We start from the raw sequence: 55,501 nt of genomic DNA on the forward strand, positions 1-55,501 counted from the left end.
ATCGTCCCCGATCGTGCGGAGCGTGAGACGGTGCTCGCGAACCGGGTGTGCTAACCCGGCTGTCGCCACGCTCACCTACGCCTATGCGGACTCCACCGCAGTCGTCGGACCGCTCGCCACGTACTCCGAACCGCACAGCTACGACCTGTGCGAGGAGCACGCCTTGCGGCTCACGGCGCCGCGTGGCTGGGAGGTCGTGAGGCACCAGGGTGAGTTCGCGGCGCCCGAGCCGAGTGTGGACGACCTGACGGCCCTGGCCGAGGCGGTGCGGGAAGCTGGGCGGGCTGATGTCAGCCCGAAGCTCCCCGACGTGCCCGCGGGGTCTCAGCGGCGTGGGCACCTGCGGGTGCTGCCCGATCCGCACGAGGACTGAGCGACCACACGCACCACTAATCTTCTCGCCGGTAGGCTGCCCAACCAGTGGCCGTCAAGAGCGAGTTTCCTGGGAGTGTGCTGCGTGCGTGACCTGTCCGGCATCGTCAAGGCGTACGACATCCGCGGGGTGGTCGGCGAACAGCTGGACGCCGGCGTGGTTCGCGACTTCGGCGCGGCGTTCGCGCGCCTGGTCGGTGGACCCGCGATCGTGATCGGTCACGACATGCGCGACTCGTCGCCCGAGCTGTCGCGTGCCTTCGCAGAGGGGGCGCAGGCGCAGGGCGTCGACGTCATCAGCATCGGTCTGGCCAGCACCGACATGCTCTACTTCGCGTCCGGCAAGCTCGACCTGCCGGGTGCCATGTTCACCGCGAGCCACAACCCGGCGCAGTACAACGGCATCAAGCTGTGCCGCGCGGGCGCTTCGCCGGTCGGCCAGGACTCCGGTCTCGCGCAGATCCGCGAGGACGCCGAGAACCAGGTGCCGGACGCCGAGGGCGTCGAGCCGGGCGAGTTCGAGGAGCGGAACATGCTCGCGGACTACGCCGAGTACCTGAACCAGCTGGTCGACCTCAAGGGCATCCGCCCGCTCAAGATCGTGGTCGACGCGGGCAACGGCATGGGCGGCTACACCGTGCCCAAGGTCTTCGAGGGCCTGCCCATCGAGGTCGTCCCGATGTACTTCGAGCTCGACGGCAGCTTCCCGAACCACGAGGCGAACCCGCTCGACCCGAAGAACATCGTCGACCTCCAGGCCCGCACCAAGGCCGAGGGCGCGGACGCCGGTGTGGCGTTCGACGGTGACGCGGACCGCTGCTTCGTCGTCGACGAGAACGGCGACCCGGTGAGCCCGTCGGCCATCACGGCGCTGGTCGCGGTGCGCGAGCTCGCCAAGGACCCCGGCGGCACGATCATCCACAACCTGATCACGTCGCACGCGGTGCCGGAGATCGTGCAGGAGCACGGCGGCAAGCCCGTGCGCACGCGCGTCGGCCACTCGTTCATCAAGGAGGAGATGGCCAAGACCGGCGCCATCTTCGGTGGCGAGCACTCGGCGCACTACTACTTCCGCGACTTCTGGCGTGCCGACACCGGCATGCTGGCCGCGCTGCACGTGCTGGCCGCGCTGGGGGAGCAGGACGGCCCGCTGTCCGCGCTGACCTCGGTCTACAACCGCTACGCGGCCTCCGGTGAGATCAACTCCACGGTGCAGGACCAGGCCGGGCGCATCGCCGCCATCAAGGACGCGTACGGCTCCAAGGACGGCGCCACGGTCGACGAGCTGGACGGTCTCACCGTGCAGCTCGCGGACGGGTCGTGGTTCAACCTGCGCGCCTCGAACACCGAGCCGCTGCTGCGCCTGAACGTCGAAGCCGCCACCCCCGAGGCCGTCGCCGCGCTCAGCGACGAGGTCCTCGCGATCGTGCGGGCCTGAGGAGAGAACAGAAGTGGCCGTCAAGCTCGAAGAGCAGTTGCTGGAGATCCTCGCCTGCCCGTGCCCGGAGCACGCGCCGCTGCAGGTCGGCACGCCCGCCGACCCGGAGGCCGACTTCCTCACGTGCACCGCGTGCGGTCGTTCGTTCCCCGTGCGCGACGGCATCCCGGTGCTGCTGCTGGACGAGGCGGTCGAGCCGCCGTCGGCAGGGTGAACCAGTGCTCGACGACACGCTGCTCGACGACGCGAGACGCCTCGCCGACGCCGACACGGGTGGCTGGCTGCGCGCCGCCGCACGGGCGGGGGCGCAGGTCCGCGCCACCGCCGAGGCCGCGGCCGAGGCGGGCGTGGAGCGGATCTTCGACGAACGGCCGCGCGCGGTCGTGCTGGTCACCCGGCCCGGTCACGCGGTCGCGGTCTCGGGCGTCGTCATGGCGTTGCTCGGTTCCGGCTGCCCGGTGCCGGTCGTGGTGTCCGACGAGGTGCCGCCGTGGGTCGGTGCCCTCGACGTCGTGCTCGCCCACACCGAGGACCCCGGTGACCGGGTGCTCGCCGAGTCGATCGACCGGGCCGTCCGCCGGGGCGCCAGGACGCTGCTGACGGCGCCGGACTCCGGTCCGATCGCCGCGGCCGCCGCCGGCCGGGCAGTGCTGCTGCCGTCGCGCATCGACGTGCCGCCCGGTTTCAGCTTCCACCGCGCGCTCGCCGCGTGGCTCATCGTGCTGAACGCGCTCGGCCTGCTCAAGGTCGACGTCGACGTCATCGCCGACGAGCTCGACCGCGAGGCCGAGCGCGACCACCCGATGCACGAGTCGTTCGTGAACCCGGCGAAGTCGCTGGCGCTGCGCGTCGCCGACCGCACGCCGCTGCTGTGGGGCCTCGACGAGGTCGCCACGTCGGTGGGCGTGCACGGCGCGGGCGCGCTGGCGGCGTTCGCCGGGGTTGCGTGCGACGTCGCCGGGTACCCGCAGGCGCTGACCCGCCCGGTGCTGCACCGCCGCGCGGTGCAGGGAACCTCTGGTGCGGACCTCTTCGCGGACCCGGACGACGAGCCGGGCAGCGGACTCGTGCGCGTGCTGTTGCTGGCCGTGCGCCAGGGCCCGGCGGCCGAGGCCCTGCGGCGCGCCGCCGAGGACGCCCTGCCGGGAGCGGACGTGCTGGAGCCGGCCGTCGAGGTGGCGGGAGGCGACGCGGTCAGCGCCGCGCTCCTCGCGCTCCGCTTCGAACTGGCCGCGCTGTACCTCGGGCTCGCCGCCGGAACGCTCGGCGGCAACCCGTACTGGTTGGGGAGCTGACTCAGAAGTGGACCTGCTGCACAACGCGGTCAGGCCGTACGCGTGGGGTTCGCGCACGGCCATCGCAGAGCTGCTCGGGAAGGAGGTGCCCGCGCCCCATCCCGAGGCAGAGCTGTGGATGGGCGCCCACCCCGGCGACCCGTCCCGCGTGCTCGGCCCGGACGGCGTCCAGCGCTCGCTGCTGGACCTGCTGACCGAGGACCCCGACGGCCAGCTCGGGCCTCGCCTCGCGCAGCGCTGGGGCAGCAGGCTCCCGTTCCTGCTCAAGGTGCTCGCCGCCGAGGAGGCGCTGAGCCTGCAGGCGCACCCGTCCCCGGCGCAGGCCGCCGAGGGCTTCGCGCTCGAGGAGGCGCGCGGCGTGCCGCTCGACTCCCCGGTGCGCAACTACAAGGACCCGGCGGCCAAGCCGGAGCTGGTCTGCGCGCTGACCGAGTTCCACGCCCTCGCGGGCTTCCGCGAGCCGTCCCGGACCGTCGCGCTGCTGCGCTCGCTCGACGCCCCCGCGCTCGCGCCGTACACCGAGATGCTGGTCGCGCAGCCGGACTCGTCGGGCCTGCGGGCGTTGTTCACGATGCTGATCACGCTGCCGCAGACGTCGCTGTCGGTGCTGCTCCCGCAGGTCCTCGACGCGTGCGTGCTGCACGTCAAGGAGCACGGCGAGTTCGACCTGGAGTGCCGCACGATCCTGGAGCTGGGCGAGTCCTACCCCGGCGACGCGGGCGTGCTCGCGGCGTTGCTGCTCAACCGGATCGTCCTGCAGCCGGGCGAGGCGATCCACCTGCCCGCGGGCAACCTGCACGCGTACCTGCGCGGCACGGGCATCGAGATCCTCGCGAACTCGGACAACGTCCTGCGCTGCGGCCTCACGCCGAAGCACGTCGACGTGCCCGAGCTGCTGCGCGTGCTCGACTTCACATGCGGCGACATGGAGGTGCTGACGGGCGAGGAAGTCCAGCCGGGCGTCCGGGTCTACCGCACGCCCGCACCGGAGTTCGAACTGTCCCGGTTGGACGCGACCGCCGAGACGCGCGTCGACCACGAAGGCCCGCAGATCATGATTTGCACGAGGGGTGCCGTGGTACTCACGAACGCGCGCGGTGAGGAACTGCGGCTGGCGCGAGGTGAGTCCGTGTGGCTGCCCGCGTCGGACCCGGCGGTGCTCGTCCGACCGGATGGTGTCGGATCCGCTGAACTTTTCCGCGCGACCGCGGGAACGGACTAAGGTTCACCACCGGACAAACGGGACTGGCTTTCAGCAAGGAGACAGGCGTGTCAGCAGGGGGCGGGACCAAGGCCATCGTCGCGGCGTTGGTGGCGAATGCCGGTATCGCGACGGCCAAGTTCGTCGGATTCTTGATCACCGGTTCGTCGTCGATGCTCGCCGAGTCGGTGCACTCGGTCGCCGACACGTCGAACCAGGGCCTGCTGCTGCTGGGCCAGAAGACGGCCCAGCGCAGGGCGACCAAGCTCCACCCGTTCGGCTACGGCCGCGACCGCTACTTCTGGTCGTTCGTGGTGGCGTTGCTGCTCTTCAGCCTCGGCTCGGTCTTCGCGCTGTACGAGGGCATCCACAAGCTGCAGCACCCCGAGGGCCTCACCAGCCCGCTGGTCGCGGTCGGCATCCTCGTCGTCGCGATCGGTCTGGAGTGCTACAGCTTCTACACCGCGATCGTCGAGTCGAAGAAGATCAAGGGCGACGCCTCGTGGTGGGGCTTCATCCGCAACTCCCGCACGCCGGAGCTGCCGGTCGTGCTGCTGGAGGATCTCGGCGCGCTCGTCGGCCTGGTGCTCGCGCTCTTCGGCGTCGGACTCACGATGATCACCGGCAACCCGGTGTTCGACGCGCTCGGCACCGTCTGCATCGGTGTGCTGCTCGGCGTCATCGCGATCATCCTGATCATCGAGATGAAGTCGCTGCTGATCGGTGAGGGCGCGGCGGACAAAGACCTCGACGTGATCTGCGACGAGCTCGCCGCCGGCAAGGTGCAGCGCGTCATCCACATCAAGACCCAGTACATCGGGCCGGAGGAGCTGCTGGTCGCGGCGAAGATCGCGCTGGAGCCGCAGCTGTCGCTCGACGAGGTGGCGCAGGCGATCAACGACGCCGAGCAGCGGGTGCGCAACAAGGTGCCGCACGCCCGGCTGATCTACCTGGAGCCGGACCTCGACCGCTCGACGGTCGCCAGCTCCTGATCCGCACTTCCGCGAAGCCGCCCCGGGTGATCACCCGGGGCGGCTTCGTCCGTGCGGGGCTCCGGTTCGTGGCGTGCGGGGTCTTCCGCCAGGACAAGATGCAGGACAACCTGCTGACAACGGCCATGGCCGTCCCACCTGGTGGATACCTCTAGGGTGGGCCGTTCGGGGATCCATCGAGGAGGTATGCACCGTGCCGGGGAACGGGTTGTGGCGCACGAAGTCGATCGAGCAGTCGATCGCGGACACGGACGAGCCGGGCACCAAGCTCCGCAAGGACCTGACGGCGTGGGACCTCACGGTCTTCGGCGTCGCGGTCGTGATCGGCGCCGGCATCTTCACGCTGACGGCGAGCACGGCGGGCAACATCGCGGGGCCGTCGGTCTCGCTGTCGTTCGTGCTGGCGGCGATAGCGTGTGCGCTGGCCGCGCTGTGCTACGCCGAGTTCGCCTCGACGGTGCCCGTCGCGGGTAGCGCGTACACGTTCTCCTACGCCACGTTCGGCGAGTTCGCCGCGTGGATCATCGGGTGGGACCTGGTGCTGGAGTTCGCGGTCGGGTCGGCCGCGGTCGCGAAGGGCTGGTCGGCCTACCTGCAGACGACGTTGGGGCTCATGGGGCTCGACGTGAAGACCGAGGTCGGCGACGGCATCAAGTTCGACTGGGGCGCCGTGCTCCTGGTCGCGGTGCTCACGGCGTTGCTCGTCGTGGGCACGAAGCTGAGCTCCCGCGTCAGCGCGGTCATCACGGCCATCAAGGTCGCGGTGGTGCTGCTCGTGATCGTGCTCGGCATCAGCTACATCAAGGCGGAGAACTACTCGCCGTTCATCCCGCCGGCCGCGGAGAGCGGTCCCGCCGCGCACACCGGCATCGAGCAGTCGCTGTTCTCGCTGATCACCGGCTACTCGGGCAGCACCTACGGCGTGCTCGGCATGCTGGCGGCGGCGTCGATCGTGTTCTTCGCGTTCATCGGCTTCGACGTCGTGGCCACCACGGCGGAGGAGACCAAGAACCCGCAGAAGGCAGTGCCGAGGGGCATCCTCGGTTCGCTCGCGATCGTCACGGTGCTGTACGTGGCCGTCACGCTGGTGATCACCGGCATGGTCCCGTACACGAAGCTCGCGACGCAGCCGGACGGCACGCGCGCGACGCTCGCGAGCGCGTTCGCGGACAACGGGGTCGACTGGGCGGCGACGGTGATCTCGGTCGGCGCGCTCGCCGGTCTCACCACGGTCGTCATGGTGCTGATGCTCGGCCAGAGCCGCGTGCTGTTCGCGATGTCCCGGGACGGCCTGCTGCCGCGCGGTCTCGCGAAGACCGGCAGCCACGGCACCCCGACGCGCATCACGATCATCATCGGTGTGCTGGTCGCGGTCGCCGCGGGCTTCTTCCCGGCGGGCAAGCTCGAGGAGATGGTGAACGTCGGCACGCTGTTCGCGTTCATCCTCGTGTCCGCGGGTGTGCTGGTGCTGCGCAAGACCCGGCCCGACCTGTCGCGCGGCTTCCGCGTGCCGCTCGTGCCGCTGGTGCCGGTCCTCGCGATCCTCGCCTGCCTGTGGCTGATGCTGAACCTGACCGCGCTCACGTGGGTCCGGTTCCTCATGTGGATGGCCCTCGGCGTCGTCGTCTACTTCGTCTACAGCCGGCGCAACTCGGTGCTGGGCAAGACGGGCGAGCGCAGGGTCGAGCCCGAACCGGTCGTGCGGCGCGGCGAAGAGCCGGGCCACTAGCTCGTCACCAACTACCCTGCGCACCATGGAAAACCCGCCGTGGCTCTCCGAGGAGGAGGCGAACGCCTGGCACCACTTCGTCCAGGCGTACCACCTCCTCGAAAGACAGATCGAACAGCAGCTGCAGCGCGACGCGGGCCTCTCGCACGCGCAGTACAACGTGCTGATCGTGCTGTCCGAGCAGCCGGGGAACCGCATGCGGATGACCGAGCTGGCGCGCAGGGTCGTGGTGTCGAAGAGCTCGTTGACCTACCAGATCGGCAAGTTGGAGAAGTCGGGACTCGTGCGGCGCGAACCGCACGAGTCCGACGAGCGCGGCATCCTCGCCGTGCTGACCGAGGCGGGCAAGGAGCTGCTGCGGACCACCGCGCCCGGCCACGTCACCACGGTCCGCGAGTACCTGATCGACCTCTTCACGCCGGAGCAGCTCGCGCAGCTCGGGGCGTTCATGCAGGTCGTGCACGAGAAGGCGGACGACTAGGGGAGTGCCAGCAGCCCCCGTTCGCCGAGCCACTCCGCCACGTCGTCGGGGCCGTGCCGGGTCACGTCGAACTCGAACACCGGCAGGACCGACTTCGCCGCGAGCGCCCGGAGCTGCTGCTGTTCGGCGATGAACGGCTCCAGCGACACGTACTGCTTCGGGTTCGCGCTGATCTTCAGCCTTTCCTCGCGCGCCTCCTCGAAGGTGTCCTCGGGGCGTGTGCACAGCACGATCGCGAAGTTCAGCGGCTTCAGCCGTTCCTCCAGCCAGCCGAAGTCGAACGTCCGCCCCTGCCGCGCCTGGTAGGCCAGCGTGGACAGGTGGAAGCGGTCGACGATCCACGAGTAGTAGCGCTGCAGCTCGAACATCCGCACCCACGTCTCGTAGGTCTCGATCGCCTGCGCTGTCTCGTCCGGGGCGAAGTCGATCAACCCGCGGCCCCACGGTTCGTTGGTGAACCCGCTCCACTCCGCCGAGATCAGCGGTGAGTGGTAGCGGTACCTGCGGTGACCGACGAGTCGCGGGTGCTCGTTGAGCGCGTAGGCCAGGTCCGTCTTGCCGGTCAGGCGCGTGCCTTCGAGGATCACCTTGGGCGTGAGCTTCATGGTGGTTAGCTTGCCCTGTGATCCTGTGTCTCGACGTCGGTTCCACCTGGACCAAGGCCGCTCTGGTGACCCCGGAGGGCGAACTGGTCAGGACCGGGCAGCACCCGACCACGCCTCCCGAGGTCCTGCGCGGCATCGACGCCCTGCGCGCGGAGGTCGGTGACGGCGAGGTCCTCGCCTGCTCGTCGGCCGGTGGTGGGCTGCGGCTCGCGGTCGTCGGTCAGGAACGGGTGGTGAGCGCCGAGGCGGGCTACCGGGTCGCCCTCAGCGCGGGCGCCAAGGTCGTGCACGTCAGCGCGGGTCCGGTCGACGTTCGAGCGCTCCGTGCGTCGACGCCGGATCTGGTCCTGCTGGTCGGCGGCACGGACGGCGGCGACGAGTCGGTGCTGCTGCACAACGCCGCGAAGCTCGCCCGTGTCGCGGTGCCGATCGTGCTGGCGGGCAACGTCGAGGCGCAGCCGGAAGCGTTGGCACTGCTGGGGAAGCGGACCGTGGTCGCCTGCCCGAACGTGCTGCCGGACGTCGGCCGGCTCGCGCCGGAGCCGGCTCGCAGGGCGATCCGCGAGGCGTTCCTCCAGCACGTGATCGGCGGCAAGGGGCTGTCGCGCGGGCCGCGGTTCCGGCAGCTGGTGCGGGCCGTGACGCCGGACGCCGTGCTGGCCGGGGTCTCCCGGCTCGCGGCGCAGGACCGCGAGGGCGCGGTGCTGGTGGTGGACGTCGGCGGCGCGACGACGGACGTCTACTCGGCGGTGTCGGCTGTGGACGGTGAAGGTCTGGAGAGGACGGTCGCGCTGCCGCCGGACCGCCGCACGGTGGAGGGCGACCTGGGCATGCGCTGGTCGGCGCCGGGGGTGGTGCAGGAGGCTCTCGCCGAACGGCTGACGACCGAGGACCTCACCGCCGAGGCGCGGTTCCGCGCCGAGAACGTCGACTGGCTCGCGGACGACCCCGCCGTGGACGTGCGACTGGCCTCGTTCGCGGCGATCCTGGCCGTGCGCCGGCACATCAGGCAGGTCGACGGTCAGCTCGGACCGCGCGGCGCGGGACTGCTGGTGCTGTCCGGCGGGGTCTTCCGGCACACGCCGGACCTCTCGCCGGTCGTCGAGGCGCTGCGGGCGGACCCGGTGCTGCGGCCGGTGCTGCGCACCGCGGAGATCACCGTCGACCGCGACTACGTGCTGGCGCCGGTCGGGCTGCTGGCCGAGTCGGGGCGGCTCGAGGCCGCCGACCGACTGGCGAAGCGGCTGGCTTAGGACGACTCTTCGTCGTCCACGAACTCCAGGAGATCACCGGGCTGGCACTCCAGCACGCGGCACATGGCTTCCAGGGTGCTGAACCGGACGGCCTTCGCGCGGCCGTTCTTCAGCACCGCGACGTTGGCCGGCGTCAGCCCCACCTTCTCCGCGAACTCGCCGACGCTCATCTTGCGCTTGGCCAGCTCGACGTCGATGCGCACGACGATGGCCATCAGATCACCGCTTCCATGTCGGAACGCAGGTCGGTCGCCCGCCGCAGCAGCGCCCGCATCACGACCATCACCAGGCCCACCACGGTGACCCCCGTCGTCAACAGGAACAACAGCATCGGCAGTCCGGGGTCGTCCGCGTTGAAGCCGACCCACAGGAACACGCCGACGAGCACGACCCACCCGGCCGCGATCGCCCACACCATCACGTCGACCCACTTCAGCGCGCCTTCGGTGAAGATCAGATCTTTGCGCACGAGCGTGAGCAGCTTCCACGTGGCCACGACCACGACCTGCGCGCACACGACCCAGAACACCGTGATGATCGTCGCGGGCCACCTCAGGTGGGCGTCGTCCGGGTTCTCCTGCGCCATGTGCGCGAACTGCCCCGGCAGCGACATCGTCTCGAACACGACCAGGATCCCGAACAGGACCACCAGGAAGACCCGCAGGGCGGTCACCGCCCAACGCTCAGCAATCATGCATCGAGTATCGGTAATCATCTATCGAAAGTCAATCGGTAGTGATCGTGTCGCAACAGGTCTCTACAGTGATCACCGTGGGACTGCGTGAGCGCAAGAAGACCGAGACCCGGGCGGCCCTGGCCGCCGCCGCACTGCGCCTCGCCCTGGACAAGGGCGCCGACAACGTCCGGGTCGACGAGATCGCCGAGGCCGCGAACGTCTCACCGCGCACCTACAACAACTACTTCCCGAGCCGCGAGCACGCGATCGTCGCCGGCATCACGGCCTCGCGCGCTCTCCAGGTGGCCGAGGAGCTGCGCGCACGGCCCGCGGGCGAACCGCTCGTCGAGTCGATCGTCGCCGCGTTCGCCGCGCAGTACCGCGAACCGCCGTCCGAGGCGCTGGCGCTGGTCACCTCGACGCCCGCGCTGCGCGAGGCCTACCTCGACTCGGTGTCCTCGGTGGAACCGCCTATCGCCTCGGTCATCGCCGAACGCCTGGGCAAGGACGAGCTGGGCGCCTCGGTGCTCGCCGCCGCGGTGTCCACGGCGGCCCGGATCGCCGTGCAGCGGTGGGTGGACGTGCGCCCGTCGGGACTCGTGGTGGTGCCGGCCGCCTCGGTCGAGGACCTGCTCCGCGAGGCGATCGGCCACCTGGAGCCCGCTCTCAGGTGAGCTCGTCTTTCAAGACGCACATCAGCAGTGCGTCGTGCCACTCGCCGTCGCGGAAGAACGACTGCCGGAACCGGCCGTCGACCTGGAAGCCGACCTTCTTGTACGACTTGATCGCCCGCTCGTTCGCCTCGACGACGCCGAGCTCGATCGAGTGCAGCCGCAGGGTGTCGAAGCCGTAGCGGCACACCGTGCGCAGGGCGTCCGTGCCGTAGCCGCCGCCCCAGTGGTCCTTCTCGCCGATGTAGATGTCGACCTCGGCCCGTGCGTTGATCGGGTCCGCGTCCCGCAGCACGACGACACCGATGAGCTTGCGCTCCTCCAGCGTCTCGATGCAGAAGGTGACCTTCTCGTAGGAGTTCTCCTGGCGGTCCGCGAACCGCTTGCGCGTCGAGGCGAGCGACGAGTGGAAGTAGCTCTGCAGCCAGCGCATCACTTCTTCGTCGTTGTGCCAGCGGTTGAACGCATCGGCGTCCTCCGGCTCGACGGGCCGCAGTCGGACGAGATCCCCGGTCAGCATGGTCCGCAGACTAGGAGCCGCCCAGCGGATCGCGCGACCGCGTTTCCGGCTTGCGCGCGAACGGCAGCGCAGGCGACTCCGGCGCGTCCACCCGCAGCAGCCCCGCCGCGACCGCCACCGCCCGGTCCCACTCGGGATCGGAGGTGTAGTCCGCGTGCCCCGACACCCCCGACCGCCACCGCCGTCCCGGGAACGGGCCGCGCTGCGGGTCCGGCAGCCAGTGGTCCCCACCCAGCACCAGCGCCCCCGTCGGCCCGCGCAACGCCGGTGCCAGCGCGCCCTCCGAGCCGTCCTCGCGGTAGCCGACGCCGAGCAGCATCCCGTCGAACACCTGCCGCCGCCACGTCATCACCGCGCCGCCCAGCGGGTCCGTGCCGCGGCACAGCGCCCGCCACCGGCCGTCCAGGCCACCGGCCAGGCGGGCCAGGGACGCGTGCGGCACGACGGCCGGGAACGCCCTCGGGTAGGCCCACTGCAGCTGCGACCCGGCCGTCACGAGCCCGATCCGTTCGCGGTCGTGCGCCGGCAGTTCCTCCAGCAACCGGGCCGCGGCCACGGCGACCAGCAGCGACCCCTGCGAATGCCCGCAGAGGACCACGCGGGTGCCGGGGTCGCGCAGGTGGTCCTGCACGCGCGTGACGAGCTCCGGCACCACCTTGAGCGCGTAGCAGGGCGGCACGATCGGGTGCGCCTCGCGCGGCCAGAACTGCGCGATGTCCGCGATGATCCCGAGCCGCCGCCCGGACTCCGGCTGCCGCGCCGCGAGGTACACCGCCCGTAGCAGCGACACGGCCAGCATGCCCAGCACGAACACGCCGAAGGCCGAGAACGGGTCAGTCCACGACGCCAGCGGCACGTTTCGCAGCCGCTGCAGTGAAGCCAGCACGGCGCCAAGAACCAGCACGGACGCCACGACCATGATCATGTGGTGGCCGTGGTTGCGTTCCCAGCGCGCCCACCACCACGCCCGCGTCGCCGCGCGGAGGTCGCGCATCCGGCCGGAGTGCAGCAACGACGCCTCACGCGCCCACACCTTGCCCTTGCGGAACGCCCGCCACCGCACGGCGCTGGTGAACGACGCCACCGCGAGGACGCTCAGCAGCGCGAGCACACCGGCCACACCCCACAGCAGGGTGATGTACCGGTAGCCCTCCGGCAGCTGGAGCCCGGACCCCAGCGCCTTGCGCACCGGCAGCGCGACCCCGGCACCGAACCCGCCGCCGAGCAGTCCGGCGACCGCCAGCACCGGCGCGGCGAACCAGCCGCCCGCCCACGGCCGCAGCTCGCGGGGGAGCTTCCGCCACGTGCCGCGGGCCAGCAGCGCGGCGGGCACCAGCAGCAGGCCGAACAGCACCAGCACGAACGCCATCAGCAGCGCCACGACCTGCACCGCCACATCGGCGCCGGGCACCCTCGGCGGCAGCTGTTCCAGCAGGCCGAGCGTCGTCAGCACGAGCAGCGCCGAGATCACCACGAGCACGCGGCGCGGTTTGCGGCTCAACGCCGCCCGCAGCCACCGTCCGCCGCGATGAGGCGCACCGCCCGTGGGGTCGTCCAGCAGCAGCACGCCGAGCACGGACAGACCGATCAGCACCAGCGACGCGACCCACGCCGCCGTGACCGCGACACCTATGCCGCCCGAGGCCGTGAGCTGCCTCAACGGCCCACCCAGGGCGATCAGCGACGCCACCGCGAGAGCCGTCACGACGTGCAGGGACCGCAGCGCCGGCGTGTCCGGGTCCGTGGCGACGTGCGCGCCGGGCAACCCGGACGACGGCTGCTTCTCCTGCTGCTCGGCGTCGGCGATCTCCCTGCGCTCGATCCGCCACTCGACGTGCGAGACGCGCCGCATCACCGCCACCACCACGACGATCGGCAGCAGCCCGAGGAAGGCCCGGAACCACGGGAAGGAGCGCACCTCACCGGGAACGCTGGTCAGGCACGCGGTTCCGGGGCGCAGGCACTGCGCCGCGAGCAGGTCGAGGCTGACCACGGAGATCTGCGCGACCAGCAACGCGGTCAGCAGCAGCGCGAACACCCGCAGCAGCGACCGCAGGCCGATCCCGAGCAGGTGGGAGGGCAGGCTGCGCTCCGGAACGGGCGGGAGCATCCAGTGCGCGACGTTCGCGATGCTGAAGGGGAAGAGCAGCGCCCACGTGGCCTTGGCCACACCTCCGGACGTCATTCCACCCCACAGGTACCCCTCGACCACGCGGGGAGTGGAGCGGCCCTCGGTCTGCAACACCGGACCCGGCGCGGGCCTGCGGAGCCTGTCCGCGGGACGCACGATGCGCCCGAGTCCGTCTCCCGCAACGTCCACGGCCGCGACGGCGTCGACCAACGTCTGCGGCGTCGTCCCCTGAACGCCGTGGACGCGCAGTTCGACGACACGTGTGTCCGGGCCCGCAATCAACACCCGAGACCTCCCTCACCCAACGTGGGGGACATAGTGGTGCATCAACGGGCGGTATGGTCGGACGACACCCTCTCTGAAGTGCCTTGGAGGACTTCGCAATGACCGCGGACCGGTTGCAGACCCGCAACGGCATCGACTTCGCAGTGGCCGACCTGTCGCTCCACGAGTTCGGTCGCAAGGAGATCCGTCTGGCCGAGCACGAGATGCCCGGCTTGATGGCGTTCCGCCGCGAGTACTCCGGGGTGTACCCCCTCAAGGGCGCGCGCATCTCCGGCTCGCTGCACATGACCATCCAGACGGCCGTTCTCATCGAGACCCTGGTCGACCTGGGCGCCGAGGTGCGCTGGGCGTCCTGCAACATCTTCTCGACCCAGGACCACGCGGCCGCCGCCGTCGTCGTCGGCCCCCACGGAACCGAGGAGGAGCCCAAGGGCATCTCCTGCTTCGCGTGGAAGGGCGAGACCCTCCCCGAGTACTGGTGGACGGCCGAGCAGATGCTCACCTGGCCGGACGGCAAGGGTCCGAACATGATCCTGGACGACGGTGGCGACGCCACCCTGCTCGTCCACAAGGGCGTCCAGTACGAGGCGGCCGGTGTCGTCCCGGCGGCCGACGAGAACGACTCGGAGGAGTGGACCATCGTCCTCGACACGCTCCGCGCGTCGCTCGAGAAGGACGGCAAGAAGTGGACGAACATCGCCGAGGGCATCCGCGGCGTCACCGAGGAGACCACGACGGGCGTCATGCGCCTGTACCAGCTGGCCGCCGCCGGTGAGCTGCTCTTCCCGGCCATCAACGTCAACGACGCCGTGACCAAGTCGAAGTTCGACAACCGCTACGGCATCCGCCACTCGCTGGTCGACGGCCTGAACCGCGGCACCGACGTCCTGATCGGCGGCAAGGTCGCGGTCGTCTGCGGCTACGGCGACGTCGGCAAGGGCTCCGCCGAGTCCCTGCGCGCCCAGGGCGCCCGCGTCATCGTCACCGAGATCGACCCGATCTGCGCCCTGCAGGCCGCCATGGACGGCTACCAGGTCGCGCGCCTCGAGTCCGTCCTGCCGATCGCCGACATCATCATCACGACGACCGGCAACAAGGACGTCGTCACCGTCGAGCACATGGCCCAGATGAAGCACCAGGCGATCCTGGGCAACGTCGGCCACTTCGACAACGAGCTCGACATGGCCGGCCTCCAGCGCTACCCCGGCATCCGCAAGAACAACATCAAGCCGCAGGTCGACGAGTGGGTCTTCCCGTCGGGCCGCACGATCATCGTGCTGTCCGAGGGCCGCCTGATGAACCTGGGCAACGCCACGGGCCACCCGTCGTTCGTGATGTCGAACTCCTTCTCCAACCAGGTGATCGCCCAGATCGAGCTGTTCACCAAGTACAAGGAGTACGACAACGAGGTCTACCGCCTCCCGAAGGTGCTCGACGAGAAGGTCGCGCGCATCCACCTCGAGGCGCTCGGCGGCGAGCTGACCAAGCTCACCAAGGAGCAGGCCGAGTACATCGACGTCGACGTCGAGGGCCCGTTCAAGCCGGAGCACTACCGCTACTGAGTTCACGCTGACGAGCCCCCGCCCGCCCGGGCGGGGGCTCGTCGCCGTTCACGGGGGAGTTCACGATGTTCGACCGTTTCACCTCGGCCTACCCGCTCGACGCGGGGCAGCCGTCACCACCCGCGGACGTCGAGCCGCTGCGCCAGGTGCCGGGCCTCGCGGAACTGGTCACGCTGGCCGCCGGACTCTCGTTCGGTGACGGCATCCTCCGCGTGTTCACCGAGGAAGAGGCCCGTCGCGCCCAGGTCCTGGCGAACCGGATGTGGCCGGAATGGGCACCGCGCCTCCGCCCGGTCGCCCAGGACTGGATGGCCCGCCAGTACGTTCTCGACCTGCACCGCGGGGCGGCGCTGCTCCTGCTCGACCCCGGTGCCGCCGGCGTCTACGAGCTCGACGGCACCATCCACGAGCTGCTCGACACCGCCGCGATCGAGGACCCGGACACCTTCCTCTCGCAGCACCTCTTCACCGCCTGGCGCGACCTGCACCCCGAGCCCGTCCCGGCCGGTGCGTGCGTCGGCTTCAAGACACCGCTGTTCCTGGGCGGACCGGAGGCCGTGGAGAATCTCGAGGTGGTGGACGAGGAGGTCTACTGGTCGATCCACGGCCAGTTGTGGGCGAAGGTCAAGGATCTCCCCGAAGGCACTCCGATCAGCGGCGTCGAGATCAACTAGGGAGCGGTGGCAGCGGTGGGATTCTTCGGCACCTATGCCTACGAGCACGGCTCGTGGAAGACGCTGTCCGAGGGCGAACTGCCGCCGCTCGCCGAGCCGTTCCTGTGGATCGACATCCACGACAGCGACATCACCTCGGTCGTCTACGCCCCCGCCGGCCCCGGCTCGGGCGTCGCCTACCTGGGCCTGACGCCGCGCACCTACTTCGAGAACCCCAGCGCCTCCGACCCGACCGACACCCTGCGCGAGGCCGCGGGGCTGGCCGAGTGGTGGGGCGCGCTGAACCCCGGTGGTGACGTGCCGGCGAAGCAGGCCGAACTGCTCCAGTACCTGGCCGAGGACGAGGACCCGGACGCCTTCGAGTGGGACGAGTCCGAGGACATCGACAAGATCGACGACGGCGAGGTGTTCGTCGAGGTCAAGACCCGGCGGTTCCTGGCGGCGCTCGACCTGCCGCTGCCTACCGAGCTCGGATGAACTCCTGCCAGGCCTCGGTGCTGAAGGTCAGCTCGGGGCCCGCGGTGTTCTTGGAGTCGCGGACGCGAACGGCCTGGGAGAACGCGACCTCGACGCAGTTGCTCCCGTCGGTGCCGCCGCTGTAGCTGCTCTTACGCCAGGTGCAGTTTCCGGTCACTGAGGTCCTCCCGCGATCGGCTGGCGAGATCCGCCACCATCGACCGCGATTGTTCCTCATCCAGTGCGAGTGCATCCAGGTGCGTGAAGATCGACTTGCAGTGCTTGATCCCAGCCAGGTCCTGCACGAACACCTGTGCAAGATCCGACTCGGTGTAGGCCACGCTGTTGCGCTTGTCGTACTTCCACAGCACGTAGTTGGCCGAGTAGACACCTGAAGCACCAGTTGCCGCAGGCACGATCCGGATGACATGGGTGTGGAAGAGCAGCCGCATGAGCTGGTCTTCCATCACCTCGTCGCTGCCGACCTTGAGCCTCAGCGCGTACTCATGGATGTAGAAGGTGCATTGCGGGCGGTTGTGTCGGCGGAGGATCGCCTGCCGCTCCATGCGGAAGCGAACGTTCCTCTCAATCACTTCCGGGCTTGTGAGGCTGCGCGCCCGGAACAGTTCGAACGCGTACTCCTCCGACTGCACAAGGCCAGGCATGGAGGTCATGTCGTAACTGGTGATCTCGTCTGCCATCGACTCGGACATCGACATCGTGCGCAGGTTGTCGGGCACCTGCACGAAGTAGGGGTTGAAAGCCGACCGGTACCTGTCCAGGAAGTCGGTGATGAAGGTCTGGCTGCGGCCGCACCGCCCCAGGTACTGGATGATGTCGATCTCCGTGGCGCGCACCTTGCCGTGCTCGATGTTCGAGACCTTCCCGGGATCCCACCCGAGCATCCGGGCGATCTTCCGCCCGCGAAAGGTGGTGAAGCGCTCCCGAACCTGCCGCAACTCGTCGCCCAGGTCACGGCTGTATGGAGTGGACGGATCGCCGTTCATGGAATCCGACGTTAGGCGATGGAGGAAAAACAACAGCGTGCCCAAACGGGTGGAATTACGCTGCGCCGCGTGAACGAGTTCGGCCTCGCCACTGAGTGGCACGAGATCTGGCACGAGAACGTCGCCGTGCCGCTGGTCGACGGCACGCCGCTCACCGAGTGGGTCGACATCTTCGAGACGGTGCGGGACATGCGGCCCGCCGGTGGGATGTACGGAGGCCTCACCGCGGTCGACCGAGGCGACAAGCCCTTCCAGCCCGGCAAAAGTCAACTGGTGCTCGGGTGCTCGTGTGGGCATGCGGACTGTTGGCCGCTCTACGCGCGCATCATCGCGCACGGAGACATGGTGGTGTGGGACGAGTTCCGGCAGCCGCGTCGCCGGGAGCGCGACTACATCGGGTTCGGGCCCTACCGGTTCGACCGCGCGCGGTACGAGGCGGTGGTGGCGGAACTCGGTTGACGTGCGAGGTTGACTTACCTCGTGCTCACGACGGTCATCCGGAGAACTCTGCGCGTGCCCACCTCGGCCGGGGCCGCCGGTGACGGCCGGGCCGCCGCGCGGCAGCTGGACGCCGTGCTGCTCAAGGTCGGGTTCAAGGCCTCGAAGGAACTGCTGGAGCACGTCGCCGGTTTCGCGCAGCCCACCGCGTACACGAAGTCCATCGTGGACGCCGTGCGCGGGCTCGTCGGCGACGACGTCAAGCACAACCCGTACTTCCTGACGTTCCCGCACGACGTTCCGGACACGGCCGAGTTCTGGACGGACTGCCTGCGGGACGCGCTCGCTCGCCAGGTGCCGGCGGAGGAATTGCGCGTCAACGGCTTCTTCAACCTGCTGGCGATGCCCGAGTACGGGCGCCGCCGGCACACCTACGAGGAGCTCCTCGCGGCGCACGACGAACTGGTGCCGTCGATCAAGAACCGCCTCACGGTGCTGCACCTCGGCGGCACCCTCGAGGAGGAGACCCGCCGCCTCTACCTGGACCTCGCGGCGAGTCCGACCGTGCTCGGCGAGGCCGACCTGGCGCTGTTCGTCGAGCTGGCCGAGCGGATCGGCGAGGTGCCCGAGAACATCCCGCTGCGCGAGAACCGCGCGGTCGTCAACGCCGCTCGTCTGAACGGCGGGCTGGCGCCAGTCGGCGTGGACACCGTCACCGACGTGCTGCGGCTGGCCTGCCAGGCGTCCGGCGGTGACGTCACGTTGCTGGAGGCGACGCGGTTCCGGTCGTTCCGGCGTTCCGAGCGCCGCGTCCTGCTGGCCGCCCTCGACGAGGTCGTCGCGGGCAACGCGGGCAAGCTCGGCGACGTGCCGCAGCGGCGCGAAGCCTGGAAGCGGCTCGGCGAACGGCTGCACCCGCACGAGTACGGCCAGTGGCCGCACGCGCAGGACGTGTTCGCCGTCGCGCGCGGGGAGAAGGCCACCAGGTCGTTCGCCGGACGCGCGGAAATGGCGTTCCAGGCAGGCGACGTCCGCAAAGCGGCGGAGATCCTGGCCGCGGCTCCGGGCATGCTGTTCCGGCAGCTGGACCGGTTGGTGCGCAACGGTTCCGCGCACGACGTCCCGGTGATCGTCGCCGCGGTGCGCGAAGCCGTGCCCGAGGTGTCCGGCCGGGTGCTCTGCTCGGTGCTGGAACACCTGGAGAACCGCGGAAAGCCGGACGTGGCAAGGGTGTTCGCGAACCGGTCGCGCCGCGCGTGGATCGCCGACGACACCCGGCCGCCGCTCGACGCGGACGCGGTCGCGGCCATCACCTCGGTGCTGGAGGACGAACTGGTCCGCCGGCTGCCCGCGGTGTCCGGGCTGACCGTCGAACCCGCCGCGCTCGACGTCGTGGTCCCGTTGTCCGGCAACGCTTCCGAGGACGGCTTCGGCGTGCAGCCGCGCGGTTCACGGGTGCCGCTCGACGGCGAGCTGCTGCGGTTCTTCACGTACTGGCGCCAGGCGGAGGTGCCCACCGACTACGACCTGTCGGCCGTGCTGCTCAACGAGAAGCTGGAGCACGTCGGCCAGGTGTCGTGGACGAACCTCGGCGACGACGGCGCGTACTACTCCGGCGACCTCACCAGCGCGGCCGGGGGTGCGACCGAGTTCATCGACGTGCCGCGCCACACCGTGCGGACGAAGTACGTCGTGCCGCAGGTGAACCTCTTCTCGGGGGAGCCGTTCACCAAGGTCGCGGAGTCGATGTTCGGCTTCATGGGCCGCGACCTCGACCAGTTGGGAAAACCGTACGAGCCGAGCACCGTGCAGGCCTGCATGCCGTTGAACGGCTACGGCAACATCGCCGTGCCCGTGATCTTCGAGCGGACGGAGACCGGCTGGACCGGCACGTGGCTGCACCTGTACCTGCGCGGAACGCCGTGGTCGAACCAGCTGGAGGCGAACCGCGACATGGTCCGGCTCATCACATCAGGTGTCTTGCGGCGCAGGTACTTCACGGTCGCGCGCCTCGCGGAGCTTGTCCGCCGCAAGACCACTGTGGACGCACCGGCGCTGCACATCGCGTTGTCGAGGCCGGAAGGGCGTCACGTCGTCACGGTCGACCAGCTCGCGAAACTGCTGGAACCGGAAGGCGCGGCACTGCTAGCGTGAGCACCAGCGAGGCCATGGGAGTGCTTCCTTCTAACCACTCCAGCGATTAGCGCTCCCGCTTTCCTCGCCCCAGACCCCGGGCCCAGGGAACACCCCGGCAGCTAGCTCCACTCGACGGCGATGCCCGCGATGCCCGGCCCGAAGTCGGCGAAGTAAGCGCTGACGACGCCGCCGAGCCCGCACACCAGCTCCTCGACGTCGACCGGCGTCGCGTCGGCCGAGGCCAGGAACTGCTTCATGCAGCGCGCGGGCATCGCGCGCCGGTGGAACGACAGCTGCACGAGGTACGAGCCGCACGTGTCGCGGAACGTCCGGTGGTGGCCCGGCGTGGCGCTGCCGGTGTCGTCGACGATCGTGAAGCTGAAGACGTGCTCCTCACCGGCCGCGAGCCGCCGGTCGAACAGCATCTCGACCGCCAGGTCGCGGGAGACGCCCTCCCTGCGCAGACGGCCCTGCCGGCAGCCTTCACCGGCTCGCACGATCGCGTTCTCGATCAACGCCCCTTCGTCGCCGTGGTGCGTCGCCAAGTACCGGTCGGGTCCCTGCCGCAACGCGCGCACGACGAGCCGTGTGGTGATGGAGCGTTGTTCGCGGTGCATCCCTATCTGGACGGTGTCGTGGACGGACAGCACTTCGAGGTCCGCGTTGCCGCGCGCGGCTTCCGGTACGGAGTCGAACGCTGCCAGCAGCGGCGCGGGCTCGGGCCACGTCGCCACCGGGCGCGGCGCGTAGGTGTTCCCGGTTCGCGGGCCGATGAGGTCCAGCAAGGACGATGGCGGCAGGCGCAGAACCGTCTCCAGCGCGCGCACGGTGCTTATCGCGCGCGGCACCTCGGGGTGGCGCAGGCCTCGTTGCCAGTACGAGAGCGTCGACTGGCCCACCTGGACACCGAGTTGTTCGAGGTGAGCGCGCAGTCGGGCGAGCGAGAGGCCGCGGTGGGCGATCGCCTCGCGCAAAGCGCGGTGGAACGGCCCGTAGCGCAGCGTCTCGGAGAGTGGGGTCGGCAGACCCCCGGTCGGGTTACCGATCGGCTCGTTGACCGACTCGGCGTGCCCGGAATCCGCGGTCACCGCGGCACCTACCCTTCACACGCGCCGTGTGACTGTTCACCGTAGTCACTCGTTCTGGTGATCGAAAGATCGGATTTCGCCCGTGTGGGGGACGTGCTGCGTCCGTGTGAGTGGCCGGACCCGGTCCCGTTAGGGTTCGGGCGTGGGAAAGCTCGTAGTGATCGAAGGCCTCGACGGCGCCGGCAAGCGCACCCTCGCCAACGGCTTGACCGAGGCGCTCGGTGCCCAGGGCAGGACCGTGGCCACCCACGCGTTCCCGCGTTACGGCCGCAGCGTCCACGCCGACCTGGTCCGCGACGGCCTCTACGGCAGGCTCGGCGACCTCAGCGACTCGGTCTACGGCATGGCCGTCCTCTACGCGCTCGACCGGCGCGGCGCGGCCGAGGAGATCCGCGAGGACCTCGAGAAGCACGACGTCGTCCTGCTCGACCGGTACGTGGCGTCCAGTGCCGCCTACAGCGCCGCGCGTCTGCACCAGGACGAGAACGGCGAGTTCGTGCGGTGGGTGCACGAGCTCGAGATCGAGCGCTTCGGGCTCCCCGTCCCGGACCTGCACCTGCTGCTGCGCGTGCCCGTCGAGGTCGCGGCCGAGCGGGCGGCGAAGAGGGAGCAGGACGACGAGTCGCGCGCCCGTGACATTTACGAATCCGATGGCGGGTTGCAGGCCCGGTGCGGGGTCGTTTACGACGGATTGGCGAAGATCGGCTGGCTCGCGCCGTGGCAAGTGGTGGACGGGCGGTCAAACGTGAACTTTTCTTCGCTTGTGGAACCACTCTTCACTCCTTGAGTGGTCGCTCACGTGCGTACCGGTTGACACGATCGAGTGTCCGGTACGTAACTGTGAGTGCATAGGAGATCACAATTTGAAGCGTGTCCTGCAGCGCCTCCCGGTCGGTGTCGCCCGTACGGCGGTGCTGATCGCTGCCGCCCGCGCACAAGAGCAGAGCCGGCCCCACCCCCTCTTCGACGACCCCCTCGCCGCCGGTCTCGTGCAGGCCGCCGGCTCCGCGAACGACCTCAACGGCGTGCGCACCCTCGCGGGCGACCACTTCGTCCTGCGCACCCGGTACTTCGACGACGTGCTCCTCGGCGCGCCCCGGCCCCAGGTCGTGGTCATGGCCGCGGGCCTCGACACACGGGCGTTCCGGTTGCAGTGGCCACCGGGCACAAGACTCTTCGAGCTCGACCTGCCCGAGCTCGTCGAGTTCAAGGAGGACGCCCTGCACGACCTGGGAGCCCGGCCCGCGTGCGAGCGCGTCGTCGTTCCCTGCGACCTGCGCGACGACTGGCCGACGGCCCTGATCCGCGCCGGCTTCGACCCGAACAGGCCCACGGCGTGGTTGCTGGAGGGCCTGTTCATGTTCCTGCCACCGGACGCGGGCGAGCGGCTGCTGTACTGGGTGAGCGCGCTCTCCGCCCGGGACAGCACGCTCGCGCTCGAACACGTCAACCGCGCTTTCCGGGAGCTGCCGCAGATGAGGGCCGTGCACCAGCGGTTCGGCACGATGGACGCGCGGTGGCAGTCCGACGTGGAGGATCCGGTCGGGTGGCTCGACGCCCACGGCTGGGACGCCGAGGTCACGCACCAGGTCGACCTCGCCGCGAAGCACGAACGAGCTGTTCCGGCGATCACCGACCCGCGGAAGGTGGGTGATGCGCGGATCTGGCTGGCCTCCGCCGTTCGCCCGGCCTGAGAACACCGGTAACGAAAGGTGACCCTCGCGCGGTTACTCCCGCGACGAACAGGTCAAACGGGACGAGGTGGGGTACGTGGAACGGCAGTTCCGGCCGGTTACCGAACGGGCGCACACCGCCACCAGCGGCAACGGAGCCTGGGTGGTGCGCGAACGCGCGGCCGGGAGTGCGACGATGTTGAGCATGAAGGCACGCGTGCTCGTCGTCGATGACGACCCCGCCCTGGCGGAGATGCTGACGATCGTGTTGCGCGGGGAGGGCTTCGACACCGCGGTGGTCGCCGACGGTGCCCGTGCCCTGCCCGCGCTGCGCGAGCTCAAGCCCGACCTCGTGCTGCTCGACCTGATGCTGCCCGGCATGAACGGCATCGACGTCTGCAAGGCGATCAGGTCCGAGTCGGGCGTGCCGATCGTGATGCTCACCGCGAAGAGCGACACGGTCGACGTGGTGCTGGGCCTCGAGTCCGGCGCGGACGACTACGTCGTCAAGCCGTTCAAGCCGAAGGAGCTGGTCGCCCGCATCCGGGCGCGCCTGCGCCGCACCGAGGCGGAGCCGTCCGAGGTCCTGCAGATCGGCGACCTCACGATCGACGTCCCCGGCCACGAGGTGCTGCGCGAGGGCCGTCCGATCCAGCTCACGCCGCTGGAGTTCGACCTCCTCGTCGCGCTCGCCCGCAAGCCGCGCCAGGTCTTCACCCGCGAGGTGCTGCTGGAGCAGGTGTGGGGCTACCGCCACGCCGCCGACACGCGCCTGGTGAACGTCCACGTGCAGCGGCTGCGGTCCAAGGTCGAACGGGACCCGGAGCACCCCGAGGTGGTGTTGACTGTCCGCGGTGTCGGCTACAAGGCCGGCCCTCCGTGACAGGTGATGTATGAAGTTCGTTCGTCCGGTCGTCGCGAAGGCGCACCTCCTCGCTGAGGAGGCGCGCAAGCGGTGGGCCGCGTTCGGTGACCTCTGGCGTCGGTCGCTGCAGTTGCGCGTCGTCGTGTCCACGCTCGCGCTCTCGTCCGCCGTGGTGTTCGTGCTGGGCATGGTGCTGCAGATGCAGATCACCAACCAGCTGCTGAGCACCAAGGACGAGGCCGCGGTGCGCCAGGCGATGGCGTCGCGGGCGCTGATCCAGTCCGACCTCGTCGGCCTGAACCCCGGCCCGGACAGCGTGCAGACGCGGTTCACCAGCGCGATCAACAAGCTCGCCGTCGGTGGCAACGGGACCGACGCCACGACGGCGGGCGCCGGCGCGTTCGAACCGGTGCTGGCGGACGGGCTGGGCTCGGCCGGTGCCGGGCGCGTGCCTTCCGTCGGCAAGCTCGAGGACGTGCCGCGCGGCCTGCGCGAGATGGTCGAGAACGGCACCGAGGGCACCCAGATCCACACGGTGCAGCGCGACGGCGCGGCGACGACGTTGTTCGTCGTGGGCCTGCCGATCAGCACGTCCGCGCGCTCCATGCAGATGTACCTGATCTTCCCGCTGACCGCCGAGCAGCGCACCGCCGAGGTGGTGCAGTCGACGCTCGCGGTCGGCGGAATAGTGCTGCTGGTCCTGCTCGCGCTGATCGCGAACCTGGTGACGCGCCAGGTCGTCCGGCCCGTGCGGCAGGCGGCCGAGGTCGCGGAGCGGTTCGCGGACGGCACGCTGCACGAACGCATGCACGTCGTCGGCGAGGACGACGTGGCGCGCCTGGCCGAGTCGTTCAACGAGATGGCCGAGTCGATCCAGGCCCAGTTCAAGCAGCTGGAGGAGTTCGGCCAGCTGCAGCGCCGCTTCACCTCCGACGTCTCGCACGAGCTGCGCACACCGCTGACGACGGTGCGCATGGCCGCGGACGTCCTGCACGCCTCCCGCGAGCAGTTCCCCGCCGGCCTCGCCCGCTCCACCGAGCTGCTGGTCGACGAGCTCGACCGGTTCGAGTCGCTCCTCGGTGACCTGCTGGAGATCTCCCGCCTCGACGCCGGCGTCGAGGAGCTGACCGCCGAGCAGGTCGACATCCGCGTGCTGGCCCGCCGCGCGCACGACTCGGTGCGCGCGATCTCCACGAGCGCCAACTCGCCGGTCGTGCTCGACCTGCCGGACGACGAGCTCACCGCGGAGCTCGATTCCCGCCGCGTGGAACGGATCCTGCGCAACCTGCTGGCGAACGCCATCGACCACGGCGAGGGCCAGCCCGTCGAGCTCACCATGCGCGGCAACGCCGACGCCGTCGCGATCACCGTGCGGGACCACGGCGTCGGTCTGCGGCAGGGCGAGGCGGAACTGGTCTTCAGCCGCTTCTGGCGCGCGGACCCGTCGCGCAACCGCCGCACCGGCGGCACCGGCCTCGGCCTGTCGATCTCGCTGGAGGACGCCCGCCTGCACGGCGGCTGGCTGGAGGCGTGGGGCGAACCCGGCCACGGCGCCGTGTTCCGCCTGACGTTGCCGCGCAGGCACGGCGAGGAACTGCGCGAAAGCCCGCTACCGCTCGCGCCCGCGATCGAGCACGAACCCGTCGTGGTGAGCGAGGAGCCGGTCGCGGCCGAGGAGCCGGGCGAGATCGAGCTGCGGCCGGAGGAGATCACCTGGCAGCCCGCGGAGCCCGTCGACGGCACCGGCGCGGAGAAGTCGCCGGACGAGGTTTCGGAGGAAGTGCGGTGAAGCGGTTCGCGTTGCTGTGGCTCGTCCTCGTCACCCTGACCGGCTGCGCCGCGATCCCGACGAACACCCAGCCGAAACCGATCGGCCCCAAGGACAGCAAGGGCGCCGACGCCCCGGACGCACCCGAACCGCGCCAGAACATCGACCCGTTCATGCTCGTGCGCGACTTCATCGACGCGACCTCCAACCCGGACGGCGACTACGCGGCCGCCCGCGCGTTCCTGACGCCGGAAGCCGCGAAGAAGTGGGACACCAAGAACCCCACGATCATCGAGACCGGTTTCTCCACCGTGCCGAGCTCGCAGGCGCCGCAGGAGAAGACGCAGACCGTTCTGCTGCAGGGCAAGTACGTAGGCCGCCTCGGCAGCGACAACGCGTTCGTGCCGCAGCTCGGCGACTTCCAGAAGGCCGTGAAGGTCGAGCGCAACGCCGACAACCAGTGGCGCATCTCCGAACCGCCGCCGGGCGTCTACATGCCGCAGAGCCTGTTCAACAACGCGTACCGCCGCATCACGCTCTACTTCTACAACCCCGAGTTCACCGTCCTGGTGCCCGACCCGCGCTACGTCGTGATCCCGCCCGTGACGAGCATCCCGACGCGCGTGACCGAGCTGCTGGTCAAGGGACCCGGCGACGCGGTGCGCGACACGCTGGTGAGCGCGCTCGGCTCGGACGCCGACAAGTTCTCCGACACCAAGGAGTCCGACGACGGCGCCCTCGAGGTCAACCTCACCAACGTGGGCAAGGACCTCACCCCCGAGAAGCGCAAGCAGATCGTCGCGCAGGTGGTGAAGTCGTTCTCCGGCGTCACCTCCTCGCGCGTGCGGGTGCTCGTCGAGGGCCAGCAGATCCTGCCGGACCAACGCGACTACCGGCCGTCCGACGTGTCGGCGACCGCGGGCGAGTCGTTGCTGGCGCTGAACGCGAACCTCCAGGGCATGCTCGTGGTGGACGGGTCGATCCGCTCGCTCACCGACGGCAACCCGATCAAGGGCCCCGCCGGCGCCGGCACGTACGGCGCGGTCTCGGCGGCGCAGTCGCTCGACGGCTCACGCCTCGCCGTCGTGTCCCGCTCGGGCGGCGGGGTGCGCCTGCGCATCGGAGAGCTGGAGCAGGACCTGTCCGAAGTGGACCTGCCCGCCACCACGCTCTCCAGACCGACGTGGCTGCTCTCCACCGGCCCCAAGGAACCCGGCATCGAGGTCTGGACGGCCGTGGACGGCAAGTCCGTGGCCCGCGTGACCCGGTCCGACAACGGCAGCTGGACCGCCAAGGGCGTCAACATCACCGACATCGAGCCGTTCGGCGCGATCAGCGAACTGCGCCTGTCCCGCGACGGCACCCGAGCCGCCCTGGTGATAGCCGGCAAGCTCTACGTCGCCTCCGTGGTGCGCGACAACCAGGACGTCGCCCTGCGCGCACCCCGGCAGCTGCAGCCCTCGACCCTGGGATCGGCGGTGCAGTCGATCGACTGGCTCTCCCAGGACGTGCTGGCGGTTTCCTCCTCGCTGCCCTCCTGGCCGGTCACGAAGGTCTACACCGACGGCTACCGGATGGACCGCTACAGCCAGTCGAACCTCACCGTGCCGGTGGGTTCGGTGGCGTCGGCGCCCGCGCGTCAGGTGCAGGTGGTCGACCCCTCCGGGCTGTGGTCGGCGTCGGACATCACCGACGTGTGGAAGTCGAGCGGGATCCGGGTGCCGCCGGGCTCGCTGGTGTTCTACCCGGGCTGAGCCCGAGGGGTGCCGTGCGCGCCCAGGGGCGTGGTGCGCGGGCGAGAGGCGTGGTGCGCGGGCGGAACCGTGGTGCGCCGTCCGCGTCGGGACGGTAGGCATCCGCGACGGAACCGGACCGGATGGCGGGCGATGACCGGTCACCGCCCGCCTCTTCGGCGCCGTGCGGCACCGGTGCGGCCGCCACGTGTCAGCCGCCGCGCTGCGGGCGCCACGTGTCGGGACGGTAGGTATCCGCGACGGAGCTGCACCGGGTGGCGGCGAGGACGGGGCACTGCCCGCCTCCTCGGCGCCGTGCGGCGCCACGTGTCGAGCTGCCGCGCTGCGGCGCCGCCGTGTCGAGCCGCCGTGTCGCGGTGCCACGTGTCGAGCCCGAGCCGCCGTGTCGACACAGCCACGTGCCTCAGCCGCGTGCCTCAGCCGCGAGCCACAACGCGGGCTCGCGCCGGCCAGCCGTCGCCGCGAGAGGCGCGACGCCTGCCTGCCTAGTCGCCGGGCCGGTGCGGCCGAGCCGAGGTCAGCACGAGCACGGCGTTCGTCCGCACCCCGGCCGCCCGCAGGGCGCGCACGCAGGCCGCGGCCGTCGCCCCGGTCGTGATCACGTCGTCCAGCAGCACGACCGTCCCCGGCGGTGGCCGCCCCACGACCTCCACCCGCCCGGCCAGGTTCCGCCGCCGGGCGCCGGCGCTCAGCCCCACGGAGTCGGCCACCCCGCGCCCGAGCCGCAGCACCGGCGCGACGGCGGCGACGTCCACCTCCCGGGCGATCCGCACCATGTGGTCACCACCGCGGTCCCGCGCGGCGCTGCGGCGGGAGGGCGCCGGCACGATCGTCCACGGCGGAGGACCGACCGCGACCAGTGCCGCCGCGACCATCGCGCCGAACCAGGCCGAGAGCGCCCGTGCGCTCCGTTCCTTGAAGGCCAGCACGAGTTCCCGCGCCGCACCGCTGTAGGTCGCCAGCGTCCACACGGGCGGCGCCACACCGGGGACCTGGAGGCGTGTGGGCGGGCCGAAGCCGTCGAGGCACGCGGCGCAGCAGGCGGTGCCGGAGAGGCCGCAGCCGGAGCAGACGGGAGGCAGGAGCAGGTCGAGAGCTGTCATGGGAACCAGGATGGCGGCGGGGTCCGACAGAAAATCGCGGTCGGTCCGCGAAGGGGCCGGGCCGCCGACCGCCACGGGCCTTTCGGCACCGCCCACAAGGGTGAAGTTCCGATTGCGTTGTCGATCTCCGCTGCCTCCGCGCACCACCGGAATCCGCAGCTCGGAGCGAGTTCTGTGACGACGTACCAAGATCCGGTAACTCGTTTCGCCCCGTTTGTCCCAGCGCCTGTCGAGCCGATGTTTCCAGAACTGAGTGGTCCGCACGTTCACCGCCGCTGCCCGGCCACGCGCGCTCAACGCGACCCCCCTTGGGTGGCCCCTGGTGGCCTTCGTGACACCCGCGAGTGGTTAACGATTATTCACATGGTGAGCTGACCAGCGGTTATTACTTGAAATGCGCTCGCGTTCGGCGCAAGGCGTGATCAACCGCCTTGTCCGTCATTGGGCGAAATCCGCCGTTCAGCCCGGCGTGACTGGGTCGTGATCGGGCATCTGCACCGATCGGGACGGGCGGAAGAAGTGAGCCCGCGTTCCGCTTCGGAGATCGGAATCGATCTCTTCCCGGTTTCGGGAACATGACGCGGGGGTCGCCCGTTGGCTGGGTATGAGGCCGCGACCGGAGCCGTTCGACGCAGCAGACCTGCCGTCGAGTGCCGGTGCGCGGCTGGGCCTTGCGGGTGAGCGGGAGGGTGGCGGGTTTGGGCCGCGGCACGCTCGGGAAACGTTTGGCAACGCGCTGTCGTTGCGCTGCGTAGTCGTCGAAAAATCTCGTCGTTCCCCCGGCAAGGGGGCTTACGCGACGGTGAATCCCAAGCTAACGTGCACCGCTATCAGCGTTCCCGGCCCCGCGGGGAGGAGGCGAACAGCCCATGATCCTGGCGCCGTGAGAGCTGAGGGAGACGACCCTCTGCGACACATCCGCGATCCAAGATCGCCACGGCGCTTCGAATGCAGTCCAGCCATAGCTCGCAGCAAAGCGAGGGAGGTCGTGTATGGACATCGTCGTTAAGGGCCGCAATGTCGAGGTGCCCGATCACTACAGGGTGCACGTCGCCGAAAAGCTGGCCCGGCTTGAGCGCTACGACCGCAAGGTCATCCGCTTCGACGTGGAGCTTTTCCACGAGCCGAACCGCCGTCAGTCGAAGAACTGCCAGCGGGTCGAAATCACCGGCAAGGGACGTGGACCCGTGGTCCGTTCCGAAGCCTGCGCGGGTGACTTCTACGCCGCGCTCGATTCTGCGGTCGCGAAGCTCGAGAACCGCCTGCGTCGGTCACATGACCGCAGGCGCGTCCACCACGGGGCGCGTGCCCCGATCTCGGTGGCCGAAGCGACAAGCGGACTGGGTGAACCGTCCGCCGGCGAAAGCATGACGTCGCGCCGCGCGAAGACCGCGGTGCTCGACGCACCCGAGGCCGACTACGAGGGCATGGCGGAAGTGCCCGCGCAGCGTTGGGACGAGGGCCTCGAAGACAAGTTGCCCGGACGCGTCGTACGCGAGAAGGAGCACGCCGCCAAACCGATGACCGTCGACCAGGCCCTCTACGAGATGGAGCTGGTCGGCCACGACTTCTACCTGTTCGCCGACGCCGAATCCGGGCGCCCGAGTGTCGTCTACCGCCGGAAGGGATTCGACTACGGCGTGATCAGGCTGGCCTGACCCGCGCGAACCCCCGTACCTCCTACCGCCGCCGCCCCGCACCCCTCGCGTGCGGGGCGGCGGCGTGCGTCTACCGCCGGTCGGACCCTTCTCGGCCCCGGACGTTCACCGTCAAGGTGAACTTGGCCGGGCCAGGAACCTTCACGCGGTCCCTGTTCGTTCTCCAGACCAGTAGCCGAGGTGGGGGCACCGGCGACAGGAGGTCTGCGAGCACCGCAGAACCGGCAACTGACCTGCGCATACCAGGTCGGGCGTGCCAATCCGCCTGTGTCCGTGCACACATCTTGGCGACTTGCCTACGATGGGCAGGGGAAAGGCGTCCGTGGTGGGCGCGCCGCGATACAGGTGATGAGGTCTATCCAGATGGTGCTGTCCCGACTGCTCCGCTCCGGCGAGGGCAAGATGCTCAAGCGCCTCCGCAACATCGCACAGCACATCAACCACCTGGAAGACGAGGTGGTGGACCTCTCCGACGCCGAGTTGCGCGGCAAGACCGAGGAGTTCAAGAAGCGCCACGCCGAGGGCGAGTCGCTCGACGAACTCCTTCCCGAGGCGTTCGCCGTGGCCCGCGAGGCCGCGAAGCGCACCCTGGGCCAGCGGCCCTACGACGTGCAGATGATGGGTGGAGCGGCGCTCCACCTGGGCCAGATCTCCGAGATGCGCACCGGTGAGGGCAAGACGCTGACCTCGGTCATGCCCGTGTACCTCAACGCGCTCGCCGGCAAGGGCGTCCACGTCATCACCACGAACGACTACCTGGCCAAGCGCGACGCGGACTGGATGGGCCGCGTGCACCGCTTCCTGGGGCTGTCCGTCGGCGCGATCCTCTCCGAGATGACTCCGGAGCAGCGCCGCGCGTCGTACAACTCGGACATCACCTACGGCACGAACAACGAGTTCGGCTTCGACTACCTGCGCGACAACATGGCGTGGAGCCTGGACGAGTGCGTGCAGCGCGGCCACTACTTCGCAATCGTCGACGAGGTCGACTCGATCCTCATCGACGAGGCCCGCACGCCGCTGATCATCTCCGGCCCGGCCGAGCAGTCGGCCCGCTGGTACACGGAGTTCGCCCGCCTGGTCCCGCGCATGCGCGGCATCGACGTCACCCAGCTCTCCCAGAAGGACCGCATCGAGGTCATCGAGGAGAAGTCGAAGTCGTACCACTACCAGTACGACGAGAAGAAGCGCACGGTCGCCGTCACCGAGCTCGGTGTGGAGTTCATCGAGGACCAGCTCGGCATCGACAACCTCTACGAGGCCGCGAACACGCCGTTGGTGGGCTACCTGAACAACGCCCTCAAGGCGAAGGAGCTCTACCACCGCGACAAGGACTACATCCTCCGCAACGGCGAAGTGATGATCGTTGACGAGTTCACGGGTCGTGTGCTCGCCGGTCGTCGCTACAACGAGGGCATGCACCAGGCCATCGAGGCCAAGGAGGGCGTGGAGATCAAGGCGGAGAACCAGACGCTCGCCACGATCACCCTGCAGAACTACTTCCGCCTCTACGAGAAGCTCGGCGGCATGACCGGTACCGCCGAGACCGAGGCGGCCGAGTTCCACCAGACCTACAAGCTGGGCGTCGTCCCGATCCCGACGAACCGCCCGCCGCAGCGCAAGGACCAGCCCGACCTCGTCTACAAGAGCGAGGAGGCGAAGTTCGAGGCCGTCGCCGAGGACATCGCCGAGAAGCACGCCAAGGGCCAGCCGGTCCTGATCGGCACGACGAGCGTCGAGCGCTCCGAGTACCTGTCGAAGCTGCTGGTGCGCAAGGGCATCCCGCACGAGGTGCTGAACGCGAAGCACCACGACCGCGAGGCGCTGATCATCGCGAAGGCGGGCCGCAAGGGCGCCGTCACCGTCGCGACGAACATGGCCGGTCGCGGTACCGACATCGTGCTGGGCGGCAACCCGGACATCATCGCCGACCACGAGCTGCGCGACCGCGGCCTCGACCCGGTGAACACGCCGGAGGAGTACGAGGCCGAGTGGGCGAAGGTCGTCGAGGAGCTGACGACCCAGGGCAAGGCCGAGGCCGACGAGGTCCGCGAGGCCGGCGGCCTCTACGTGCTCGGCACCGAGCGCCACGAGTCGCGCCGCATCGACAACCAGCTCCGCGGCCGCACCGGCCGTCAGGGCGACCCCGGTGAGTCGCGCTTCTACCTGTCCCTGCAGGACGAGCTGATGCGCCGCTTCAACGCGTCCATGGTCGAGATGGTCATGACGCGCCTGAACGTGCCGGACGACGTGCCGATCGAGCACAAGATGGTCACCCGCGCCATCCGCAGCGCGCAGACCCAGGTCGAGCAGCAGAACTTCGAGATCCGCAAGAACGTCCTCAAGTACGACGAGGTCATGAACCGCCAGCGCACGGTGATCTACGCCGAGCGCCGCCGCGTCCTCGAAGGCGAAGACCTGAAGGAACAGGTCGAGCACATGATCCAGAGCGTCATCGAGGAGTACGTCAACGGCGCCACCGCCGACGGCTACGCCGAGGACTGGGACTTCGACAAGCTCTGGACCGCGCTGAAGACCCTGTACCCGGTCTCGCTCGACCCGAAGGAGCTCCTCGAGTCCGACGAGGACATCACCCGCGAGTACCTGCGGGAAGTCCTCATCGAGGACGCGATGAAGGCCTATCGCGCCCGCGAGGCCGACATCGACAGCCGCGTCGGCGAAGGCGCCACCCGCGAGCTGGAGCGCCGCGTCCTGCTGTCCGTCCTGGACCGCAAGTGGCGCGAGCACCTCTACGAGATGGACTACTTGAAGGAGGGCATCGGCCTGCGCGCGATGGCGCAGCGCGACCCCCTCATCGAGTACCAGCGCGAGGGCTTCGAGATGTTCAACGCGATGCTCGACGCGCTGCGCGAGGAGACCGTCGGCTTCCTGTTCAACCTCCAGGTCGAAGCAGCGGAGCCGGAGCCGGCCCAGCCGGAGGTCCCCGTGACCCTCGCCGCGGCCCCGCAGGCCCTCCCGCAGGTCTCGGGCAACGGCGGAGGCGCCCGCGCCCGTGCCCGCGCGGCGGCAGCCGCCCAGCAGCAGGCCCAGCAGCAGGCCCAGGCCCCCGCGGGTCCGGCGATGGCGCAGCTGGCGAGCGGCAACGCCATCCCGCCCGCCCTGCGCGGCAAGGGCCTCGGTGGCCCCGGCCAGCAGAACCTGAGCTACAGCGGCCCGGCCGAGGACGGCGGCGTGGAAGAGCACGCCGAGGCGAACGGAGGCGCCGGCCAGCAGGGCGGCACCCGCAAGGAGCGCCGCGAGGCCGCCCGCCAGGCGGCCAAGAACCAGCGCCGGGGTCGCTGATCCCACCTTGTCGCCGCGTGGGCCGCACTCCTCCGGGAGGGCGGCCCACGCGGCTTTTCAGGCCTGCGGGGGGCGTGAGGAGTGAGGCGGCGACACGCCTCACTCCAGCACCGTGAACGAGGTGAACCACCACCTCCCGCCCCGGTGCTCGACCCGGCAGGCCACAGCCAGCACCCGCCCCTCCCTGCGGACGGTCGCGGACATCTCGGCCACGAACCGGGACGGACGACAAACCCGGGGCATCCGGACCATCCGCGTCGTCCGAGCCCGCACCATCGCCCCGAGCCGCACCGCCAGCCCCGGCACCGCGACCTCCCGCAGCAACCGAGCCGGCCGCCGCCCGTCCAGCACCTCCAGCACGGCACCCACCAGCCGCAGCGGGTCCAGCGCGGGCGACGGCGGATCGGGCTCCGGCACCCAGACGGGGCGTGGCCGGGGCCGGGGCAGCGGAACGGCTCCGCCCACGGGCGGCTCGTAGGCGGGCAGGCGGCGAACGACTGGCGGCATGCCCTACCAGGCGAGCGGCGGGCGTCATCAGGACACGGGCCACTCGAAAGTGGGTACCGTCCTCGAGGTGCTGAAAGCTCTGGTGCTCGACTACGGCGGCGTCCTGACCGATCCCGGCGAGGACAACCCGTCCGAGCCGCCGCTCCTCACCGCCCTGCGCGAGGCCAAGCGGCACGGGCTCAAGACGGCGTTGCTGTCCAATGCGGACGGTTGGTGGCAGCCGCCGCGAGCCTTCGACGGGCTCTTCGACGCGACCGTCCTCTCCGGTGAGGCCGGGCTGGCGAAGCCGGACGTCGGCATCTACCTGCTCGTGGCGCGGAAGCTCGGTCTCGAGCCAGGGGAGTGCGTGTTCGTCGACGACCTCGCGGTCAACATCCGCGGTGCCGCCGAGGCCGGAATGGTCGGCGTCCACCACCGGTCGACGCGGTCCACCCTCGAGGAGTTGGAGATCCTGCTGGAGATCGCGCTCCGCGAATGAGGGTTCAGGGGAACGGTTACCGCGCCGACCGGCTCTGACCCTTTCTCACTGAGAGCGGCGCACCAGTTCGAAGCAGAGGACGGCCGCCGCCGAGGCGACGTTCAGCGATTCCACGCCCGCCGCCATCGGAATCGAAAGCCACGACGTGACGTGCGGACGCACGTCGTCGGTGATTCCGGACGTTTCGCTGCCCAGGACGAATGCGGCGCGGTCGCCGAAAGAAGCGGAGTAAATGGTGTCGGAGGCGTGGGAGTCGAGCGCGAAGAGCGGGTAGCCGGACGCGCGCAACAGAGCCGAGGCCTCCGCCGCGGTGCCGCAGCGCAGCACGGGCGCTCGGAAGGCCACCCCGGCGGAGGCCTTGACCACGAGCGGGTCGATCGACGCGACGCCGCGGCGCGGGACGACGATGCCGTCGATCCCCGCCGCGGTCGCGGTGCGCAGGATCATGCCGACGTTCGCGGGCGTCGTGATGCCGTCGAGCACCAGCACGGACCGCAGCGACCCTTCCTCCAGGGCCAGGGCGAGCGGCTTCATGCGCGGCGCGACCACGTCGGCGAGCACGCCCTGGTCCTGCTTCCCGTTGCCCGCCAGCACCTTCACGCGTTGCGCGGTGGCCCGCTGCACCTGGACGCCGCGGGAACGGGCCGCGTCGAGGATCTCGCGCGCGGCGGGGCCCCTTGCCGTGTCGGCGAGCACCACCTTGTCCACTGACAGCGCCGGGTCGTCCAGCGCCTCCAGCACTGGCTTGCGGCCGTAGACGGTGACGAAGCGGTCCTTGGGCGAGATCTCCACGTGAAGAGGGTGACAGAGGCGGGCACGGCGGGCTCGAACGGGTGAAGAGCTCCACTAGAGCCATTCGGCCCTTGTGTTTCGGATCATATCGATGATGATCGTCACATGACGGCAGGTATGCGCAGCGTCGCGCAACGTCAACACCTCGCGAGCGGTCAGGACTCGGATGTGTTCATCCGGTCGGACGGCTTGCTGGTCAAGCGCACCCGCACCGGCCGTGACCTGCGGCGCGAGGCCGAGATGATGGTGTACCTGAGCGGGTGCGGCATCCCCGTCCCGCGTGTTCACGAGGCCACGCGGGACGAGCTCGTCATGCAGTACGTGCCCGGCCCGCGGATGTCGGAGGAGATCGGCCGCAAGCCGTGGTTCGCCGGTGGTCTCGGCAAGGAGCTCGCGGACCTGCACCGCCGCCTCGACGTCATCCCCGCGCCCGACTTCCTGAGCGGCGAGGGCGACCTCCTGCACCTCGACCTGCACCCCGGCAACGTCGTGCTGGGTCCGGAGGGGCCCGTCGTCCTCGACTGGGCCAGCGCCACCAAGGGCGACCGCCGGCTCGACGTCGCGCTGAGCTGGGTCTCGCTCGCCGTCGCGAGCCTCGCCCCGGTCAAGAAGCTCACGCGGTGGCGGTTCCTGCGCTCGTTCATGGCCAACGCCGACCCGTTGGCGGTCGAGGCGATCCCGGAGGCCGCGCGCATCCGGCTGGGCCGCCACGACCGCGATCCGCGGGAACGGGCCGCGCTGCAGAGGTTGATGGACCGCAAACGCCACTAGGCTGGGCGCATGCCGGACCGACTGTCAGCGCTGGACGCCTCGTTCCTGTACATGGAGGGCTCCACGACGCCGATGCACGTCGGTGGCGTGGCGGTGTTCCGGCGGCCCAAGGCCGGCTTCGACTACGACAAGCTCGTCGACCTCATCGAGCAGCGCCTGAGCCTCGTGCCGCGCTACCGGCAGAAGGTCGTGCACGTCCCGGGCCGCATCGCGCGCCCGGTCTGGGTCGACGACCCGGACTTCGACGTCACCTACCACGTCCGCAGGTCGGCGCTGCCCAAGCCGGGCAGCGACACCCAGCTGCACGACCTGGTCGCGCGCCTGATGTCGCGCCCGCTCGACCACTCCCGCCCGCTGTGGGAGATCTACCTCGTCGAGGGCCTCGCGAAGAACCAGGCCGCGGTCATCACCAAGACCCACCAGGCCATGGTCGACGGCATCGCGTCGCTCGAGATCGGCCAGGTCATGCTGGACGTGTCGCCGTCGCCGCGCACGAACGTCGAGAACCTCTGGATGCCGCAACCGGAACCCAGTTCGCTGCAGCTCGTGGCCGACGCGGTCACCGACATCGTGCAGCGCCCCGGCGAGCTCGTGGAGAACGTCCGCAGCGCCGCCCTCGACACCGTCAACACGGTCGAGAAGGTCTTCCACGCGTTCGGCGTGCTCGCCTCGGCGGTCCGCACCGCCGCGACACCCGCGCCCGGCACGCCGCTGAACGTCCGCATCACCTCGCCGCAGCGCCGGTTCGCCGTCGCCCGCACCCGGCTCGACGACCTGCGCGCCATCCGCAAGGCGCACGGCGGCACCGTCAACGACGTGGTGCTCGCCGCCCTGAGCGGAGCGCTGCGCAACTGGCTGCTCAGCCGCGGCGAGAACGTCACCGGCAGCACCACGATCCGCGCGATGGCCCCGCTCTCGGTTCGTGAAGCGGACCCGGACTCGGGCAACAACGTCAGCGCGTACCTGGTCGACCTGCCCGTCGGCGAGCCGAACCCGGTCGTGCGCCTGCACCACGTGAGCCACGCGATGCGCGCCCACCAGGAGTCCGGCCAGTCCGTGGCCGCCGACGCGCTGGTGAAGGTCTCCGGCTTCGCACCGCCGACGCTGCACGCGCTCGGTGCGCGCGCTGCGAGCTCGTTCAGCCGGCGGCTGTTCAACGTCATCGTCACGAACGTCCCCGGCCCGCAGGTGCCGCTGTACGCGGCGGGCGCGAGAATGACCGAGATCTTCCCGGTCGTGCCGCTCGCCAGGAACCAGGCGCTGGCCATCGGGGTGACGTCGTACGACGGCGGTGTTTACTTCGGGTTGAACGGCGACCGCGACGCGATGTCCGATGTGGACGTTCTGGCGGCCATGGTCGAGGAGTCGGTGGAGGAACTGATGGGGACGGCGAACGGGTCATGAGGGTCTACATCCCGGCCACGGTGCCGATGCTGCGCGCGTTCGTCGACAGCGGCGAACTGGCCCCGGTCACCGGCACGGCCTTCGCGCTGACGCCGGCGCTGCGCGAGTCCTACGCCGCGGGCGACACCGAGGAGCTGGAGTACGCGGCCATGATGGACGCCGCCCGCGCCTCGCTGCGGCTGCTGGCGGCCGACGAGAAGGCCGAACCGCGGCGCGCGGTGCTCGCGGTGGACGTGGACGACGTGAAGTTGCGGCCCGACCTCGACTTCTCGGTCGTGAAGGTCGCCGGCTCGTTCACCCTCAAGGACGTCGCCTCCGTGCACCTCGACACGGCCGAGGCCGAGCAGGACGTGCGCGCGGCGGTGGAGGTCGTGGACGCCGCCGACCTGGGCGACCCGGACGCCGAGTTCACCCTGGGCAGCGCCGAGGACCACGAACTGGCCTGGTATGCGGCCCAGGAACTGCCGTTCGTCCTGGAACTGCTCTAGTCGCGGCGCTGGTCGTGCACCTCGGGCAGTGCGGTGAACCCGGCTGCCCGGTAGGTGGCGACGGCGCCCGTGTTCGAGCTCGGCGTGCAGACGACCGCGCTCGCCGAGCCGAGGTCGCGCAGCGCGGCCGCGCCGGCGAGGGTGATCGCCCTGCCGAGGCCGCGGCCCCGGTGGTCGTGGTGCACGCCCATCGGTTCGACCACTCCCGGCCTGCCGGGACCGGCCGACCACACCGTGATCGCCGCCGCCGCGTCCTGCCCGTCGAACGCGACGAGGCACCGCGCGTCCGTGAACGGCAGGCCCGAGGCCATTGCGTGCCAACGTTCTTCGGTGAAGGTGGACTTCTCGAACGACGCCCTGATCACGGCGGCGTGCAGGTGGGCCCGCCCGGGCTCGACGACCTCGACCCGCACGCCGGGACGGGGCACCGGTGAGGAGAGGTCGAGGCGCAGCGGCGTCCACGGCTCGCCGGACTGCCAGCCGCGTTCGGACAACAGCTCCTTGAAGCGCGTGCCCACGGGAGATTCGACGTAGACCTTCCCGGCGGGCAGCACGCCGCGTTCCGGGTCGCAGACGTCGTCGGCCAGCCGCCGCGCCAGGTCCTCGTCCTGCCGGGCGTCCGGCGCGATCGTGCACCGCAGCAGGTCGGCGCCGTCCAGCAGGCCGACCGCGAGCACCCGCCCGTCCCGGCGCCAGACGCGGACCGCCGCGCCGGTGGCCTCCTCGCCGAACCGCCAGTACCAGCCCACGTCACCGGGGTGGAGCTGGAACGGCAGGTCGTCGCGCTGCCATTCGCGCAACGCGCGCACGGCGTCGTCGAGCACGGTCACATTCCTTCCGCGGGTTCCCACAGCTCGATCCGGTTGCCCTCGGGGTCGACGCACCAGCCGAAGCGGCCGAAGTCCGAGTCCTCGGTCTCGGGCAGCACCTCGACGCCGCGGGCCTTGAGCTTCGCCATCAGCGACGGCAGGTCGTCCACGCGCAGGTTCAGCATGGTGCGCTGGTCGGGTTCGCCGATGTACTGGGTGTCCTGGGCGAACAACGCCATCGTCGTCGTGCCGGGGTGCTCGTTCGTCGCCGTGTCGAGCCAGTGGAAGGTGACGGTGCCCTTCTCGCTCATCGGCACGCCCAGGTTCTCGCGGTACCAGGCGGCCAAGCGCACGGGATCCCGTGAACGCAGGAAAACCCCGCCGATGCCAGTCACCCGCGCCACCCGACGGACCCTACTACCGCGTGCCACGATGGGGGAATGGACGCAGTCACGTCTGCACCCGAACCGGTCAACGAGCCCGTGCGCACCTACGCACCCGGTAGCGCCGAACGGACCAGCCTCGAGGCTCGCATCGCGGAACTCGAAGGCACCACCCACGAACTGACGATGACCATCGGCGGTCGGCAGCGCATGGGCGGTGGCGACCGCATCGACGTGGTCCAGCCCCACGACCACAGGCACGTCCTCGGCGTGACGGCGCAGGCCACCAACTCCGACGTCGCCGAGGCGATGCGCGCGGCCCAGCACGCCGCTCCGGGCTGGCAGGAGCTGCCGTTCGACGAACGCGCCGCGGTGCTGCTGCGCGCGGCCGACCTGCTCGCCGGGCCGTGGCGCGACACCCTCAACGCCGCCACGATCCTCGGGCAGTCGAAGTCCGTGCAGCAGGCCGAGATCGACGCCGCGTGCGAGCTGATCGACTTCCTGCGCTTCAACGTCCACTTCGGCCGCCGCGTCCTGCAGGAGCAGCCGCTGTCCTCGCCGGGCGTGTGGAACCGGATGGACCACCGGCCGCTCGACGGGTTCGTCGTGGCGATCACGCCGTTCAACTTCACCGCCATCGCGGGCAACCTGCCGCTCGCGCCCGCGTTGATGGGCAACACGGTGCTGTGGAAGCCGTCGCCGACGCAGCAGCTCGCCGCGCACTTCACCATGCGGCTGCTGGAGGAGGCCGGCCTGCCGCCGGGCGTGGTCAACCTCGTCACGGGAGACGGCCGGGCGGTGAGCGAGGTGGCACTGCGGGACAGGTTCTTCGCGGGCCTGCACTTCACCGGCTCCACCCGCACGTTCAAGTCGCTGTGGCGGACCATGGCGGGCAACCTCGACCACTACCGCGCCTACCCGCGCATCGTCGGCGAGAGCGGCGGCAAGGACTTCGTGCTGGCGCACGCTTCGGCGGATCCGAAGGCGCTCGTCACGGGGCTCGTGCGCGGTGCCTTCGAATACCAGGGCCAGAAGTGCTCGGCGGCGTCACGGGCCTACATCGCGCGGTCGCTGTGGGAGGGCGGCGTGCGCGAGCAGTTGCTCGACATCACGAAGTCGTTGTCCTACGGCGATGTCACGGACCTCTCGGTGTTCGGCGGCGCGGTCATCGACCACCGCGCGTTCGCCAAGCAGAAGGAGGCGCTGCTGATGGCGTCCGCGTCCACCTCGGTCGAGGTCCTCGCCGGTGGCTCGTGCGACGACTCGGTGGGCTACTTCGTCGACCCCGCGGTGCTGCTGGGCACCGACCCGCACCACGACATCTTCACGACGGAGTACTTCGGCCCGATCCTCGCCGTGCACGTCTACGAGGACGCGGACTTCCCGAGGATGATGGAGATCATCGACACCTCCACGCCGTACGCGCTGACCGGCGCGATCTTCGCCCGCGACCGCGCCGCCGTGGAGCAGGCCCACCGAGCCCTGCGGTTCGCGGCGGGCAACTTCTACGTCAACGACAAGCCGACCGGCGCCGTCGTCGGGCAGCAGCCGTTCGGCGGGTCGCGCGGCTCCGGCACCAACGACAAGGCGGGCTCGATCTACAACCTGCAGCGGTGGACGAGCCCGCGCGTCGTCAAGGAGACCCTGGTCCCGCCGGCGGACCACCGGTACCCGCACATGGGTTAGTGGCGGGGCTTCCAGCCGGTGGCCTCGGTGAGCTTCGTGCTCACGACCCGCTGCGACCGCCCGAACACCTCGAACGACGCGGCGAGCTTGCCGAAGAACCGCGGCAGGCGCGTGATCCCCGTGTTCCGCTTGAGCACCGGCGTCCCGACGTTGTAGACGCCGGGAGGCGCGTCGAGGGCGGCGACCGCCGCGGCCGCCGCGTCGGCGGGGTGCACGACCGACATCCAGCCGTCGCCGACGAGCACGGGCGGTGCCGCGGCGTCGCCGCCCATCAGCAACCCGAAGCGCAGGAACACGCCGCCGGGGTGCCGCAGCACGTTCTCCTGCGCCGTGACCGAGCTGGCGACGTGCCCGACCGGCTCGATCGGCGCGCTCTCGTCGAGCTCCCGGTCGCCACCGTCCGCGTAGACGAACGAGATGCCCTCCTGCACGATCCGCTCGACCCCGGCCCTCATCGCGGCCTCGACGACGGCGGCGCTGCCCTGCGTGCGGATGCGGTTGTTCTCCGCCCACGCGCGGGCCAGGACGGCCTTCGCGCTCAGCGGGATGCGGGTGGCGAGGTTGACCACGGCGTCGTGGCCCGCGAACGCCGCGGTGAGCTGACCGACGTCGAACACCGAGGTGGTGTGCCGGTCCAGCACACCGACCTCGTGACCCGCCGCCCGCAGCCGCGGCACCGCTTCCCGTCCCAGAACGCCCGTCGCACCGATCACGAATACCTTCATGACCACTGGACGGTGCAGGGCGTCAATACGTGACGGGCACCCGTGTGAAGGCGCTCACTCGGGGAGCCGTTCGAAAGCCTTGGCCGCGAGGCCCTGCACGACCTGCCCGGCGGCGTTGGGGTCGGTGCCGCGCTGCACCACCTCGAACCGGACGAGCTGGCGTTCCCGGACTTCCAGGACGGCGTCGCACCTCACCTCGCCGGAGGCCTCCGCACACCTGCGGGTCAGCGGGCGGTTGTTGCTCTCGCCCTCGCCGCCCGCGATCACCCCGCCGTAGCCACCGCCGGACAGCAGCCCCTGCGACTCGTCCGCGAACGCCGCCTCCAGCAGCGTCAGCTCGACGGTCAGCGAGTCGAACCTGTAGTCGCACACCCGGTCGGACCTCACCGGCGTGCCGTTGAGCCCGCCCGCGTCACCGGACCGCAGCAGCGAACACGGGTCCACCTCGGCGAAAGCCGGTTCGCCGCCGGTGGGCGAGCAGGCGGCGAGAGTGACCAGCAGGGGCAGCAACCAGCGCATGCTCATGATCAGTCAGCGTAATCGTCGATGCCCGCGCGTGAAGCCAGCAGCCGCCGCAACGAGGCGAGGCGGCCCGGCGCGTCCGGCACGAGCTCGTCCAGCACGCAGCCCGGGTCCTCGGGCGGGCCGAGGTGGCCGCAGCCAGGCGGGCACTCCTCGGCGGCCTCGGCGAAGTCCGGGAACGCCTTCACGATGTCGTCCGGCGTGATGTGCGCGAGGCCGAACGAGCGGATGCCCGGCGTGTCGACGACCCACCCGCCGCCGGGCAGGCGCAGCGCCACGGCCTGGGTGGAGGTGTGGCGGCCCTTGCCGACGCCGGACACGACGCCCACGGCGCGGTTCGCGTCCGGCACGAGCTTGTTGACCAGGGTGGACTTGCCGACGCCGGAGTGGCCGATGAGGCACGACACCGTGTCCGCGAGGCGTGCGCGCAGCTCGGCGGGTTCCTCGTCGGACCTCGTCACGATCACCGGCACGTCGAGCTCGGTGTAGAGGGCGAGCAGCGCGTCGGCGGACGCCAGGTCCGACTTCGTCAGGCACAGCACCGGTTCCAGGCCGCCGGCGTACGCGGCGACGAGGCAGCGGTCGATGAAGCCGGTGCGCGGCGGGGGATCGGCCAGCGCGACGACCATGATGAGCTGGGAGGCGTTTGCGACGACGACGCGTTCGAACGGGTCCGTGTCGTCCGCGGTCCGGCGCAGCACGGACGTCCGCTCCTCGACGCGCACGATGCGGGCCAGCGTGTCCGGCAGGCCCGAGGTGTCACCGACGATGCCCACCTGGTCGCCGACCACCACGGGCGTGCGGCCCAACTCGCGCGCACGCATCGCCGTGACCACGACGCCGGACTCCAGTGCGCACGTCCAGCGCCCGCGGTCCACGCCGATCACCATCGCGGTCTCGGCGTCGGCGTGTTCCGGCCGCCTCTTGCTGCGCGGCCGCGTCCCCTTGCCGGGGCGCACGCGCACGTCGGACTCGTCGAGCTTGCGCCAGTCCCGCTTGCCCACTTCTACGCGCCCCCGGTGAGCATGGCGTCCCACATGCCGGGGAAGTCCGGGATCGTCTTGGTCGTCGACCCGATGTCGTCCACCTCGACGCCCGGCACCACCAGGCCGATGATCGCGCCCGCGGTCGCCATCCGGTGGTCGGCGTAGGCCTTCCACACACCGCCGTGCAGCGGAGCGGGGTCGATGACCAGGCCGTCCTCGGTCTCGGTCGCGGTGCCGCCGAGCGCGTTGACCTCGTTCACGAGCGCCGCGATGCGATCCGTCTCGTGGCCGCGGATGTGCGCGACGCCGCGGATCGTCGTGCGCCCCTCGGCGAGCGCTGCCAGGGCGGCGACGGTCGGCGTGAGCTCGCTCTCGTCGTGCAGGTCGATGTCCACACCGGACAGCTTCGCCGGCCCGCGCACGGTCAGGCCGCGCTCGGACACCTCGACCTCGCAGCCCATGCGCTCGAGGATGCCGCGCACCGCGTCACCGGGCTGCGTGGTCGTCTCGGGCCAGTGCGGGATCGTCACCTCGCCGCCGGTCACCGCGGCCGCCGCCAGGAACACCGTCGCGTTCGACAGGTCCGGCTCCACGTGCCACGTGCGCGCCTTGATCACCCCGGGCTCGACGCGCCACGTGTTCGTCGTACCGGTGTCCACCTCGACACCGACCGAACGCAGCGTCTGCACCGTCATGTCGATGTGCGGCAGCGAGGGCACGGGCTTGCCGTCGTGCCGGATCGTCACGCCCTTGTCGTAGCGCGCGGCCGAGAGCAGCAGCCCGGAGACGAACTGCGACGAGCCCGACGCGTCGATCGTCACCTCACCGCCGGGCACCGATCCCGTGCCGCGCAACGTGAACGGCAGCGCGTCGCCCTCGACGTCCACGCCCAGCGACCGCAGCGCACCCAGCACGGTGCTCATCGGCCGCAGGCGGGCGTGCGGGTCGCCGTCGAACCGGATCTCGCCCTCGGCCAGCGCGGCGGCGGGCGGCAGGAAGCGCATGACCGTGCCCGCGAGACCGCAGTCGACGTCCGCCGGGCCGCGCAGCGCACCGGGCGTGACGTCCCAGCCGCCGTCCTCGCGGTCGGCGAACCCCACGCCCAGCGACGACAGCGCGGCAGCCATCAGCACCGTGTCGCGGCTGCGCAACGGCGCGTGGACCGTCGAGGGCCCGTCGGCCAGCGCCGCGAGCACCAGGACGCGGTTCGTGATCGACTTCGAGCCGGGCACCGGCACCGTCGAGTGGACTGGGCCGGACGCGCCGGGTGCTGACCAGTGCTGAGTCATGCCTGAATCTTCCCGCATGAGCATCGGGGCAGCTCGCACAGGTGTTCCCGGCGTGGGATCATCGTGACTTCGGAGGTGATCGGTTTTGTGCGGTAGGTACGCCTCCACCAAGGACCCGGCGCTGCTGGCGGCCGAGTTCGACGCGGTGGACGGGACCGGCGACGAGGCACCGGGGGCGGACTACAACGTCGCTCCCACCAAGAACGTCATGGCCGTGGTCGAGCGCAAGCCGGAGGACGAGGAGCTGGAGCGCAGCATCCGCGTCATGCGCTGGGGTCTCGTCCCGCACTGGGCCAAGGACCTCTCGGGCGCGGCGAAGATGATCAACGCACGGGCCGAGACCGTGCTGAGCAAGCCCGCGTACAAGCAGTCGGCCACCAAGCGGCGCTGCATCATCCCCGCCGCCGGCTGGTACGAGTGGCAGCCGGGTGAGGGGCGCAAGCAGCCGTACTTCATGACGCTCGGGGAGGACACGTCCCTGGCGATGGCGGGCATCTGGTCCGTGTGGTGGAAGGACGACGTTCCGACCGTCACGTGCGCGGTGCTCACCACGGAGTCCATCGGCGCGTTGACCGAGGTGCACAACCGCATGCCGTTGCTGCTGCCCCGGGACCGCTGGTCGGCGTGGCTCGACCCGACGTCGCTGGACCCGTCCTCACTGCTGAGCCCGGACCCGTCGCTCGTCGAGGCACTGGAGCTGCGCCCGGTCTCGACCGCCGTGAACAGCGTGAAGAACAACAACGCGTCCCTGCTCGAACGCGCAGAGCTGTCGTGACGACGCTGGTGGTGGACACGCCGCACGGCCCCGCGCGGGCCTCCCTGCACTGTGCCCACGAACCGCGGGCGGCGCTGCTGCTCGGCCACGGCGCCGGTGGTGGCGTCGAGGCCCCGGACCTGGTCGCCGCGTGCCACGCCGCCAACAAGGTCGGCGTGCACGTGGCGCTGGTCGAACAGCCCTACCGCGTCGCGGGCCGCCGTGCCCCGGCGCCCGCGAAGCAGCTCGACACCGCCTGGTTGTCCGTGGTGGACGACCTCGGCGAACGCTGGTTCGACGGCCTGCCCCTGGTGTTCGGGGGCCGGTCGTCGGGGGCGCGCGTGGCCTGCCGGACCTCGGTCGAGGGGCAGGCCGTGGCGGTGCTCTGCCTCGCGTTCCCGGTGCACCCGCCGGGCAAGCCGGAGAAGTCGCGGATGGCCGAGCTGGACGGCGTCGAGGTCGCCACGCTGGTCGTGCAGGGCGAGAACGACCCGTTCGGGCAGCCGAACCGCGCCCACCACCGCGAGGTCGTGCTGCTCAAGGACGACCACTCGCTGAAGGCGTCCGTGGCCGACGTGGGGCGGTCGGTCGGGGAGTGGCTCGACCGGGTGCTCCGGCCGCTCGACTGAATCGCCTGCTCCCCACCTGCGCCGGCGCTACTGTCCGGCCCCATGACGGTTCTCGACGAGCAAGGCAGACCCGAACCTCCCACCGACGGCGACGAGCTCGCCACGCTGACCGGGTTCCTGGAGTTCCAGCGCGCGACCCTCGCGTGGAAGGTCGGCGGGCTGACTGCGGAGCAGCTGGCGCTCACCACCGCGAAGTCCGAGATGACCCTCGGCGGCCTGGTCAAGCACCTCGCCTACGTCGAGCAGCAGTGGTTCCACGTCGTGCTGCACGACCGCGAGCCGCTGGAGCCGTGGAAGAGCGTCGACTGGGAGGCCGACCACGACTGGGACTGGCACTCGGCCGCCGACCACACCGTCGAGGACCTGGTCGCGCTCTGGCAGGACGAGGTCGAGCGCTCCCGCGAGGCCGTCGCGGAGGCACTGGAGACCGGAGACCTCGGTCAGGCGGCCAAGCGCAGGCCGTGGCGCGACGACCGGACCGTGAACCTGCGCTGGATCCTCACGCACATGGTCGAGGAGTACAGCCGCCACAACGGCCACGCCGACCTGCTGCGCGAAGCGGTCGACGGCCAGACCGGGGAGTGACGTCCGGTTCGACCCGCCGGCTAGGCGCTGATCGACGCCACGACCGCACCGGTCAGGCGCACGAGCTCGGACGGCGCGATCTCCACCTCGAGGCCGCGCCGTCCGGCACTGCAGAACATCGTGTCGAACTCCAAGGCCGAAACGTCCACCACGACGGGCAACCGCTTCTTCTGGCCAAGTGGCGAAATGCCGCCCGCGACGTACCCGGTGGCACGTTCGGCGTCGGCGACGACGGCCATCTTCGCCTTCTTGCCCTTCAGCGCCGCCGCGAGACCCTTCAGGTCGAGCTGGGCGGTCACCGGCACGACGCCGACCGCGAGCTTGCCGTCCACCTCGGCCACGAGCGTCTTGAACACGCGGTGCGGCACCAGCCCGAGCGCCTCCGCGGCCTCCAGCCCGTAGGACTCGTGGCGGGGGTCGTGCTCGTACGAATGCAAGGTGTGCGCCACCCGCTGCTTGTCCAGCAGCGCTGTGGCGGGAGTCCCACGTCCGGCCATGCGGAATTACTACCAGCACCTCCGTTGTTGGTCAGAACGTGGCAACGAACATGCTCGAGCGGTCACGCGTAGAGTCAGTCCCGACCCAGAACCTGTGGGAAGGGAGCGCGGTGCCCGCCACCGGCACGACAGAGACGACGGCGGAGCGCGCTGCGCGTTTCGAGCGCGACGCTATGCCCATGCTCGACCAGCTGTACTCGGCGGCCCTGCGCATGACGCGCAACCCGGCCGACGCCGAGGACCTGGTGCAGGAGACCTACCTCAAGGCCTACTCGGCGTTCGCGTCCTTCTCGGAGGGCACGAACCTCAAGGCGTGGCTGTACCGGATCCTGACGAACACCTACATCAACGGCTACCGCAAGAAGCAGCGCCAGCCCATCCAGCAGCCGACCGAGGAGATCACGGACTGGCAGCTGGCGCAGGCGGAGAGCCACACCTCGTCCGGCCTGCGCAGCGCCGAGGTCGAGGCACTCGACAACCTGCCCGACAGCGACGTCAAGGAAGCATTGCAGCGGTTGCCGGAGGAGTTCCGGATCGCGGTCTACCTCGCCGATGTCGAAGGCTTCGCGTACAAGGAGATCGCAGACATCATGGGCACCCCGATCGGCACGGTGATGTCCCGGTTGCACCGGGGCCGTCGCCAGCTCCGCGACATGCTGGCGGACGTCGCCCGTGACCGCGGTTTCCTCCGAGGCAGCAACGGAGACGCGTCATGAACTGCGGCGAACCCCACGACACCGACTGCTCAGAGGTGCTGAGCGAGGTCTGGCTGTTCCTCGACCAGGAATGCGACCAGTCCCGGCGCGCGGCCCTGCAGACGCACCTCGACGAGTGCCATCCGTGCCTGGAGCAGTTCGGGCTGGAGGAGCACCTCAAGGCGCTGCTGGCCCGCAAGTGCGGCGGCGACTACGCGCCGGCCGACCTCAAGGCACGCATCCGGGCGACGATCGTGGAGATCCGCGCCGAGGACTGACCGTCCTCCAGCAAGACAAAAGGCCCTGGTCACCGTGGTGGTGTCCAGGGCCTTTCGCAGCACTCAGGCGTTGGGGCGCTTGCCTCGGTTGGCGCCGCCCTTTTTGCGGTCGCGGCGCTTGCGAGCACGCTTCGACATGGGTGTCTCCTAGGATCAGAACTGCTTCACCGACCAGTTTCTCATGGAGGAGTTCTGTCTACTCTCACGGACCTGCTGGCCGAGCACACCAAGCTCTCCGGCGCCGCCGTCGACCACCTGCAACTGGTCGTCGCCGAGTGGCAGCTCCTCTCGGACCTCTCGTTCGCGGACTTCCTCATGTACGTGCCGCTGGACGACGAGAAGTTCCTCTGCGTCGCCCAGGCCCGTCCCACGACGGCGCCGACGGCCCACCCGGAGGACGTCGTCGGCAGCGAGGTCGACTCCGGGGAGCACCCGCAGCTGCGCCGGGCCATGGACGAGTCGCGGATCTGCCGCGAGGAGGACCCGCGCTGGCACCTCGGCGTGCCGGTGCGCCGGGAGACCATCCCGGTGCGGCTGGGGACGCAGGTGATCGCGGTGCTGAGCCGCAGCACGAACCTGGCCGTGCCGCGCGTGCCGTCGCCGCTGGAGATCTCCTACCTCGGCAGCGCGGCCGACCTGTGCCAGATGATCGCCGACGGCACGTTCCCCGCGCCCGAGCCCTCGCCGGACGTGCACACCAGCCCGCGCGTCGGTGACGGCCTGATCAGGCTCGACCCGTCCGGCGCGGTGGTGTTCGCCTCGCCGAACGCGCTGTCGGCCTACCACCGCATGGGCCACGCGTCCGACCTCGTGGGCGTGCACCTGGCGCCGCTGACGCGCAGCCTGATCGGCGACCCGTTCGACGCCACGGAGGTCGCCCAGCGCATCCGGCAGGCGCTGGACGGCCAGACGTCGATGCGCATGGAGGCCGAGTCGCGCCGCGGTGCCGCCGTGCTGTTCCGCTCGTTGCCCCTTCGGCCGCGCGGACAGGCCGCCGGCGCCATCGTGCTGTGCCGCGACGTCACCGAGGTCCGCCGGCGTGACCGGGCGTTGATGTCCAAGGACGCCACGATCCGCGAGATCCACCACCGCGTGAAGAACAACCTGCAGACCGTCGCGGCCCTGCTCCGGCTGCAAAGCCGCAGGCTGAGCAACCCGGAGGCGAAGGAGGCGCTCGCCGAGTCGGTGCGCCGTGTGACTTCCATCGCACTCGTCCACGAGACCCTGTCGATGTCCGTCGACGAGCGCGTGGACCTCGACGACGTGGTCGACAAGGTCATCCCGATGATGAGCGACGTCGCCGTCACGGAGACCCAGGTGAGCGTGCGCCGCGAGGGCGGTTTCGGCATCGTCCCCGCCGAGATCGCGACGCCGCTGGTGATGGTGCTGACCGAGCTCGTGCAGAACGCCTTCGAGCACGCCTACGCCCCTGGCCAGCGCGGGGAGGTCGTCGTGCACTCCGAGCGGACCGCGAAGTGGCTCGACGTGACGATCACCGACGACGGCAAGGGCCTTCCGCAGGGCTTCTCGCTGGAACGCACCGACCGGCTGGGGCTGCAGATCGTCCGGACCCTCGTCGATTCCGAATTGAGAGGCTCGTTGAGCTTGCGGCGGAGGCCTCGAGGCGGTACTGAGGCGGTCCTGCGCGTGCCGCTCAGAGGGCGGCGCTAAACTAACACCGTGCACACGTGACGATCAGCCTCAGCGGTCTCACGTGGTCATGCGGGAGGGTGTGCAAACAAAAGAAGAAGCCCGACACCTGGCACGGTGTCGGGCTTTTTCTTATGTGCAGCTCTTGAGGCTAACTGCCTGCTCAGGCGTTGCTGCGGGCGCGCGTGCGAGCGTTGCGGCGCTTGAGGGCGCGGCGCTCGTCTTCGCTCATCCCGCCCCAGACGCCGGCGTCCTGGCCGCTCTCGAGCGCCCAGGCGAGGCAGTCGGAGACGACGGGGCAACGGCGGCAGACGGTCTTCGCCTCGGCGATCTGAAGCAGCGCGGGACCACTGTTCCCAACGGGGAAGAACAGCTCGGGGTCCTCGTCGCGGCAGATCGCGCGGTGGCGCCAGTCCATTGGAACTACTCCTCAGCTAGGCGCGCACAAAGGCACGCCGGTTGTCAGCGGTCGTTTTGGGGTGCTTGTGAATGCTTTCACGAACGGCTGGGATGTCAAGGGGTAAGCACTGACCCGGTGAGTGAACTCACCCAAAAGATCGACAGCGTTCACCTGGGGTTTCACGCTCTGCTGTCACTCGACTGCAGTACATCCCGGGTGGGTACCAGGACGGTCACGAAGCGATCACGGACTGTCAAGTTGGCTATACGGCAACAGTCAACGCATCGGGAACCGCCCGGAACTCCACCGCCGTGGTCGTTCCGAGGAAATCTCCGTCGACCTGGAGGTTCGCGGGCTCCTCGCACTTCACTCTGACATAGCCCACGTCATCGCGCCGAACGAGTTTCGCGCTCTTCGGATTGCCCGTCGCGAGGACCTGGGCGATGTAGCGCCCGACGGTGGGTACCCGCAAAGTCTCCAAAGCACTCAAACCGAGACCGCCGTCGAACGACGTGCTGGGGTTCAGCTGGATCGCCTTGTCGCCGAAGTACGTCCACGGGTCGGTGTTCGACACGAACACCATGCCGACGTCGTCGAACGGCGGCTCTTCCGGGATCTCGACGGTGAAGTGCTGCGGCTTGCGCACGTTCTGCGCGTAGGCCTTGAGCGCGACGCTCAAATAGAGCGCGGGACTCGCGTGGTGGCCTTTGGCGCGCTTGCGCTCCACGCCCGCGACGACGTCGGCGTCGAGACCCATGCCGGCGTTGAAGGTGAACCAGCGGCCGTCCGCGCCCTCGGCGACGTCCGCGAACACCTGGCCGAGCCCGATGCGGCGGCTGGTGCCGTGCTCGATCGCCTGGAGAAGGACGTGCGTGGCCTCGACCGGGTCGCGCGGGATGCCGAGGGCGCCGGCGAAGACGTTCGCCGACCCGCCGGGGACGACGCCGACCATGGGCGTGCCCGCACGGGCGCCGCCGCGCAGGACCCCGTTGACCACCTCGTTGACCGTGCCGTCGCCACCGTGGGCGATGACCAGGTCGAACCCGTCCGCGACGGCCTGATGCGCGGCGTCGGCGGCATGTCCGCGATAGGAGGTCTCTATGACCTCGAGCTTCACGTCGCTGGCCAGTGCGTGCGCCAACACGTCACGGCCCGCCGGCGTCGTTGTAGTCGCCTGCGGGTTCACCACGAGAAGAGCGCGCACTACTTGAGGGTAAGACAATGCGTGACCATCGGCGTCTCGCATGTCCTCCCTCAGTGTGGCTCCAGCCTCACGAAAGTGGCGCAAGTCTCCCTTCCGTCATACCGCGTCCCGCCTCGCAGCCGAGTGCACCCCGGGCGACCGCCGGCTCGCTGAAGGCCCCTTGATCTTCCCCCGCGGGACGTGCTTCCAGAGCCCTCCAACCGGGTGGCCTACGATCCGTGACCAGTACAGAACGTGAGGAAAGGTCTCCCGTGACCACTGGCACCCCGGCACCGCCGAACTCGGTGCGCGCCGCCGCCGCGCTCACCTTCCTGCAGGGCCTCGGCGGCATCGCGCTGGCCGTCGCGCTCGTCGTCCGCGTGCTGCAGGGAGCGCCCTCAGCAGGGCCGATCCTCGGCGCGGCCGGTGTGCTCGTCCTCTGGTTCGGCGGCGTGCTCTTCGCTTCGGTGATGTTGTTCCGCGGCCACACGGGTGCGCGCACGCCGGTGATCGTCACGCAGCTGCTGCTGCTCGGCTGCGCTTGGTACGCCTACGGACCGTCAGAACAGCCGTTGCTCGGCTCGCTGGGCGGCATCTACTGCGTCGTGGTGCTCGTGCTGCTCTTCACCAACGACGGCCGCAGGTGGGCGCTCGGCCTGACGGACGTCGCCGAAGGAGACAAAGCCGACTAACGGAGGGTGGTCACAGTCACACGGCCGGGTGAAGCTGTGGGTGGTTGCTTAACCACTCCCTGCTCTCACGAGGTGACCAACCATGCGTGTGATGACCGCGATCGCGGGCGCCTTCCTGGCGGCGCTCTCCCTCGCCCCCGCTACCGCCACGGCGGCTCCGGAGAACCCGGACATGTCGCCGATGATCATCGGCGGCAGCTACGCCCAGAACTTCCCGTACGGCGCTCGCCTGTTCTTCAACGGGCGGGAGAACTGCTCGGCCACGAAGATCGCGCCGAACTGGATCCTGACCGCCGAGCACTGCGTCTCGGGCAGCGGCACGTACACGTTCCGCGCTGGCAGCCTGGACCAGACGTCGGGCGGCCAGCTCGTCACGGCCACCCAGATCATCAAGCACCCCTCCGCGGACCTGGCTCTCGCGCGGGTCGGCACGGCGATGTCCGCGCCGTTCTCCCCGCTCGGCAACCCGGTCACGGTCGGCCAGACCGTGCAGCTCTACGGCTGGGGCGCCACCTGCACCAACCAGCCCGAGATCAACTGCCAGTCGCGCTACCTGAAGGTCGCGAACACCCGCGTCACGTCCACCAACGGCCGTGACTACCGCGGTGGCCAGGCCATCTCGGTGCAGCGGGTCGACGGCATCGCGGCCGGCGGCGACTCCGGTGGTCCGATGTTCGCGAACGGCCGCCAGGTCGGCGTCGCCTCGACGTCGGACCGCGCGACGCGCTCGAACTACACCAGCATCAACAACACCAGCTACCGGTCCTGGATCCGCCAGTACGCCGGTGTCTGACACACCCTGATCGACCTGCGGCGAACCCTGCGATGGCCCTCTGCTCCGGCAGGGGGCCATCACCCTTTGTGTTCACTAAATGGTGGATGGACACGAACGGAGTAGCCGGTTACCGTGCCCCCAGCGTTCGCGCCGCTCGGGAGCAGGGTGAGGTGCGCAGTGCAGGACGGCCCGAAGCGGGTGACGACAGACGGCGGTTCCGAACGCCCGAACGTCGCCCGCCTGTTCGACTACTACCTCGGCGGAGCGCACAACTTCGCGGTTGACCGCGCGTTGGCCGAGGAGAGCACCAAGAAGTTCCCGGTGGCCGAGGTGGCGCGCACCATCAGGTCGTTCTCCCGCCGCGTCGTGCGGCTGTGCGTCGAGGAGTACGGCATCCGGCAGTTCCTCGACCTCGGCAGCGGCATCCCGACCGCCGGCAACGTCCACGAGGTCGCCCAGTCGATCGACCCGGCGTGCCGCGTCGTCTACGTCGACCACGACCCGGTCGCCGTCGCCCACGCCCGCACGATGCTGCGCGACAACCTCTGCACCGCCATCGTGCAGTCGGACGTCGGCGACGTCGGCGCCGTGCTGCGCCACCCCGAGACGCGCCGCCTCATCGACTTCACCAAGCCGACCGCGGTCCTGATGGTCGGCATCCTGACGTACGTGACCAACGAGCCCGCCGGCGTCGTGGCGCGCTATCGGGCCGCTTTGAGCAAGGGCAGCATCCTCGCGTTGACGCACCTCACCAAGGACGTCGAACCCGAGCTCGTCGACCAGCTGGTCGCTCTGGGGGCCGCGGTCGGCTCGGAGCTCGTGCCGCGGTCCAAGCAGGACGTGGAGGAGTTCCTCTGCGGCCTGAAGCTGCTGGAGCCCGGACTGGTCCTGGCCGCCTACTGGAGGGCCGACGGCGAGCTGCCCGGCACCTCCCCGGCCGCCGACGCGTCCACGTACGGCGCCGTGGGCATGGTCTAGGCCCACGTCATCCGTGTCCGGACACGGCGAAGGCCGGGTCGGAAGTACAGGGTGACCTCCGGCCCGGCCTTCGCGCTTGCACTCAGCCCCGGTACGCGGCCTGCTGGCCGGCGAGGGCGGCCGGGCCGCGGTACTGCGCGCCACCGAACGCGAGGATCGCGTAGCCGATGACGCTGAACAGCCACAGGCCGACGACGCCGAACACGGTGTCCTTCGCGAAGGACTTCGCGACGTCGATCGAGACGATCAGCGCCATGACGATGTTCACGAACGGGATCAGGAACAGGACCAGCCACCAGCCCGGACGGCCCGCGACCTTCAGCCACACGTAGATGTTGTAGATCGGGATGATCGCCGCCCAGCCGGGCTGACCGGCCTTGGTGAAGACCTTCCAGAACACCACGACGGTGAAGACGAGGAAGGCGAGGTAGATGATCGTTCCGACGATGCCGATACCGGCGGCCGCGTTCGGGTCGATGGTGCTCGGGTCAGTGCCCACGGTCGTTCCTTCTTTCCACGCTTGCTTGTGCCGGGGGATCGGCGAGCGGGGACGCTGCCAGCACCGCGGACCCGTCCTGTGTGGAATTCCCGTTTCGTGAGCCTTTCGAGACCATTCGTCAACCTTCAGCGGGGAGAGCCGAGCTCCCTCAGCGCCTCGCCGGCCACCCGCATGACCGTCCACTCGTCCATCGGGACGGCACCGAGCTTCTTGTAGAAGCCGATGCTCGGCTCGTTCCAGTTGAGGACCCACCACTGGAACCGCGTGTAGCCCCTGGCGACGCACTCCTGTGCAAGTGCTTCCAGCAGCTGCCTGCCGATGCCGCTGCCGCGGTGCTCCGGCGTGACGTAGAGGTCCTCGAGGTAGATGCCGTGCACGCCGTCCCACGTCGAGAAGTTCAGGAACCACAACGCGATCCCGACGACCTCACCGTCCACTTCGGCCACGTGGCCGAACAGTGCGGGGCTGTCGTTGAACAGCGCGGTGTGCAACTGTTCCGACGTGAGGTGGCACTGCTCCGGCGCCTTCTCGTACAGCGCCAGCTCGTGCACCAGCCGCACGACCGCGTCGACGTCGCGCGGTTCCACCCTCCGGATCATCACACCTCCCAGGCGGGCACGTTGAGCCTGCGCACCTGCGGGTCGCCCCGCTCGTCGCCCAGCTGGCAGGTGCCGGCCGGGTCCAGTCCGAAGTGGACGCCCTGGTCGGGCGCCAGCCCGAGCCACGCGGCGATCAGCACGCGGCTGAAGTGCCCGTGCCCCACGAGCACGACGTCACCGCCGGGCAGGACCCTGCGCACGTCGCCGAGCACCTTGCGCGCCCGCTCCTGCACCTCCGCGTGCGTCTCCCCGTTGGGCATCGGGTGCGTCCACACCGTCCAGCCGGGAACCCGCTCGCGGATCTGCGGCGTGGTGATGCCCTCGTAGTCGCCGTAGTCCCACTCGGCCAGGTCCTCGGTCGTCCCGCTGATCTCCAGCCCGGCGAGCGCCGCCGTCCTGGTCGCGCGCTGCCGCGGGCTCGTCAGCACGAGCGCCGGCGCCTGGTCCGTGCCTCTCAGCCGGGCGAGCGTCGCGCCCGCCCGGCGTGCCTGCTGCTCGCCCTCGGGCGTCAGTTCGATGTCAGTGCGTCCCGTGTGCCTGCCGCTCTCGGACCACTCGGTCTGGCCGTGGCGCAGCAGGTAGAGGTGGGTGCTCACCTGTTCGATCCTAAGCAGTGACGGGGCCCACGTTTGGACGAGTCCACCTTTGAGGTACCCCACCCCCCATGACCGCCGAGCACCCCGACCACGGCGCACCCGATGAAGTCGACGCCCGGGAGATCCGCGAGGCCTTCGGGGTCCGCGTCGCCCGCATCCGGACGGAGCTGACCTCCACCTGGAACAAGCTGCGCCAGAACGAGCGGGACGGCGACATCAGAGGCCGTTGAGGCTCGCCGTCGGCTGGTCCGGTAGTGCACTTATAGGGAAAATCTCTCGGCGTTGGGCCGAACGGCGCACGACACCCGGCTGTTTGTCGTTTCGGATGGCAGATTCCCGCCGGTAACGCCTCCCGGACGCGGTGAGGCCTCGCTAGAACGGAGTGGATCGTCCTTTTCGAGGGGGACCCGCTCATGCGTCGCACAGTCGCGCTCTTGGTACCTGTCCTGCTGGCCGCGGTCCTCCCCGCGCTGCCCGCCTCGGCCGCACCGCAACCGCCCTCGTCCGGCTGGACCGTCTCCGGTGACGAGATCCGCTGGACCACGGCCACGCCGATGCCGGTGCTCGACGCCGGCGTGGAGTTCTGGGAGGGCGACCGGTTCCTCGGCCGGGCCCGGGAGTCGGCGGACCTGCGCTCGTTCACGGTGAGAGCGGCTCCGCGGGACCCGGCGGCGCTGCAGGTGCGGTCGGTGGGCAAGCGCCTGGACGTGGTGGAGC

62 protein-coding genes (1 of these 62 only partly in view) are annotated in these 55,501 nt (G+C 70.1%); 38 read left to right on the top strand and 24 right to left on the bottom strand.

The genetic code is table 11. The annotated features are described in order from the left end of the window. Nucleotides 1-13: 13 nt before the first annotated feature. From V1227_RS32665 to V1227_RS32700, 8 genes are all read left to right on the top strand, one after another. A complete protein-coding gene (locus tag V1227_RS32665; RefSeq protein ID WP_329789087.1) occupies nt 14-373 on the top strand; it encodes a DUF3499 domain-containing protein in 360 nt (119 codons plus the stop codon). An 84-nt stretch (nt 374-457) separates the two neighbouring features. Beyond that, nucleotides 458-1,810 carry a phosphomannomutase/phosphoglucomutase gene (locus tag V1227_RS32670; protein ID WP_329789088.1) on the top strand — a complete coding sequence of 451 codons (1,353 nt, stop codon included), beginning with the start codon at nt 458-460 and terminating at the stop codon, nt 1,808-1,810. Between the two features lie 13 nt (nt 1,811-1,823). Next, a complete protein-coding gene (locus V1227_RS32675) occupies nt 1,824-2,024 on the top strand; it encodes a Trm112 family protein (RefSeq protein WP_090094937.1) in 201 nt (66 codons plus the stop codon). 4 nt (nt 2,025-2,028) lie between these two features. Beyond that, complete coding sequence (locus V1227_RS32680; protein WP_329789089.1) at nt 2,029-3,105, top strand: hypothetical protein; 1,077 nt, start codon at nt 2,029-2,031, stop codon at nt 3,103-3,105. A gap of 7 nt (nt 3,106-3,112) precedes the next feature. Then, nucleotides 3,113-4,327 (top strand): mannose-6-phosphate isomerase, class I, encoded by a 1,215-nt coding sequence (manA, locus tag V1227_RS32685; RefSeq protein ID WP_329789090.1) that lies wholly within the window; start codon nt 3,113-3,115, stop codon nt 4,325-4,327. Nucleotides 4,328-4,374: 47 nt separating this feature from the next. After that, on the top strand, nt 4,375-5,298 hold the full coding sequence (locus V1227_RS32690; RefSeq protein WP_329789091.1) for a cation diffusion facilitator family transporter: 924 nt from the start codon (nt 4,375-4,377) through the stop codon (nt 5,296-5,298). A gap of 193 nt (nt 5,299-5,491) precedes the next feature. Beyond that, nucleotides 5,492-7,027, top strand: coding sequence for an amino acid permease (locus tag V1227_RS32695; RefSeq protein ID WP_329789092.1), 1,536 nt, complete (start codon nt 5,492-5,494; stop codon nt 7,025-7,027). 25 nt (nt 7,028-7,052) lie between these two features. Beyond that, nucleotides 7,053-7,508 carry a MarR family winged helix-turn-helix transcriptional regulator gene (locus tag V1227_RS32700; RefSeq protein WP_329789093.1) on the top strand — a complete coding sequence of 152 codons (456 nt, stop codon included), beginning with the start codon at nt 7,053-7,055 and terminating at the stop codon, nt 7,506-7,508. On the opposite strand, the gene V1227_RS32705 is transcribed toward V1227_RS32700, so the two are convergent. Beyond that, nucleotides 7,505-8,113: a hypothetical protein gene (locus tag V1227_RS32705; RefSeq protein WP_329789094.1), complete on the bottom strand. Its 609-nt coding sequence runs from the start codon at nt 8,111-8,113 to the stop codon at nt 7,505-7,507. The genes V1227_RS32700 and V1227_RS32705 overlap by 4 nt on opposite strands. A 17-nt stretch (nt 8,114-8,130) precedes the next feature. Here V1227_RS32705 and V1227_RS32710 point away from each other — a divergent pair, with 17 nt between their 5' ends. After that, nucleotides 8,131-9,366 carry a glutamate mutase L gene (locus V1227_RS32710; protein ID WP_329789095.1) on the top strand — a complete coding sequence of 412 codons (1,236 nt, stop codon included), beginning with the start codon at nt 8,131-8,133 and terminating at the stop codon, nt 9,364-9,366. On the opposite strand, the gene V1227_RS32715 is transcribed toward V1227_RS32710, so the two are convergent. Both V1227_RS32715 and V1227_RS32720 read right to left on the bottom strand, forming a co-directional pair. After that, the gene (locus V1227_RS32715) at nt 9,363-9,581 is read right to left on the bottom strand and encodes a helix-turn-helix domain-containing protein (protein WP_329789096.1); all 219 of its coding nucleotides are present in this window, start codon (nt 9,579-9,581) and stop codon (nt 9,363-9,365) included. The genes V1227_RS32710 and V1227_RS32715 overlap by 4 nt on opposite strands. Beyond that, complete coding sequence (locus V1227_RS32720) at nt 9,581-10,060, bottom strand: DUF2975 domain-containing protein (RefSeq protein ID WP_236216932.1); 480 nt, start codon at nt 10,058-10,060, stop codon at nt 9,581-9,583. Before V1227_RS32720 ends, V1227_RS32715 begins: the two co-directional genes overlap by 1 nt. 77 nt (nt 10,061-10,137) lie before the next feature. Between V1227_RS32720 and V1227_RS32725 the strand changes: the two genes are divergently transcribed. Next, nucleotides 10,138-10,716: a TetR/AcrR family transcriptional regulator gene (locus tag V1227_RS32725; RefSeq protein WP_329789097.1), complete on the top strand. Its 579-nt coding sequence runs from the start codon at nt 10,138-10,140 to the stop codon at nt 10,714-10,716. Here the strand turns inward: V1227_RS32725 and V1227_RS32730 are convergent. After that, on the bottom strand, nt 10,709-11,233 hold the full coding sequence (locus tag V1227_RS32730) for a GNAT family N-acetyltransferase (protein ID WP_329789098.1): 525 nt from the start codon (nt 11,231-11,233) through the stop codon (nt 10,709-10,711). The two genes, V1227_RS32725 and V1227_RS32730, sit on opposite strands and share 8 nt — an antisense overlap. A gap of 10 nt (nt 11,234-11,243) precedes the next feature. Continuing rightward, complete coding sequence (locus V1227_RS32735) at nt 11,244-13,649, bottom strand: hypothetical protein (protein ID WP_329789099.1); 2,406 nt, start codon at nt 13,647-13,649, stop codon at nt 11,244-11,246. A gap of 98 nt (nt 13,650-13,747) precedes the next feature. Here V1227_RS32735 and ahcY point away from each other — a divergent pair, with 98 nt between their 5' ends. From ahcY to V1227_RS32750, 3 genes are all read left to right on the top strand, one after another. Continuing rightward, the gene (gene ahcY, locus V1227_RS32740; protein ID WP_329789100.1) at nt 13,748-15,211 is read left to right on the top strand and encodes an adenosylhomocysteinase; all 1,464 of its coding nucleotides are present in this window, start codon (nt 13,748-13,750) and stop codon (nt 15,209-15,211) included. A gap of 65 nt (nt 15,212-15,276) precedes the next feature. After that, nucleotides 15,277-15,885: a T6SS immunity protein Tdi1 domain-containing protein gene (locus V1227_RS32745; protein WP_329789101.1), complete on the top strand. Its 609-nt coding sequence runs from the start codon at nt 15,277-15,279 to the stop codon at nt 15,883-15,885. 6 nt (nt 15,886-15,891) lie between these two features. Next, on the top strand, nt 15,892-16,362 hold the full coding sequence (locus V1227_RS32750) for a hypothetical protein (protein ID WP_329789102.1): 471 nt from the start codon (nt 15,892-15,894) through the stop codon (nt 16,360-16,362). On the opposite strand, the gene V1227_RS32755 is transcribed toward V1227_RS32750, so the two are convergent. Continuing rightward, nucleotides 16,346-16,519, bottom strand: coding sequence for a DUF397 domain-containing protein (locus tag V1227_RS32755; protein ID WP_329789103.1), 174 nt, complete (start codon nt 16,517-16,519; stop codon nt 16,346-16,348). The genes V1227_RS32750 and V1227_RS32755 overlap by 17 nt on opposite strands. Further along, nucleotides 16,494-17,348 (bottom strand): DUF5753 domain-containing protein, encoded by an 855-nt coding sequence (locus V1227_RS32760; RefSeq protein ID WP_329789104.1) that lies wholly within the window; start codon nt 17,346-17,348, stop codon nt 16,494-16,496. Before V1227_RS32760 ends, V1227_RS32755 begins: the two co-directional genes overlap by 26 nt. Before the next feature lie 69 nt (nt 17,349-17,417). Between V1227_RS32760 and V1227_RS32765 the strand changes: the two genes are divergently transcribed. After that, nucleotides 17,418-17,807, top strand: coding sequence for a hypothetical protein (locus tag V1227_RS32765; RefSeq protein ID WP_329789105.1), 390 nt, complete (start codon nt 17,418-17,420; stop codon nt 17,805-17,807). Between the two features lie 9 nt (nt 17,808-17,816). Further along, a complete protein-coding gene (locus tag V1227_RS32770; protein ID WP_329789106.1) occupies nt 17,817-19,940 on the top strand; it encodes a hypothetical protein in 2,124 nt (707 codons plus the stop codon). Nucleotides 19,941-20,041: 101 nt separating this feature from the next. Here V1227_RS32770 and V1227_RS32775 read toward each other — a convergent pair whose 3' ends face one another. After that, nucleotides 20,042-21,010 carry a hypothetical protein gene (locus tag V1227_RS32775; RefSeq protein ID WP_329789107.1) on the bottom strand — a complete coding sequence of 323 codons (969 nt, stop codon included), beginning with the start codon at nt 21,008-21,010 and terminating at the stop codon, nt 20,042-20,044. Nucleotides 21,011-21,152: 142 nt separating this feature from the next. On the opposite strand from V1227_RS32775, the gene V1227_RS32780 reads away from it, so the two are divergent. The 5 genes from V1227_RS32780 (at nt 21,153) to V1227_RS32800 (ending at nt 27,070) form a co-directional block, all read left to right on the top strand. Further along, a complete protein-coding gene (locus tag V1227_RS32780; RefSeq protein WP_329789108.1) occupies nt 21,153-21,797 on the top strand; it encodes a dTMP kinase in 645 nt (214 codons plus the stop codon). Nucleotides 21,798-21,873: 76 nt separating this feature from the next. Continuing rightward, entirely contained in the window at nt 21,874-22,704 is an 831-nt protein-coding gene (locus V1227_RS32785) for an SAM-dependent methyltransferase (protein WP_329789109.1), read from the top strand. Nucleotides 22,705-22,888: 184 nt separating this feature from the next. After that, nucleotides 22,889-23,566: an MtrAB system response regulator MtrA gene (mtrA, locus tag V1227_RS32790; protein ID WP_030471262.1), complete on the top strand. Its 678-nt coding sequence runs from the start codon at nt 22,889-22,891 to the stop codon at nt 23,564-23,566. A gap of 10 nt (nt 23,567-23,576) precedes the next feature. Beyond that, complete coding sequence (gene mtrB, locus V1227_RS32795) at nt 23,577-25,337, top strand: MtrAB system histidine kinase MtrB (protein WP_329789110.1); 1,761 nt, start codon at nt 23,577-23,579, stop codon at nt 25,335-25,337. Then, a complete protein-coding gene (locus V1227_RS32800; RefSeq protein WP_329789111.1) occupies nt 25,334-27,070 on the top strand; it encodes an LpqB family beta-propeller domain-containing protein in 1,737 nt (578 codons plus the stop codon). Before mtrB ends, V1227_RS32800 begins: the two co-directional genes overlap by 4 nt. A gap of 485 nt (nt 27,071-27,555) precedes the next feature. On the opposite strand, the gene V1227_RS32805 is transcribed toward V1227_RS32800, so the two are convergent. Further along, nucleotides 27,556-28,173, bottom strand: a complete 618-nt coding sequence (locus tag V1227_RS32805) for a ComF family protein (RefSeq protein WP_329789112.1) — start codon at nt 28,171-28,173, stop codon at nt 27,556-27,558. A gap of 992 nt (nt 28,174-29,165) precedes the next feature. On the opposite strand from V1227_RS32805, the gene hpf reads away from it, so the two are divergent. Further along, nucleotides 29,166-29,831, top strand: coding sequence for a ribosome hibernation-promoting factor, HPF/YfiA family (hpf, locus tag V1227_RS32810; RefSeq protein WP_236216962.1), 666 nt, complete (start codon nt 29,166-29,168; stop codon nt 29,829-29,831). Between the two features lie 363 nt (nt 29,832-30,194). Continuing rightward, entirely contained in the window at nt 30,195-33,134 is a 2,940-nt protein-coding gene (gene secA, locus V1227_RS32815) for a preprotein translocase subunit SecA (RefSeq protein WP_329789113.1), read from the top strand. A 99-nt stretch (nt 33,135-33,233) separates the two neighbouring features. Here secA and V1227_RS32820 read toward each other — a convergent pair whose 3' ends face one another. Then, nucleotides 33,234-33,641: an Rv3235 family protein gene (locus V1227_RS32820; RefSeq protein ID WP_329789114.1), complete on the bottom strand. Its 408-nt coding sequence runs from the start codon at nt 33,639-33,641 to the stop codon at nt 33,234-33,236. A 67-nt stretch (nt 33,642-33,708) separates the two neighbouring features. Between V1227_RS32820 and V1227_RS32825 the strand changes: the two genes are divergently transcribed. Further along, nucleotides 33,709-34,119 (top strand): HAD-IA family hydrolase, encoded by a 411-nt coding sequence (locus V1227_RS32825; protein WP_329789115.1) that lies wholly within the window; start codon nt 33,709-33,711, stop codon nt 34,117-34,119. A gap of 45 nt (nt 34,120-34,164) precedes the next feature. Here V1227_RS32825 and V1227_RS32830 read toward each other — a convergent pair whose 3' ends face one another. After that, nucleotides 34,165-34,911 carry a TrmH family RNA methyltransferase gene (locus V1227_RS32830; protein WP_329789116.1) on the bottom strand — a complete coding sequence of 249 codons (747 nt, stop codon included), beginning with the start codon at nt 34,909-34,911 and terminating at the stop codon, nt 34,165-34,167. A gap of 105 nt (nt 34,912-35,016) precedes the next feature. Here V1227_RS32830 and V1227_RS32835 point away from each other — a divergent pair, with 105 nt between their 5' ends. From V1227_RS32835 to V1227_RS32845, 3 genes are read left to right on the top strand one after another with little or no spacing between them, the layout of a single operon-like run. Further along, nucleotides 35,017-35,682, top strand: a complete 666-nt coding sequence (locus V1227_RS32835) for a phosphotransferase (protein WP_236216972.1) — start codon at nt 35,017-35,019, stop codon at nt 35,680-35,682. A gap of 9 nt (nt 35,683-35,691) precedes the next feature. After that, nucleotides 35,692-37,086, top strand: a complete 1,395-nt coding sequence (locus V1227_RS32840) for a WS/DGAT/MGAT family O-acyltransferase (RefSeq protein ID WP_329789117.1) — start codon at nt 35,692-35,694, stop codon at nt 37,084-37,086. Continuing rightward, nucleotides 37,083-37,574 (top strand): DUF6912 family protein, encoded by a 492-nt coding sequence (locus tag V1227_RS32845; RefSeq protein WP_329789118.1) that lies wholly within the window; start codon nt 37,083-37,085, stop codon nt 37,572-37,574. The genes V1227_RS32840 and V1227_RS32845 overlap by 4 nt, the downstream gene beginning before the upstream one ends. On the opposite strand, the gene V1227_RS32850 is transcribed toward V1227_RS32845, so the two are convergent. Further along, complete coding sequence (locus V1227_RS32850; protein ID WP_329789119.1) at nt 37,571-38,398, bottom strand: GNAT family N-acetyltransferase; 828 nt, start codon at nt 38,396-38,398, stop codon at nt 37,571-37,573. The two genes, V1227_RS32845 and V1227_RS32850, sit on opposite strands and share 4 nt — an antisense overlap. Nucleotides 38,399-38,400: 2 nt before the next feature. Continuing rightward, the gene (locus V1227_RS32855; RefSeq protein WP_329789120.1) at nt 38,401-38,787 is read right to left on the bottom strand and encodes a VOC family protein; all 387 of its coding nucleotides are present in this window, start codon (nt 38,785-38,787) and stop codon (nt 38,401-38,403) included. Between the two features lie 36 nt (nt 38,788-38,823). Between V1227_RS32855 and pruA the strand changes: the two genes are divergently transcribed. Beyond that, entirely contained in the window at nt 38,824-40,452 is a 1,629-nt protein-coding gene (pruA, locus tag V1227_RS32860; RefSeq protein WP_329789121.1) for an L-glutamate gamma-semialdehyde dehydrogenase, read from the top strand. Here the strand turns inward: pruA and V1227_RS32865 are convergent. The 4 genes from V1227_RS32865 to aroA are packed head-to-tail and all read right to left on the bottom strand — an operon-like array spanning nt 40,449 to nt 43,974. Further along, the gene (locus V1227_RS32865) at nt 40,449-41,177 is read right to left on the bottom strand and encodes an NAD-dependent epimerase/dehydratase family protein (RefSeq protein ID WP_329789122.1); all 729 of its coding nucleotides are present in this window, start codon (nt 41,175-41,177) and stop codon (nt 40,449-40,451) included. The two genes, pruA and V1227_RS32865, sit on opposite strands and share 4 nt — an antisense overlap. 54 nt (nt 41,178-41,231) lie before the next feature. Continuing rightward, nucleotides 41,232-41,702, bottom strand: a complete 471-nt coding sequence (locus tag V1227_RS32870) for a hypothetical protein (protein ID WP_329789123.1) — start codon at nt 41,700-41,702, stop codon at nt 41,232-41,234. A 2-nt stretch (nt 41,703-41,704) separates the two neighbouring features. Further along, nucleotides 41,705-42,703 (bottom strand): ribosome small subunit-dependent GTPase A, encoded by a 999-nt coding sequence (rsgA, locus tag V1227_RS32875; protein ID WP_329789124.1) that lies wholly within the window; start codon nt 42,701-42,703, stop codon nt 41,705-41,707. A 2-nt stretch (nt 42,704-42,705) separates the two neighbouring features. Then, on the bottom strand, nt 42,706-43,974 hold the full coding sequence (gene aroA, locus V1227_RS32880; protein WP_329789125.1) for a 3-phosphoshikimate 1-carboxyvinyltransferase: 1,269 nt from the start codon (nt 43,972-43,974) through the stop codon (nt 42,706-42,708). Nucleotides 43,975-44,059: 85 nt separating this feature from the next. Here aroA and V1227_RS32885 point away from each other — a divergent pair, with 85 nt between their 5' ends. Genes V1227_RS32885 through V1227_RS32895 form a run of 3 tightly spaced genes read left to right on the top strand, consistent with a single transcriptional unit; the run spans nt 44,060 to nt 45,942 of the window. Then, nucleotides 44,060-44,749, top strand: coding sequence for an SOS response-associated peptidase (locus V1227_RS32885; RefSeq protein WP_329789126.1), 690 nt, complete (start codon nt 44,060-44,062; stop codon nt 44,747-44,749). Beyond that, nucleotides 44,746-45,357, top strand: coding sequence for an alpha/beta hydrolase family protein (locus V1227_RS32890; protein ID WP_236216995.1), 612 nt, complete (start codon nt 44,746-44,748; stop codon nt 45,355-45,357). Before V1227_RS32885 ends, V1227_RS32890 begins: the two co-directional genes overlap by 4 nt. Before the next feature lie 42 nt (nt 45,358-45,399). Next, on the top strand, nt 45,400-45,942 hold the full coding sequence (locus V1227_RS32895; RefSeq protein WP_329789127.1) for a DinB family protein: 543 nt from the start codon (nt 45,400-45,402) through the stop codon (nt 45,940-45,942). Nucleotides 45,943-45,962: 20 nt separating this feature from the next. Here V1227_RS32895 and ybaK read toward each other — a convergent pair whose 3' ends face one another. Further along, nucleotides 45,963-46,439 carry a Cys-tRNA(Pro) deacylase gene (ybaK, locus tag V1227_RS32900; protein WP_329789128.1) on the bottom strand — a complete coding sequence of 159 codons (477 nt, stop codon included), beginning with the start codon at nt 46,437-46,439 and terminating at the stop codon, nt 45,963-45,965. A 50-nt stretch (nt 46,440-46,489) separates the two neighbouring features. Between ybaK and V1227_RS32905 the strand changes: the two genes are divergently transcribed. After that, nucleotides 46,490-47,155: a sigma-70 family RNA polymerase sigma factor gene (locus V1227_RS32905; RefSeq protein ID WP_236217002.1), complete on the top strand. Its 666-nt coding sequence runs from the start codon at nt 46,490-46,492 to the stop codon at nt 47,153-47,155. Further along, nucleotides 47,152-47,412 carry a mycothiol system anti-sigma-R factor gene (rsrA, locus tag V1227_RS32910; RefSeq protein WP_090094980.1) on the top strand — a complete coding sequence of 87 codons (261 nt, stop codon included), beginning with the start codon at nt 47,152-47,154 and terminating at the stop codon, nt 47,410-47,412. Before V1227_RS32905 ends, rsrA begins: the two co-directional genes overlap by 4 nt. Nucleotides 47,413-47,475: 63 nt before the next feature. On the opposite strand, the gene V1227_RS40750 is transcribed toward rsrA, so the two are convergent. Continuing rightward, nucleotides 47,476-47,550, bottom strand: a complete 75-nt coding sequence (locus tag V1227_RS40750) for a 50S ribosomal protein bL37 (RefSeq protein WP_369809028.1) — start codon at nt 47,548-47,550, stop codon at nt 47,476-47,478. Between the two features lie 54 nt (nt 47,551-47,604). On the opposite strand from V1227_RS40750, the gene V1227_RS32915 reads away from it, so the two are divergent. Next, nucleotides 47,605-49,083, top strand: coding sequence for a sensor histidine kinase (locus tag V1227_RS32915; RefSeq protein ID WP_329794166.1), 1,479 nt, complete (start codon nt 47,605-47,607; stop codon nt 49,081-49,083). 142 nt (nt 49,084-49,225) lie between these two features. Here the strand turns inward: V1227_RS32915 and V1227_RS32920 are convergent, their stop codons facing one another. Next, a complete protein-coding gene (locus V1227_RS32920) occupies nt 49,226-49,480 on the bottom strand; it encodes a WhiB family transcriptional regulator (RefSeq protein ID WP_015104912.1) in 255 nt (84 codons plus the stop codon). A 244-nt stretch (nt 49,481-49,724) separates the two neighbouring features. Then, a complete protein-coding gene (locus V1227_RS32925) occupies nt 49,725-50,666 on the bottom strand; it encodes a diacylglycerol/lipid kinase family protein (RefSeq protein WP_329789129.1) in 942 nt (313 codons plus the stop codon). 251 nt (nt 50,667-50,917) lie between these two features. Between V1227_RS32925 and V1227_RS32930 the strand changes: the two genes are divergently transcribed. The 3 genes from V1227_RS32930 to V1227_RS32940 all read left to right on the top strand — a co-directional run bounded on the left by V1227_RS32930 (nt 50,918) and on the right by V1227_RS32940 (nt 53,090). Next, nucleotides 50,918-51,337: a hypothetical protein gene (locus tag V1227_RS32930; protein WP_236217006.1), complete on the top strand. Its 420-nt coding sequence runs from the start codon at nt 50,918-50,920 to the stop codon at nt 51,335-51,337. 82 nt (nt 51,338-51,419) lie between these two features. Then, complete coding sequence (locus V1227_RS32935) at nt 51,420-52,130, top strand: S1 family peptidase (protein ID WP_329789130.1); 711 nt, start codon at nt 51,420-51,422, stop codon at nt 52,128-52,130. A gap of 159 nt (nt 52,131-52,289) precedes the next feature. Then, nucleotides 52,290-53,090, top strand: coding sequence for an SAM-dependent methyltransferase (locus tag V1227_RS32940; RefSeq protein ID WP_329789131.1), 801 nt, complete (start codon nt 52,290-52,292; stop codon nt 53,088-53,090). Between the two features lie 82 nt (nt 53,091-53,172). Here the strand turns inward: V1227_RS32940 and V1227_RS32945 are convergent, their stop codons facing one another. The 3 genes from V1227_RS32945 to V1227_RS32955 form a co-directional block, all read right to left on the bottom strand. Beyond that, nucleotides 53,173-53,589, bottom strand: a complete 417-nt coding sequence (locus V1227_RS32945) for a DUF5684 domain-containing protein (protein WP_236217012.1) — start codon at nt 53,587-53,589, stop codon at nt 53,173-53,175. Between the two features lie 125 nt (nt 53,590-53,714). Continuing rightward, on the bottom strand, nt 53,715-54,188 hold the full coding sequence (locus V1227_RS32950; protein WP_329789132.1) for a GNAT family N-acetyltransferase: 474 nt from the start codon (nt 54,186-54,188) through the stop codon (nt 53,715-53,717). Next, on the bottom strand, nt 54,188-54,784 hold the full coding sequence (locus V1227_RS32955; protein ID WP_329789133.1) for a histidine phosphatase family protein: 597 nt from the start codon (nt 54,782-54,784) through the stop codon (nt 54,188-54,190). Before V1227_RS32955 ends, V1227_RS32950 begins: the two co-directional genes overlap by 1 nt. Nucleotides 54,785-54,852: 68 nt before the next feature. Between V1227_RS32955 and V1227_RS32960 the strand changes: the two genes are divergently transcribed. Together V1227_RS32960 and V1227_RS32965 are read left to right on the top strand one after the other, a co-directional pair. Then, nucleotides 54,853-55,014 (top strand): hypothetical protein, encoded by a 162-nt coding sequence (locus V1227_RS32960; protein ID WP_329789134.1) that lies wholly within the window; start codon nt 54,853-54,855, stop codon nt 55,012-55,014. A gap of 183 nt (nt 55,015-55,197) precedes the next feature. Then, nucleotides 55,198-55,501, top strand: partial view of a hypothetical protein gene (locus V1227_RS32965; RefSeq protein ID WP_329789135.1) — the start only. Its footprint extends 2,285 nt past the window's final position; 304 of the gene's 2,589 nt are visible here — the first part of the coding sequence; it begins with the start codon at nt 55,198-55,200; the stop codon falls past the right edge of the window.

It is taken from the genome of Lentzea sp. DG1S-22, from assembly GCF_036321065.1.
GTDB lineage: Bacteria > Actinomycetota > Actinomycetes > Mycobacteriales > Pseudonocardiaceae > Lentzea > Lentzea jiangxiensis.

What these genes read in the sequence shown, in the direction of transcription:
- pruA (WP_329789121.1), top strand. Translation starts at nt 38,824, where the DNA reads ATGGACGCAGTCACGTCTGCACCCGAACCGGTCAACGAGCCCGTGCGC.
- V1227_RS32820 (WP_329789114.1), bottom strand. Translation starts at nt 33,641, where the DNA reads ATGCCGCCAGTCGTTCGCCGCCTGCCCGCCTACGAGCCGCCCGTGGGC.
- V1227_RS32760 (WP_329789104.1), bottom strand. Translation starts at nt 17,348, where the DNA reads ATGAACGGCGATCCGTCCACTCCATACAGCCGTGACCTGGGCGACGAG.
- V1227_RS32865 (WP_329789122.1), bottom strand. Translation starts at nt 41,177, where the DNA reads ATGAAGGTATTCGTGATCGGTGCGACGGGCGTTCTGGGACGGGAAGCG.
- V1227_RS32905 (WP_236217002.1), top strand. Translation starts at nt 46,490, where the DNA reads ATGCTCGAGCGGTCACGCGTAGAGTCAGTCCCGACCCAGAACCTGTGG.
- V1227_RS32840 (WP_329789117.1), top strand. Translation starts at nt 35,692, where the DNA reads ATGCCGGACCGACTGTCAGCGCTGGACGCCTCGTTCCTGTACATGGAG.
- V1227_RS32870 (WP_329789123.1), bottom strand. Translation starts at nt 41,702, where the DNA reads ATGAGCATGCGCTGGTTGCTGCCCCTGCTGGTCACTCTCGCCGCCTGC.
- V1227_RS32920 (WP_015104912.1), bottom strand. Translation starts at nt 49,480, where the DNA reads ATGGACTGGCGCCACCGCGCGATCTGCCGCGACGAGGACCCCGAGCTG.
- mtrB (WP_329789110.1), top strand. Translation starts at nt 23,577, where the DNA reads ATGAAGTTCGTTCGTCCGGTCGTCGCGAAGGCGCACCTCCTCGCTGAG.
- V1227_RS32705 (WP_329789094.1), bottom strand. Translation starts at nt 8,113, where the DNA reads ATGAAGCTCACGCCCAAGGTGATCCTCGAAGGCACGCGCCTGACCGGC.
- V1227_RS32700 (WP_329789093.1), top strand. Translation starts at nt 7,053, where the DNA reads ATGGAAAACCCGCCGTGGCTCTCCGAGGAGGAGGCGAACGCCTGGCAC.
- V1227_RS32745 (WP_329789101.1), top strand. Translation starts at nt 15,277, where the DNA reads ATGTTCGACCGTTTCACCTCGGCCTACCCGCTCGACGCGGGGCAGCCG.
- rsrA (WP_090094980.1), top strand. Translation starts at nt 47,152, where the DNA reads ATGAACTGCGGCGAACCCCACGACACCGACTGCTCAGAGGTGCTGAGC.
- aroA (WP_329789125.1), bottom strand. Translation starts at nt 43,974, where the DNA reads ATGACTCAGCACTGGTCAGCACCCGGCGCGTCCGGCCCAGTCCACTCG.
- ahcY (WP_329789100.1), top strand. Translation starts at nt 13,748, where the DNA reads ATGACCGCGGACCGGTTGCAGACCCGCAACGGCATCGACTTCGCAGTG.
- mtrA (WP_030471262.1), top strand. Translation starts at nt 22,889, where the DNA reads ATGAAGGCACGCGTGCTCGTCGTCGATGACGACCCCGCCCTGGCGGAG.
- V1227_RS32720 (WP_236216932.1), bottom strand. Translation starts at nt 10,060, where the DNA reads ATGATTGCTGAGCGTTGGGCGGTGACCGCCCTGCGGGTCTTCCTGGTG.
- V1227_RS32730 (WP_329789098.1), bottom strand. Translation starts at nt 11,233, where the DNA reads ATGCTGACCGGGGATCTCGTCCGACTGCGGCCCGTCGAGCCGGAGGAC.
- ybaK (WP_329789128.1), bottom strand. Translation starts at nt 46,439, where the DNA reads ATGGCCGGACGTGGGACTCCCGCCACAGCGCTGCTGGACAAGCAGCGG.
- V1227_RS32845 (WP_329789118.1), top strand. Translation starts at nt 37,083, where the DNA reads ATGAGGGTCTACATCCCGGCCACGGTGCCGATGCTGCGCGCGTTCGTC.
- V1227_RS32950 (WP_329789132.1), bottom strand. Translation starts at nt 54,188, where the DNA reads ATGATCCGGAGGGTGGAACCGCGCGACGTCGACGCGGTCGTGCGGCTG.
- hpf (WP_236216962.1), top strand. Translation starts at nt 29,166, where the DNA reads ATGGACATCGTCGTTAAGGGCCGCAATGTCGAGGTGCCCGATCACTAC.
- V1227_RS32805 (WP_329789112.1), bottom strand. Translation starts at nt 28,173, where the DNA reads ATGACAGCTCTCGACCTGCTCCTGCCTCCCGTCTGCTCCGGCTGCGGC.
- V1227_RS32895 (WP_329789127.1), top strand. Translation starts at nt 45,400, where the DNA reads ATGACGGTTCTCGACGAGCAAGGCAGACCCGAACCTCCCACCGACGGC.
- secA (WP_329789113.1), top strand. Translation starts at nt 30,195, where the DNA reads ATGGTGCTGTCCCGACTGCTCCGCTCCGGCGAGGGCAAGATGCTCAAG.
- V1227_RS32715 (WP_329789096.1), bottom strand. Translation starts at nt 9,581, where the DNA reads ATGGCCATCGTCGTGCGCATCGACGTCGAGCTGGCCAAGCGCAAGATG.
- V1227_RS32835 (WP_236216972.1), top strand. Translation starts at nt 35,017, where the DNA reads ATGACGGCAGGTATGCGCAGCGTCGCGCAACGTCAACACCTCGCGAGC.
- V1227_RS32935 (WP_329789130.1), top strand. Translation starts at nt 51,420, where the DNA reads ATGCGTGTGATGACCGCGATCGCGGGCGCCTTCCTGGCGGCGCTCTCC.
- V1227_RS32960 (WP_329789134.1), top strand. Translation starts at nt 54,853, where the DNA reads ATGACCGCCGAGCACCCCGACCACGGCGCACCCGATGAAGTCGACGCC.